Origin of the sequence: Gemmata algarum (assembly GCF_034097035.1) — a bacterium.
Classification (GTDB): Bacteria; Planctomycetota; Planctomycetia; order Gemmatales; family Gemmataceae; genus Gemmata; species Gemmata algarum.
This window is the reverse complement of record NZ_JAXBLV010000189.1, coordinates 173,014-230,684: the sequence shown is the minus strand read 5'-3', so window position 1 is coordinate 230,684 and position 57,671 is coordinate 173,014. Positions and strand designations below refer to the sequence as shown.

Below are 57,671 nucleotides of genomic sequence, written 5' to 3'. Positions count from 1 at the left end.
CAGGAAATGCGCGCGAACTTCCCCTCGCCCTTTTTCCCGACGCGCTTCATCGGGTGCAGGAGCCGGTCTGCGTGGTACACCCGTTCGAGGTAGTTCGACACCTTCTGACACAGCGCGCCGCGGGTGAACGGGTGCTCCTTGTCGCCGCGCAGCTCGACCGCGCGGCCGGTGGCGGTGTCCACGGTGACGACCATCCCGCAGGTGTCCGGGCAGTCGTGCGGGCAGACGGCCTTCACGGTGCGGACCTGCTCGAGGGGGCGCCGGGCGCTCATGAACCGGGTTCCTGTGTGGGCGCGCCAGCGACCGATGGGCTCGGCGGCCGGTACGGCGGATGAGGGTTTTACTCTAGCCGTCCCGCGAACCGGCGCCTACCCACACCGAGGTGCGCGTGAGGCCGAGCAACGGTCAGCGGGCGGAAACGGCTTGCGCCCGTGCGGCCACGGCCGCTCAAGCCGTACCAGCCGGTTGCACGGGGGCGCATAGCACAGCACCCTTCCAATGGTAACCGCGGGCACGCGTGGTATCGACGAAGAGCGGTGCGGTGCGGCACAGCGAATTACGTCCGCGACCGGCCGACCGGGTATGATAGCTGGAGCACCGCACGGGCACGTTCGCATCAATCGGCACGACCGCTGCGGTCGCGACGGCCGGAACTTTGGCCACGGCGGAATTCGTGTTAAAAACAGAACTGCTCCCTTGCTCAGCGCAACCGGGCCGAGCAGATTAGTTCGCATGACCCCATCGGGCGTGCTCGTGGCGCCCGCTCTCCGGGCCGAAGGACAGCACCAATGCCGGTTCCCGCTACCGTCCCCGACTTTCTGGAGTTGGTCCGCAAGGGCGGGCTGGTTCCGGACAAGAAGCTCGACGAGTTGCTCGGACGGTACCGCGCCACCGGCACCCCCCCGACCGTGGACCAGGCCGCAGGGGTGCTGGTCCACAACGGGCTGCTCACCTTCTTCCAGGCCAAGCAGCTCAAGCTCGGGCGGTACAAGCGGTTCACCATCGGCTCGAAGTACCGCCTCCTCGAACTGATCGGGGCCGGCGGCATGGGCGCCGTGTACCTGTGCGAGCACACCCTGATGCGGCGCCTGGTGGCGCTCAAGGTGCTGCCGGTCGAGAAGCTCGACGACCCCTCCAACCTGGACCGGTTCTACCGCGAGGCCCGGGCCGTCGCGGCGCTGGACCACCCGAACATCGTCCGCGCCTACGACATCGACCAGTACGAGAAGCTCCACTTCCTGGTCATGGAGTACGTGGACGGCGCCAGCCTCCAGGAGATCGTCGCCCGGTACGCGATGGACAAGCGGCCGTTCGACCCGCTGCGGGCCGCCCACTACGTCGCGCAGGCGGCGGTCGGGATGCAGCACGCGCACGAGCTCGGCATGGTCCACCGCGACATCAAGCCCGGGAACCTGCTCCTCGACCGCACCGGCGTCATCAAGGTGCTGGACATGGGGCTGGCGCGGTTCTTCAACAAGCAGCAGGACAGCGTCACCGAGAAGTACGACGAGAAGTGCGTGCTCGGCACCGCCGACTACCTGGCCCCGGAGCAGGCGGTGACCAACGTCGTGGACGTGCGGGCGGACATCTACTCCCTGGGCGGCACGCTGTACTTCCTGCTCACCGGCCAGACCCCGTTCCCGGACGGCACCATCGCCGCGAAGCTGGTGGCCCACCAGACGCGCGAGCCGAGGCCGGTCGAGGAGTTCCGCGGCGACGTGCCCGCCGGGGTGCTCGCGGTCCTGCGGAAGATGATGGCGAAGGACCCGGCGGAGCGGTACCAGGAGCCGATCGAGGTGGCCGAGGCGCTGGCCGAGTGGGCGGACGCGCCGATCGGCCCGCCGCCGGAGCGCGAGATGCCGGTCCTGTGCCCGCAGGTGCGCGCGCTGGCGGCCCCGCCGAGCACGTCCGGGGCCGGGGCGAACCTGCCGCTGGCCCGGGCGCTGTTCGGCCCCGGCCGCGGGGTGTTCGCCCGGGCCGGCGGCAGCTCCATCGACATCCCCCGGGTGCGGTCCGGCGACGGCACGAGCGCCGCGGCGCTCGCGACCGGGAGCGCGCCCGCCGCTCCGGCGCCCAAATACAAGTCGGGGGCCGACACGCCGGTCAACGGCCCGGTTTCGACCGGGCGGGCCGCCGCCTCCCCGACGGCGCCGATCCCGCCCCGGGCGAAAGCGGGGGCCGGCGCCGCGCGGAAGCGGCCCGCGCCCGGCGGACCCGTGGCGACCGGAAAGGCCCGGGCGTGGCTGGTCGTGGCCCTGGCCCTCCTGCTCGCCGGGGTGTTCGCCGGCGGTATGGTTGTGGCGTACCAGATCGGCAAGGGGTCGAAGGGCTCGAGCCGCCCGCCCGCCGCCGCGCGTCCCGTGTAACCCCACCTCCCCCCGTCGCGCCTCCGGGCGCCCCCCTCGAACTCGGGAATCCACAACCCCTGAGTTCTGCCGTACACTATACTTGCGGCTGTCTGCGCGCCGGTTCGCCCCGGGCGCCGGAACGCCATGCGACCCGCCCGTCGCGCAGCGGAGATCTCCATGCCCGCACCCACCACCGCGGACGAGATGCTGGAACTGGTCCGGAAGAGCAACCTCGTCGACGAGGCCAAGCTCCGGGGCCACGTCCAGAAGCTGCGCGACGCCGGAGGGCTCCCCGCCGACCCGACCAAGTTGGCCCAACTGTTCATCCGCGACGGCGTGCTCACGTACTTCCAGGCCGAGCAACTGCTCCAGGGGAAGTACAAGCGGTTCAACCTGGGCAAGTACAAGGTGCTGGAGAAGCTCGGCAGCGGCGGGATGGGGCAGGTGTTCCTGTGCGAGCACCGGCTCATGCGCCGCCGGGTCGCGGTGAAGGTGCTCCCGCTCCCGCGGGCCGAGGACCGCGCCAGCCTCGACCGGTTCTACCGGGAGGCGAAGGCCGCCGCGGCGGTCGATCACCCCAACGTCGTCCGCGCCTACGACATCGACCAGGACGACAACCTGCACTTCCTCGTCATGGAGTGGGTGGACGGGGTGAACCTCCAGGACCTCGTCAAGAAGTTCGGGCCGCTCGATATCACCCGCGCGTGCCACTACATTTACGGCGCCGCCGTGGGCCTCCAGCACGCCCACGAGATGGGCCTGATCCACCGCGACGTCAAACCCGGCAACATCCTCGTGGACCGGTCGGGCGTGGTGAAGCTGCTGGACCTGGGGCTGGCGCGTCTGACGCACGACACCGAAGACAACCTGACCCGTCAGAACGACGAGAACGTGCTGGGCACCGCGGACTACCTCGCCCCCGAGCAGGCGATGGACAGCCACACGGTGGACATCCGGGCCGACGTCTACTCGCTGGGGGCGACGTTCTACTACCTGCTCAGCGGCAACCCGCCGTTCCCGGAAGGGTCGGTCGCGCAAAAGCTCATCTGGCACCAAACGCGCGTCCCGCGGCCGATCAAATCGCTCCGGCCCGAGTTGCCCAACGAACTCGTCGCCGTGATCGAGAAGATGATGACCAAGGACCCGGCCCGGCGGTACCAAACGCCCGTCGAGGTGACGGCGGCTCTGGCGGAGTGGGTGACGGCGCCCATCCCGCCGCCGGCCGAGCGCGAGATGCCGGTCCTGTCCCCCGCGGTCGTCGGCAGCGGGCGCGGCGCGGGGCCGGCCTCGCTGGTGTCCGGGGCCACGACCGCCGTCGGACTGGCCCGCCCGCACACGCTCTCGACCGCCGCGACCGTCGTCACGCCGCCGCCCGTCGCCGCCGGCACGCCGGCCGTGTGGGCGAACCTCGACACGGGTGCCAAAGACAAAGGCGCGGCGCGCCCGGAGGCACTGCCCCTGCCGCCCGAGGACGAGGAGGAGCGCCCGTCGCGCGTCCGCAAGGGCACGCAAGCGGCCCCGCGTCAGGGCGGCATGGTCAAGGCGCTCGTGCTGCTGGTCGCCGCCGCCCTGCTGGTCGCCGCGGCCGGCGCCGGTGCCTACTTCGCTTTCTTCGCCGGTAAGACGGTCTCGACCGCCCTGTTGCCCCCCCCACCCGCGAGCCGCCGCATCATCGTGTCGAAGGCCGGAGGCGAGAACGCGGTCGGGTCGCTCCGCGAGGCGGTCGCCAAAGTCGGCCCGGGCGACACCATCGTCATCACCGAGCCCCGGCTCACCGAGCCGACCGTCCGCCTCGACAAGCACAAGCACAAGGACGTCACCATTGAGTCCGGTCTGCCGGACGGCCGGCTCGCGGTGATCGAGCCCCTCGCGAAAGGCGGTCTGATGTTCGACACGGGCGGGGCGGAAGGGCTCCGGCTGCACAACCTCGAGTTCGATGGAAAGGGGCAAGCCGAGATCGGGGTGCAGTTGAGCGGGAACGCGCCCGGCACCGTGATCGAGAACGTGACCGTGCGGAACGTGGTCAAGACCGGCGTCCACCTGTGGAACGTTGCGGGCGACCGCGACCGCCCGGTGGTACTGGACCGGGTGCGGGTGGCCCTCCCCGCGACGGGCGAGACCGGCCTGCTCTCCCTCGCCACAGGCGGTCTGGACAACAAGTTCGTCACCGTCCGGAACTGTCGGTTCGAGGGGCCGGGGCGGTCCGGGGTGCTGTTCGACGGCCCGGCGATCGACTTCGAGGTGTCGAACTGCCGGTTCTATCACCTGACGGCCGCCGGGGTGTCGCTCGCCCGTCCCGGCGGGCGCCCGATGCGCTGCACGTTCACCAACAACACGTTCTACCAGATGCCGATCGGGTTCCACTTCGACGGCTTGGCGAAAGAACTCGGCACCGGGCACTCGTACAAGATCGCGCTGAACTACTTCGCAAAGACCGACGAGCTGTTGAAGGCCCCGGCGGCGGTCCCCGGGTTGGCGGCGGAGAACAACCTTTGCGACCCGTCGTGCGGCCCGGGCGCCCCGCTCGCCGCGACGAAGACCGAGACCCCGCGGCTACCGGACCCCAACCCGAACGACGACGCGGCGTTCCTGCGGTTCCCGGTGAACCCGCCGACCGCCGGGGGAAGCCGCGTCGGCGCGAACTGAACGCCAGCTTGCGGAGGTTCGCGGACCAACGCTCACGGACACCAAGCCGAGAGTCGGTATCACTTCGCAACAGGCACGTCGCGGCCCATTGTGCGCAGCAACAACTTCATATCGTCCCAGGTCTCGCGTTTCAGCCGCCCGGTCCCGTCCGCATCGATGTCGTTCGGGTGGTGCGTACAGATCAGCGGAACCCCGCGGTACTCGTGAACCTGGCCGCGGAGCGCGCCCAGCGTGGTCACGCTGACCTTGCCGCTGAGCAGCCGCGAGGCCGTGAGCCCCAGTGCCACAAGGTATTTCGGCCTCACGAGTTCGAACTGCCGGCGGAAGATGTCGCGACAGTTGCCGCACTCGGCCATCGTGGGCGGGCGGTTCCGCGGCGGTCGGCACTTGATGATGTTGAGCAGGTACTCCTGCGCCGACGGCAACTGGCACGCGGCGATGATGCGCCGCAGCAGCTGCCCGCCCTTACCGACAAAGGGCTCTCCCTGCGCGTCTTCCTCGGAACCGGGGGCTTCGCCCACAAAAGCCACCTCCGGGTCGAGCGGCCCGGTGCCGAACACGGCCCGCAGCCGGGTGGAGAACAGCTCGCTGCACTTGCCACAGTTGCTCACCTCGCTCGCGAGCGTGGCGAGCCCCCGGCGGCGCGTTTCCAGCGGATCTTCGGCCGGCGTTACTTCTTCCGGTGGAACGACTTCCGCGCGTGGGGCCGGGCGGGCGATGACGAGCGGCTCGCCGCGGGGTGCGAACAGCACTCCGGCGGCCCCGAGTGAGTCGAGGTGCGCCCGCAGTTGCTGAACCAAATCGATCGGCCCGTCGGACATCGCCCCTCCTCGCGCGTGCTCCACCCCAACAGTATCGGAAGCGCCCTCCGGCCATCAATGTCAGGGACGCTGGGGCCGCGCCGGCGCCGAGAAGGCGTTGCGGCCGCGCCGCCGGCGCGGGTATGCTGGTCGGTACGCCGCTCTGGGGAAGAGCCAACCGAGGTCCCGTTATGTACCCCCTCCCACCGTCCCCTTCACGCCCCGCCCCAGGGGCCAGGGTCGTTTCGCGCGCCGCGCTGGCTCTGCTCGCGGCGCTCATGTTCGGCGCGCTCGCCGCCGCGCAACCGCCCAAAGAGCCGGACAAGAAGGAACCCGAGACAAAAGAGCCGGAGAAGAAGGAGCCGACCAAGGCGCCCGAACCGCGGTGGCCGACCGAGATCAACGGCAAAGACATCAAAGCCGTGATGAGGGACATGGAGGACCCGGACCCGACGGCCCGCGAGTTCGCGGCCAAGATGCTGCCCGGGTTCGGCCCGCCCGCCCAGAAGGGGGAGGTCAGCAAGCTGTTGCTCCGGCGCATGGTGGCCGAAAAGGACCCGGGGGTGCGGTTCGCGGTGTGGGGGGCGGTCGGCGAGATCGCGTTCGACTCGGAGGCCGACAACAAGGAAGCGATTCGCATCCTGGCCCAGATCATTGACACCGCGCAGAGCGGCGGCCCGTCCCGGTACCAGGCGGTGCAGACGATCACGCGGTTCGGGTACAAGGGCGAGCCCGCCGTCACGGCACTCACCGGCACCGCGATGACCGACGTGTCCTACGAGACCCGCCGGGTGATCGCGCACTCGTTGGGCCGGGTCGGGGGCAACGAATCGACCGGCCCGAACATGAAGGCGCTCACCGCCCTCGCCGACCGGCTCGCCCGGGACGAGAGCGCCGCGGTCCGCATGGAAGCCCTTCAGTCGCTCCTGTACCTCGGGCCGCCGTGGGCGGAGGTGAAGAAGCCGGGCGACAAAACGCCCCCCGCCATCAAGACAGAGTCTGCGGCGGTCATCATCAAGTACATGAAGGCCCGTGTCGGCGACCCGAAGCACAAGGTGGTCGGCCTGGAGAAGGACCGTCAGGTGGAGATCTGGGCACGGTTGGTGCTGATGCGGTTCGACCCGAAAGAGGTCAACGAGGACAACCTGGAGGCGTTCGCCAAGCACCTCACCAACCCGGACGTTGGGGTGCGGGTGCAGGCGCTCCAGGCGATCGCGATCATGGGCGAGGCCGGCGCGCGGAAACTGGAGGCGGTGGCCGGGCTCCTGCGGGAGAAGGACCAACCGCTGCAACTCACGATCGCGGCCGTGCAGGTGCTGGAGGCGATGGGCGGCGGGGCGAAAGGTGCCCTCCCGGAGCTGCGCAAATTCGTCACCGAAATCAGGAAAGAGGGCGAGAAGATCGGCGGGTCCAAGCCGGCCGAAAAGCTCACCGCCGGGGAGCTTCAGAACAAGAAGAACAACGAGGCGCTAATCACACTGGTCGAGAAGGCGATCAAGAGCATCGAGGACGCGAAAGGCACAACGACCTTTCCGCCGGACCAGCCGAAAAAGTAGGACGGAGGGGCCGGAAACCAGAACGAGCGCGGGGCCTTCGGTCGCGAGCGACAACAGCGGTGGTGCCCAACACGCTATCGTCAAGTTGTTGCCGCTCGCGCCTCGGTCGTTTCCGTCAAGGATCGCCCCGGTTCCCCGCGCCTCACTTCTTACTCTTCATTCCCCGCCCCCCGTTCTTCGCTCCTCACTTCTCATTCCTCCGCTCTTCACCCCTCCGGTTACGTTCGGGTGCTTGAATCGGGCGCGGTCGCGGGGATAATTGCGGGTGAGCCCGTTCCACGAGGTTCCCGACATGGCCGGTGGTTTTCGCTGCTCGTCCGGCCACGTGTGGGACCCGCCGGGCGGGACCGCGAGCGTGTGCCCGGTGTGCGGCGGCACCGCCGTTCTGCTCACGGCCGACGAGCCGTCCGTGCTCGTGCTCGCCGGCGAGGGTGGGGCGGCCCCGCGCCCCACCCAGGATCGCGACGCGCTGACGGTCACGTTCGTTCACCCGGGCGGCGCCGACACCCCGGACCCGTCGTTCCGCTCGCTCGTCGGGTTCGTGCCGCCCGAGGCCGGCCCGGACACGGGCACCGTCTCGGGCCCGCCGAGCAGCGTGGTCCCGTTCGGCCGCGCCGACACGGTCGATTTCACCCCGCCGCAGGTTCCCGGGTACGAGATCCTGCACGAGGTCGGGCGCGGCGGGATGGGCGTGGTGTACAAGGCCCGCCAGTTGAACCTGAACCGCGTGGTCGCGCTCAAAATGATCCTCTCCGGCGCGCACGCCGGGGCGACCGAGCGCGAGCGGTTCCGGCGCGAGGCGGAGTCGGTGGCGGCGCTCCAGCACTCGCACATCGTCCAGATCTTCGACATCGGGGAGGCGAACGGGCACCCGTACCTCGCGCTGGAGTTCGTCGACGGCGGGAGCCTCGCCCAGAGCCTCACCGGCGCGCCGTGGGAGGGCCGGCGGGCCGCCGAACTCGTCGAGCTGCTCGCGCGGGCGGTCCAGTTCGCCCACGCCGCCGGGATCGTCCACCGCGACCTGAAGCCGGGCAACATCTTGCTGACGCAAGACGCGGGGCCGGCGGACGACGAGAGCCGGGCCGAGACCCGCGCCGCGGCGGGCACGGCCGCGGCGCGCCCCTGCGACTGGCGGCCCAAGGTGACCGACTTCGGGCTGGCCAAGCGGCTCGACGAGACGCAGGCGGACGGCGGCGGCACCCGCACCGGGGCGGTGATGGGCACGCCGAGCTACATCGCCCCCGAGCAGGCCGGCGGTAAGAGCCGGGACGTGGGGCCGCCGGCCGACGTGTACGCGCTCGGCGCGATCCTGTACGAGCTGCTCACCGGGCGGCCCCCGTTCCGCGGCGAGACCCCGCTCGACACCGTCTTGCAGGTGCTCCACGACGACCCGGTGCAGCCCAAGCGGCTGCACGCCCCGGTCCCCCGCGACCTCGAAACCATCTGCCTCAAGTGCCTCTCGAAGCAGCCGGCGCGCCGGTACGCCAGCGCCGCCGACCTGGCCGCCGACCTGCGCCGCTTCCTGGACGGCGAGCCGATCCGGGCGCGCCCGCTGTCGGCGTGGGGGCGGGGGGTGAAGTGGGCGGGCCGGCACCCGTCGCTGGCGGTGCTGCTCGCGACCACCGCGGTCGCCGCGGTCGCGCTGGTGGCGGTGCTGTCGGTGGCGTACGTGCGGGTCCGGGACGCCAAGGACGCCAAGGAGCACGAGGCGCGGGCCGCGCAGGACGAGCGGCGCCGCGCGGAGGCCGAGCGGTGGCGGGCCGAGGAGCTGGCCGCGAAGAACGAGGAGCAGCGCAACCGGGCGGTCGCCCAGGCCGAGGAGCTGAAGCTGGAGACGCAGCGCACCCGCCGCGCCGCGTACGCGCTCCAGCTCGCGCAGGTGGCGATCCTGTGCGAGCGCGACCCGTTCCGCGCGGCCGCCCTGCTCGAGGACGAGTCCCGGTGCCCGCCGGACCTGCGCGACTTCGCGTGGGCGTACCTGCGCCGCCTGTGCCAGCGCGACGACCGGGCGTACCTGGACCACGGCCCCGACGACCCGCTGCGGGCCGTCGCGTACGCCCCGGACGGCGCGCTCGTCGCCACCGCCGGCGACGCCGGCTCCGTTCGCGTGTGGGACCCGCGCCACGGGCACACGTGGGTCACGTTTGCCGGGCACGCCGGCGCCGTCCACGGGCTCGCGTTCAGCCCGGACGGCACCACGTTGGCCTCCGCGGGCGCGGACGGCACCGTGCGGCTGTGGCTCTTGCCGCTGGACGTGATCGCGACCGCCAAGCGGGTCGCGGGGGTGTTCCCCAACTGGGTCCCCCCGCTGGCGGGCCGGTTCGTCGGGGTGCCGGAGCTGCAAGCCGCGGCGGTGCTCCGGGCGGGTCCGAAGGGCGTGAACTGCGTCGCGTTCGCTCCGGACGGGCGGACGCTGGTGAGCGGCGGCGACGACGGGCTCCTGCGGTGGTGGGACCTGTCCGGGTGGCGCCCCGCGGCGTCCGACCTCGCCGCCCTCGGCGGCCCCGGCGCGCGAGCCGTGGCGCTGGCCCGCGCCGCCGCCGCGCCCGACGCCCGCCCGGTGTGGGAGCAGAAGAAGCTGGGCGCGCACGCCGGGGGCGTGCTCTGCGTCGCGTTCGCGCGGAACGGCAGTTACCTCGTCTCCGGCGGCGCCGACCACCTCGCCCGGGTGCTCTCCGCCGACGGCACCAAATCGGTCCGCACGCTGCCCGCGCACGCCGACGCGGTCCGCGCGGTGGCCGTTTCGCCGGACGGGCGCACGGTCGCCACCGTGAACAACGGGCTGTCGCCGCACGTCCGGCTGTTCGACACGCAGGCGTGGCGCGACCGCCGGCTGTTCGGCCACACCGCGACCATCTACGCGCTGGCGTTCAGCGACGACGGGCGGCAGCTCGCGAGCTCCGGGTTCGACAAGACGGTGCGGCTGTGGGACGCGGAGGACGGGGGCGAGCGCGGCCAGCTCGTCGGGCACTCGCAGCAGATCAACGCGGTGGCGTTCAGCCCGGACCGGCGCGCGGTCGTGTCGGCCGGCATGGACGGGGCGGCGGTGGTGTGGCAGACCGGCACCCGCGCCCACGAACCGGACGACGTGCTGCGGCTGGCCCGCGACGCGGGCGGGAAACCGGCCCAGGCGCTGAGCGCGTTCGCGCTGAACCGCATGGGCTCGGCGCTGGTGGCGGTGGACGACCTCGGCCGGGTGCGCGTGGCCGCGGTCGACTACACCCCGCCCGGGCGCCCGCCCGCCCCCGCGGGGCCGATGTGGCTGACCCCGCTCCCGTACTGGTCGGGGGCCGCCCGCCCGACGGCCCGCGCCGCGACGGCCTCCGCCGACGGGCGCACCTTCGCGGTCGCCACAAAGGACGAACTGCTCATCTGGCAGCCCCCCCCGCCCGGGCCGCGCCCGGCGCGGGGCGGCGTCACCCCGGTGTCGGTGCGAACCGCGCACCCCGTTCACACCCTCGGCATCGACCCCGCCGGACGCTGGCTGGTCACGCTCGACCCCACCGGGGTGCGGAAGTACGACCTGCGCGCGATCCGCGCCGCGAGCACCCGCCCCGGTGTCCTTCCGGGCGGGGATCTGGTGATGCCCGCGGCGGACGCACGGGAACTCGCGTTCCACCCGTCGCGGGACTGGTTAGCGGTCGGTGTGGGGGGCGGGGTGCGGGTGGTTACGCTCGGCGGCGCGATACTCGCGGATCAGCCGTCGGCTCACGGCGCGGCCCGGGTCGAGGCGCTCGGGTTCGACTCCTCCGGCACCCGGCTCGCGACCGGCGATTCCGCCGGGCTCATCCGGCTGTGGGAAGTGGACGACGGCGGGCGGCTCGCGGCCGACCGGTACCTGACCGGGCACGGCGGGGCGGTTCACGCGCTGGCGTTCAACCCGAACGGCCGGACGCTGGCGTCCGGCAGCGACGACCGCACGGTGATCCTGTGGGACCCGGTCGCGGGCCGCGAGCGGCTGGCGCTCACCGGGCACGCGGACCGCGTGCTGCAGGTGGCGTTCACCGCGGACGGCGGCGCGCTCGTCAGCGTGAGCCGCGACGGGGCCGTGAAGCGGTGGCGCGCCGACGTGCGCTCCGCCGCACCGAACCTGGCCCTCCCACCCGCACTACCACGGATGTGACGTACACGCGCGCAGGACCCGCGCCGAGCGTCGCCTCATTCACCGTCCGTGCGCCTTTGTGGCGCAGGCATTGTGGTCTGCGCGGCGTCTGTGGGTTGTGTAGACCACAATGCCTGCGCCACAAGAAAAAGCACCTCATGAGCGGCCGATGACGCCCTCCGCCCTGAGGTGCGGTCCCTGGAGGCGTGGGTCTGGCCTCGTTTGAGGACGGGACCGACGATTGGAACGCACCCGTCCGCCACTCCGTCGCACCCGCTGTGACGCCCAAGACACGCTCACCCGGTACAATTCGCAGCGGTTCGACTACTGACCTCGAAATATTCTCATATCGGAATATATTGTCCCTATGTCCCGCTCACCTACAACCTTGGACGCCTTCAGCGCGGTCGGCGAACCGCGGCGGCGCGACATCCTCGATCTGCTCGCGCGGGGCGAGCGGTCGGTCACCGACGTGGTGCAGGCCCTCAAGCTCACCCAGCCGCAGGCGTCGAAACACCTCGGCGTGTTGCGGAAGGTGGGGCTGGTGCGGGTGCGCGGGGCCGGGCAGCAGCGGCTCTACTCCCTCAACGCCGACGGGCTCCGACCGATCCACGACTGGGTCAAGACGTTCGAGCGGCTGTGGGGCGAGCGGTTGGACCGGCTCGACCAGTACCTCCAGCAACTGCAAACGCAGGAGAAACCGAATGGCGGCAGCGAATGACACGGCGGACCGCGAGATCGTAACTGTTCGCGACATCGCCGCGCCCCGCGAACTGGTGTTTCGCGCGTGGACCGATCCGGCGCACGTGTCGAACTGGTGGGGGCCGAACGGCTTCACCACGACCACGGAAGTGATGGACGTGCGCCCCGGCGGGACGTGGCGGTTCGTGATGCATGGGCCGGACGGCACCGACTACCCGAACGTGATCACGTACCTCGCCGTCGAGCGGCCCGCGAAGCTCGTGTACCAACATGAGGGCGAGGCCGCCGAACACGTCGAGTTCCGCACCACCGTGACCTTCGACGACGCGGGCGGGAAGACCCGGGTGACGTTACGGGCGGTGTTCCCGACGGCCGCGGCGCGCGACCGCGCGGCCCGTGAGTACGGGGCCGTCGAGGGCGGGCGGCAGACACTGGACCGGTTCGCGGCGCGCGTCGCGGAACTCGCCGGGGCGGGCGGCGAAATCGTCAACGCGCGCGTGTTCGACGCGCCGCGCGAGCGCCTGTTCCGGGCGTTCACCGACCCGGAACAACTGAAGCACTGGTGGGGACCGGACGGGTTCACGAACACGATCCAGGCGTTCGACCCGCGCCCCGGCGGCGTCTGGAAGCTCGTGATGCACGGCCCCGACGGCGCCGACTACCACAACGAAAGCGTGTTCGCCGAGGTTGCAGAGCCCTCCCGGGTGGTGTTCGACCACATCGAGCCGGTCCACCGGTTCCGGATGTCCATGACGTTCGACGACGAGAGCGGGCGGACGCGGCTGACGTGGCGCATGCGGTTCGAGGACGCGGCAGAAGCCCAGCGGGTCCGCGGGTTCGTGGCTGCCGCGAACGAGCAGAACTTCGACCGGCTCGCGCGGCACCTCGCGACCGCGTAACCGCGCCCGCGAAGTACATTTTTGGGAAACGAGGTTCTGGTCTTAAGTGTGGCCCGCTCGTTCCGCGAGCGGTTGCGAAGCGGTCGGGGCTGCGATTCGTAACTGTGGTCCGGTGCTCGAAGCAACCGCTCGCGGAGCGAGCGGGCCACACTCAAGACCAGAGACGGGCGTTGAGTGTGGCCCGCCGCGCTCCATCCGTCGGATTGACGGCGGGGATTGCACACTTTAGCATCCAGGCAATCACGAGATTTGCCGACCGGGTAAGCAATTGAACCCGGTCGGCGATTCCAATTCGTGCGACGTCCGATGTCTGAACTCGCCGGTTTCATTGACGCGATCTTGAACGACCTCGACGACGACACGCCGCGCTTGGTGTTCGCCGCAACGTTAGCTGCCGCCAACAGCAGGAACGCGATCGGGTACGGTAGTAGCCCCAGCGGGGCGAGCGCGAGGATGTACGGCGGCGGCGGGTCGCTCGTAACCGTGCCAGTCTCCCCCGGATGCGCCCACGCCGCCGGGAGCGGGTCGTAAACCGGTGCTCCGTCCCGGAGCGCCGGGCCGTGAGATAGTCCTGGGTAAGGTCCGACGGGACGTGCCGGTACGTGGCCGCCGACGCCAGCGCCCCTACACATGCTGCGACCGCTCCCGTTACACACCGCGCCAGCCCGCGGCGCGCCGCCACCCGTTTTATCCGGCCTCACAAAATGCGGTCGCGTCGGTGCCCCGGATGGCCGAACGAATCCGCCCCCGGTATCGTTGCAGGAGCATACCACCTCAACCACACCGCCACCAACCGTGGAGACCTCTCCGATGGCCAAGAAACCGCTTCGCGTCGGCATGATCGGGTACGGGTTCATGGGCCGCGCCCACTCGAACGCGTACAAGCAGGTGGGCCAGTTCTTCCCGTCGAACCACGAGGTCGTGCTCCAGGCGGCCTGCGCCCGGAACGCCGACGAGGTCAAAAAGTTCGCCGACCAGTGGGGCTACGCGTCCACCGAAACCGACTGGCGCAAGCTGATCGAGCGCAAAGACATCGATGTCATCGACATCTGCACGCCCAACAACATGCACAAGGAGATCGCCATCGCCGCCGCCGCCGCGGGCAAGGCGATCCTGTGCGAGAAGCCGCTGGCGATGAACGTGCCCGAGGGGCGCGAAATGGTCGCGGCGGTCGAGAAGGCCGGCGTGCCGAACATGGTGTGGTACAACTACCGCCGCATCCCGGCGGTCACCCTCGCCAAGAAGCTGATCGACGAGGGCCGGCTCGGCAAGATCTTCCACTACCGCGCCAAGTTCCTCCAGGACTGGACGATCAAATCGGACCTGCCGCAAGGCGGGCAGGGGCTGTGGCGCCTCGACGCCGCCGCCGCCGGCAGCGGGGTGAGCGGGGACCTGCTCGCCCACTGCATCGACACGAGCATCTGGCTGAACGGCCGGCTCGACAGCGTGTGCGCGATGACCGAGACGTTCGTGAAGGAGCGGATGCACACCCTGACCGGCAAGGTCGAGAAGGTGAGCATCGACGACGCCTGCACGTTCATGGGTCGGTACGAGAACGGGTCGCTGGCGAACTTCGAGAGCACCCGGTACGCCCGCGGGCACAAGGCGCTGTACACGTTCGAGATCAACGGCGAGGACATGTCGCTGTTCTGGGACCTGCACGACCTGCACCGGTTGCAGATCTTCGACTACAAGGTGGAGGGCAAGCTCCGCGGCTGGTCGAGCATCCACGTCACCGACAACGGCGGCGACCACCCGTACATGAAAAACTGGTGGGTGCCGGGGCTGGCGATCGGCTACGATTCGAGCTTCACGCACCAGGTGGCCGATTTCATTCAGGGGCTGGAGAGCGGCACGCCGCAAGGCCCGACGTTCAAGGACGCGCTCGAAACGCAGTGCGTGCTCGACGCCATACTCGATTCCGCGAAGGGCCAAAAGTGGGTCGACGTGGCGAAGGCGTAGCCCTCAGCGGTTTAACGGCGGTCCCGCCGGGACCGCCGGTTCGCTCGATCGAGGCTATTGGGGTAGCCAAGGTGGACGATCCATTCCCTGATCCGCCGGTCCCCACATTCGACGCGGACGGGATGATGATGCCGCCGTGGATCAAATACCCGTCGGTCCCGCGAGCTTCTATCGGCTGGCGGATGGGCGAGGGCGAGGAGTATTGGGACAACTTTCGGGCGTGGTGGGCAACTCAGCAAGTTGCGGTTCGGACGGCGGTGCAAGCGACGTATCCCGAGCCGACGGGCTGGGCTGGCTTCTATGAACGGGTGTAGCGCCGAAGGTGATCGTTCGCACGAGCCGAGGTTGTGTGCGACCGACGGCGGGCGGTATGCTCGCCGCGCAGGAGGAAGGAGCGATGTCCGCGCCCGCGCAAGCTCTCGTAACGCTCGAAGAGTACGCCCGGTTGCCCGATCCGGACAACGGGATTGATGATCTCATCGCCGGACGCGTGGTTAACCGACCTTTTCACTCCGCACAACACGGGCTGGTGTGCGGGAACATTTGTGGCTTGTTGGGCGAGTACCAGCAGCGCCGCGGGACCGGCTCCGCCTCCCTGCGCTGTGGGTTGGTGATCGCCCGCGACCCCGCGACGGTGACCGGCCCGGATGCGGCGTTCTGGAGCGACCGAACCGACCTCCCGCTCGAACACGGTTGGCCGACTCGCCCACCGGACGCGGCGTTCGAAGTCGTTGATGCCGGTGAACCGTACTCCGATGTTATGCGCCGTGTGCGGCTCTTGGTTGAGTTCGGTGTCGGTGTGCTGTGGCTGGTTGATCCGTCCCTCCGGTTCGTTGCCGAGTTCCGCGGGCCGGCCGTTCGGACATTTGAAGTCTCGGACACCCTCGACGGCGGGGACGTGCTGCCCGGGTTCGCGTGCAAGGTGTCCGACCTGTTCGCCTGACGTACCGCGCCTTTTCGGCGCCGCGCTGAAATGACCTTCGCGGTCCGTCGTCGTTCGGCTGACTCCACCTCTCGTGCGTCACCTTCGGGACCGACCCATGCGCAACCTGTCGCTGGCCGCACAACGCAAGCTCATCTACCTCACGACCCTCGGCACCGCCGCGGTGCTCGGGTACTGGTTCCTCTTCTCGGACGGGCTGCCGATCCTCTGGGGGCCGACCGCGAGGGCGTCCGAAATCGCCGAAGGGCGCGAGCTGTTCGAGCGCGAGTGGGCGCCCAACGACCCGCTCGCCCACGGCGACGGTCTCGGGCCGGTGTTCAACGCGAAGTCGTGCGCGACCTGCCATTTCCAGGGCGGGCTCGGTGGCGGCGGGAACGTCGAACACAACGCGATGAGCTTTGAGATCCACTCGCGCCCCAGCGACCCGACCTTCCGCACCGGCACGGTTCACAACTTCAGCACCAACCCGTCGCTTCGGGAAACGGAGCGGACCCTCCGCACCCTGTTCCCTGTGATTAAGGGGCGCACGATCACGAACGCGGGGCACTGCGCCACCAACGTCACGATCCCCGATTTCGATCCGGTCCGCACGCAGCCCGTACAGACCACCGCGCTGTTCGGGGCGGGGTGGGTCGATCTGATCTCCGACCGCGCGATCTTGCGGAACGAGCGCAACCGCGGGCTCCGCGCCGCCGGCCGTGAAATGTGTCTCGAGTTCGACAACATTCCCATTGGTCGGGCACGCCGGGTGGCGGGCGGGATCGGGAAATTCGGCTGGAAAGCGCAGTTCGCCACCCTGGAAGAGTTTGTGGCCGCCGCATGTGCCAACGAACTCGGCCTGGGCACGCCGCTGACCGAACAAGCGAAGCCGCTTTCCGGACCGAGCCCGTCCGTTGAGCCCGATCTCGACAAGAAGCAGTTCCGGGCGCTGGTCGCGTTCGTGAAAACACTGCCCAAACCCGTCGAAACCGCCGACGGGCCGAACACCGAACGAGGCAAGCACGTGTTCCACACGATCGGGTGCGCCGTTTGCCACGTTCCGGACATGGGCGGGGTGAAAGGCGTGTACAGTGACTTCCTGTTGTACACACTCGAAGACCCGCCGCCCCCGGGTGGTCGGGACGAGTACAACACCGCCCCGCCGCCCGAACTGCAACTGGCGGAACGTGCCGACGGTGAGCCGAGGTTGAACGAGTGGAAGACCGCGCCGCTGTGGGGCGTCGCGGATTCAGCGCCGTACTTCCACGACGGCGCGTCGCCGACCCTCAAGGACGCGATCCTGCGTCACCGCGGAGACGCGAAGAGCGTGAGCGAGAGGTTTAAATCTCTCGGCGCCGACGAGCAGGCCGCCCTGCTCGCCTTCCTTGGCTCGCTGAAGGCACCGCCGGACGCGCCGCGGCTCCGCGACCCGTCGATCACGAAGTTGAGTCGCAAGTGAGTGCGAAGAGCAAACCGCCGACCCCGGCCGAACTCCGGGCGGCCCAGAACAAAACCGTTCCCGATGTGATCGGCCCCGGTTTGAAAGTGCTGTTCTGCGGCATCAATCCCGGGCTGTACACGGCCGCGATCGGGCATCACTTCGGACGGCCGGGCAACCGCTTCTGGCCGACCCTTCACCGCGCGGGGTTCACGCCCCGCCTGCTCGACCCGAGCGAGGAGCTGGAACTGCTCCCACTCGGATACGGGATCACCAACGTGGTCGCGCGGGCCACGGTCGGTGCGGACGAACTGACCAACGACGAGTACGTGACGGGCGGTGCGGCGCTGCGCGAGAAGGTCCTCGCCTTCGCCCCCAAGTACCTCGCGGTTCTCGGCATCGGTGCGTACCGGGTCGGGTTCGCGCGGCCCAAGGCGGTCATCGGGCTTCAACCCGAACCGATCGGCGAAACGCGGGTGTGGGTGCTGCCCAACCCGAGCGGCCTCAACGCTCATTACCAGGGCGACGATCTGGTGAAGGTGTTCCGCCAACTTCGCGAGGCGGCGGGCTGATCTCTTGCTACCGACGCGCACGTCCGGTTAACATCTCGTCCCGGTAGCGCCCGGTACCGCCGTCGCTCCCACGTCTTCCGCTCCGGGAGTTCTTCGCCATGCGGTTCGCCTTGGCCGGGTTGCTCTGCTCTCTGACCATCGGGGCCGCGCTCTCGACCGCCCCTGTGCCGAAAGCGGGACCGACGCGGGGGCTGCTGGCCGTTACGAGTAACACGAACGGGAACTGGGAAATCTACCTCGTGCAGGCGAGCACCGGCGCGGCCAGACGGCTCACCGACAACACGGCAAGCGACACCGAACCGGTCTGGTCGCCCGACGGGAAGCGGCTCGCGTTCACCTCGGACCGTGCCGGCGAACCGGACGTGTGGCTGATGAACGCCGACGGCACCGAGCCCGAGCAACTCACCAGGAAGTGCGGCGGCTGCACGAGCCTGCGATGGTCGCCCGACGGCAAGCGGATCGCGTTCACCGGTCGGCAGAACGGAATCGAGCAGGTCATGGCCGTCGAGGTCGCGACCGGCAAGGTGAGCCGGCTCACCGACGGGACCGTCTTGTGCCGCCACGCCTCATGGTCGCCCGACGGGAAGAAGCTCTCGTTCGGCTATTTTCCGGGCCGCTACGCGATCTACACGGCGACCGCGGAGGGTAAAGAACTGGCCGAACTCACCGATAAGAAGGGTGGCTTAGACGCGGCGTGGGCTCCGAACGGTCAGCAGCTCGCGTTCATGACGCTGGGCGCGGACGGCGGGTGGCAGGTCTTCGTGATCGGCGCCGACGGCAAGAACAAGAAGCAACTCACGAAGAGCGCGAACAACTACGGGGCTAGGTACCCGCTGTGGTCCCCGGACGGGAATTTCATTTCGTTCGCGGAAATCGTTGACGGTAAGCTTCAGGTCGCGGTGATGCGGGCCGACGGGAGCGACCCGAAGGTCATCACGTCGAAGCACGAGCACACGCTGGCGCGGTGGTCGCCGGACGGTAAGTCGCTCAGCTACGTGCGGTCCGAGAAGGGCCAGCTACCCGCGCTGTGGGTCAGCGACATCGACGGCGGTAACGCGAAGGAACTGCTCGGCGGCGTGGGGACGTGGGCCGCCGAGTGGAAACCGAAGTAACTTACGCGGGGCGGCTGACGAGGTTGCGGTAATAAGCCTCGAACCGCTTGGTCATGGCCTCGCGGCTGTACTCCGCGGCCACCCGTCGCCGCGCCGCGGCGCCGTACCCCGCCGCTTGCAGCGGGTTCGCGAGCAGCGCGCCGATCGCGCTGACGATTGCGGCCTCGTCCCCGGGTGGGACGACCACGCCGCACCGGCCGTCGTCGAGCAGTTGGGCGTTCGCGCCCACGTCCGTGGCGATCACCGCGCGGCCGGCGGCCATGTACTCGAGCAGCGCGTTCGACATCCCCTCGGAGTGCGACGGCAGCACCGCGATATCGACGCCGCGCAGGAAGCCGGGCACGTCGGACACGGAGCCCCGAAGGACGAACCGGTTGCCCAGGCCCAGGTCCGCGTGCAGCCGTTCGAGTTGCGCGCGCTGCTCGCCCTCCCCGGCCACCTCGAACACGAGCTGCGGGTGCTTCGCCAGCGCCGCTTTGGCCGTGCGCATCAGCCCGTCAATGTTCTTGACGGTGCGCAGGTTGGCCACGCACCCGACCTTCACGAGCTTCTTCGAGGTGTCGGGGAGCATGAACCGCTTGAAGCGCGACGTGTCCACGCCGTTCTCCAGAACGGCGACATCGTCCGGGGCGGCCCCGTCGTGCGCGACGAGCGCTTGCTTTCCGGCGTCGGTGTTGGTGAGTGTGAGGTCCACGAACGGACGCACCAGTTTTCCGAGCAGGCGGTGGCGGCGAGTCAGCCAGTAGCCCAGATTGTTCCTGACGCGCAAAACTTTACGAATCCCACACATCTTGGCCAGCGGTGCGCCAAAGTAAGCCGAATCTGTGAAGTACACCTGAAGGATTTCCGGACGGCACTGCTGCCAGAACGTGCGGAGCCGACGTGCGGCCGCGAGCGCGTTCGCGCTGGCGAGCTTCCGCACGCCCAGCCGCACGACGGGGCAGTCGGCCGGCTCCAAGCCGCGCGAGAGATCGTCCTCGCCGTCGAGCAGGACGAGCGTCGGCTGCACCCGCGAGCGGTCCAGCGACCGGATCAGCGCGAGCAGTTGCGTTTCGGTCCCGGCCCGACTCAGCCGGTCGATCATGAAGCACACGCGGACCGGTTCGGTCGCGGGTGCGGGTGCGGTGACGGGGAACATAAGGCGCGGTGCGAGCAGAGCGGACATCCTTGTCCTCCTCGAATCGAATCAGGCTGCAACTTCAACAGGTGTCGGGCGAAGAGTGAGGGCGCGGAGCAGGCGCAGGTAGGCGTCGGCCTGGGCCTGGAAGGTGAACAGGTCGCGCATCCGGGCGCGGCCGGCGTCACCGAACCGGGACCGCAGCGACCGGTCGCGGAGCAACTCACCGACTTTCGCGGCGATCGCGCCGGGATCGCCGGGCGGAACCAAAAAACCGTTCACGGTGTCGGCGATCGCTTCGGGCGTTCCGCCGACGGCGGTCGCGACCACCGGGACGCCGGCGGCACTGGCTTCGAGCGCGACGTTCGGCAAACCCTCGGTGAACGACGGCAGAACGACCACGTCCGCGCCGCCGATGAGGGCGTCGAGGTCGGTCCGGAACCCCGGGAGCGCCACGCGGCCCGTGAGGCCGAGTTCCGCGATGCGACGTTCGAGTTCGCCCCGGAGCGGCCCTTCGCCGAATAAGACCACGCCGGCGTTCGGGTGCTCGCGGCAGATCGCGTGCGCCGCTTCAACGAGCACGCCGAACCCCTTCTCCGGGCTGAACCGACCGGCGCCGAGCACCACTTGCGAAACCGGGCCGCCGGCCGGGAAGAAGCCGAGCAACCGCTCGCGGGCTTGTGGGTCCGCGTTCTCGAACGCGCCGAGCCGGGCGCTGTTGCGAATGACGCTCAGGCGATCGGCCGGCACGCGGCACCAGCGGCGAACCTTCCCCGCCTGCCCTTCGGACACGCAGATGACGTGGTCCATCAGCGGCATGTGCCGGCGGTCGATCCACTCGTAGGCTTTGACCTTTCGCGTCTCGGCGGTCCACCCGCGCGACACCGCAACGGCCGGGATCCCGACCCGCCGCGCCGCGAGCCGGCCCAGCACGTGCGCCTTATAGCCGTGGCAGATGAGCACGTCGCAGGCGGTCGCGCGGAGCAGTTCGGTCACCTCACGGACGGCCGAGAACACGCGCGGGAAGTCGGCCTTGAGTGGTGCGACGGGGAACCCGTGCTTGCGGACCTCGTCAAGGAACGCGGTGCCGCGGCCACCTTCAGGAAAGGTGGCAAACGTGGTGCGCACGGTATCGGGTAGGGCCAGCGCGAGCCCGAGCATCTGACGCTCGGGGCCGCCGAAAAAGGTACTGGCGGTGAGGTGAACGAGATTCATCCCTGTGCGCATCCATGCGGCGAAGGGCAGCGGGCGTAAGACTGAAAGTGTAGGGGTTGTGCGGGCTGCCTGTCTACCCGAACTTTCTGGTTCTGTGTTTCTACGCAAGTGCCTTGCTTGTTCGTTGGCGGCGCGTGCCGAGGTCTTCGGTGACGAGTTCTGCGCGGCGCAATTCGTGGCACCACCGCGATTTCCAGAGTGTGACTGTTCCCGCCAATGAGGCGGCTCACGGCCTGCGTCGTTAACGAAATGTGACATCGGGTGAAACGCGACTTGGCAGTCGCGCGTCACCCGACGCGGTACCTACGCCGTGCCGGCGATGATAATGAGCGGGCGCTTGCTCTCGTCGGGCTGTGCCCGGCGGATCAGGTCGCGCACCATCCACGGCACGTTGCCCTCACCGAACAGCAGGAAGCCGAGCGTTCCGGACACCGGGCTGTCGTCCGTCCACCCGAAGTGGACCTCGGGCGGGCGCCCGATCTTGGCCATTTCCAGCGCGAGGGCCGCCAGGGTGTGCGCGATCGAGGCGGCGCCGGAGATCTTCACCACGTACCGGCCTTCTTCTTGCATGACCTGAAGGACCGGCTCGTTTACGAAATCGCTGGTGTCGGCCAGTTCCACCTCCACGAACACGATGATGAGGTCGCGCGGGATGCGGTGCTCGCGCCGGATCTGCGCCTCCTTGTTTGCCAGGCTGCGGCGCCCGGGGCGGTGCGGCACTAGGACCGACAACTCCAGGTCGCGGATCGTGTCCCACATGAGCCGGCTCTCGGCGTCCGCGATCTTGAACCCGGCGAACCGCAACTCCCGGCTCCGCGCGTACCGCGACCAGAACGAGGTCACCAGGATCGCCAGGATGAAGAAGGCCGCGATCTTGATGCCGTCTGGCTTCTCATAGACGTTCGCGATCGTTGTGTAGATGAACACGATGGTGATAAGCACGAACGGCCAGCACAGGCGCCGGTACCACCGGCCCTCGCGCCGGTCCCAGATATCAATGACGCTCGCGGTGCAGGCGCTGGTGATGAGTACAAGCACCCCGGTAGCGTAGGCGGCGCTCTGTGCGTCCACGCTGGCCCGGAAGATGAGCGTGACCACCAGGTTGACGACCGTGAACAGCAGCACCAGCGGGCGCGTGGCCCGCGCCCACTCCGGCGCCATCCCGTATTTCGGCAGGTACTGCGGGACGAGGTTCAGCAGGCCGGCCATCGCGCTGGCCCCGGCGAACCACAGGATCACGACCGTCGAGAGGTCGTAGGCGGTGCCGAACCACTCGCCGAAGAACGGGAGCAGCTTGCCGTCCGGGTTCTCGCCGTGCGCCAGGTACGCCAACGCCCGGTCCTTCGCCTTCAGCTCCTTATCGGCGACCCCGTGCCGCTCGGCGCCGTGCGCGTCCGCCTTCGTGAGGTGCTCCGGGGGGATCAGGCAGGCGACCACCACCGACGAGCAGATCAGGTACACGGACATGATGAGGGCGGCCGTCACCAGCAGCTTGCGCGTGTTCGCGATGCGCGCCTTCGGCTCGTGCGGGTCGTCGGAGTCGGACCCTTTGACCAGTGGCATCACCGCGACGCCGGTTTCAAATCCGGAAAGGCCGAGTGCGAGTTTCGGGAAGATGAGCAGACTGATGGCCACGACGGTGAACAGCCCGGTCCCCGCGAGCGGGCGCTCGGACTCCTTGAGGAACCACTCGCCCGCCCGAATGCGGTGGGCCAGTTGTTCGAGCCGCTCCGGGTGCTCGATCAGGTGCTCCACGCCGGCACCGACCACGGCCGCGCTGAGCACCAGGTACACGCCGACGATGACCACCGCCAGGCCGATCACCTCGCGGAACCCGCGGAGGAAGAACGCGCCCAACAGGACGAGCATGAACGACGTGACGTAGATCGTCTGGCGCGTCTTCTCGGCGTCGTCGTCGACGGACAGCGGCCAGTGCGGGTTGGTGATCAGGTGGACCGCGGCGTCCGCGGCGGACAGCGTTTTGGTGATGACGAAGTCGGTGGCGGCGAAGCCGAGGAGCGTGAGGACGAGGATCTTGCCGCCCCACCCGGAAACGAGCTTCGCCAGCATCCCGATGGAGCCCTGCCCGGTGTGCGACCGCCCGCACACGTACCAGTACACCGGCAGCGCGCCGAACAGAGTGACGAGCACGAGCACGATCGTCGCCAGCGGGGCGAGCAACCCGGCGTTCTCGTAGGCGATTGAGGGCTGGTAGCCGAGGGTGGAGAAGTAATCGACGCCGGTCAGGCACATCACCCACAGCCAGAACGACTGATGGTGGCCCTTGCCCGGCTCCGCGTGGGCGCCCGGTTGGTCGCTCATTTTACGAGGGAGTGGGCCGCGCGCGGGGCCGCGCGACAGGCGCGGCGGGCGGGCGGCGAGAGGCGGTTACAGGTGACGAGCACCGCCCCAAAACCGCTCGATATTATAGGGAAAATTTGAGTCGCGGCGCCCAGGGAGGCGGAGAACGCGCCGCCCGCGGGTGCGCGGGTGAGGCCTACAGCGCGTTCCAGAGGGCTTTTAGCGCGAACACCGTGCCCACGATCCCGCCCCCAACGATCAGGACGAAAACCGTGAACGCCCCGATCAGCTTGAGCCAGCTGCCGCGTGTGGCGGCGCCGCGGTTCTCGACCGCCTCCACCACCAACCGGGCGTTCTTGGCGTTCGCTTTGTACAGCACGTCGAGGAAATCCCCGATGAACGGCACGATGCCGAGCGCCGCATCGATCAGCAAATTCATCAGCATCCGGGCAATAATGACAGTCGGCACGTTGAGCCGGGCCGCGGCGCGGAGGATGTACGCCCCCACCGCGGCGCTGCCGATGTCACCCACGCCGGGGATCAGCCCGAGTAGCGCATCGAGCCCGACCTTCACGTTCGTGTTCGGAACGGTGACGGCCTCGTCCATCACCTTTGCGAGCCCGCGGAGGATCACCAACTCGGCCTCCACCTCCCGGGACGGAAGGATGCGGACGGTGGTCAGCTCCGGAGCTTCTTCGGATCGACGCTCTGGTGCTTGATGTGTGTTCGTTTCCACGTGTATGTGATCTCCAGCGTACCCGCCGATGATTCGATGATGGCCGGGTACGAGAACTCTCCGGGTTCGGTTTCGAGGTCCGCGACCTTCTTCCAGGTCTTACCGTCGTCGGTCGAGCGGGCGAGGCTGATGGGTGTACGAAGCACCGAGGTCGGGTTGTAGATCAGGAACACGTCGCCCTCTTGTGTCCGCACACAGTCGATACCGGAACTCGGGTTGGCGAGAGAGGTCTCTTCGGCCGGAGAGAAGGTCTCGCCGCCGTCCTTCGACTCCGACCGGCAGACGGTGAGCGGGTTCCGCGACCGCATCAACACTACGATCTTCCCGTCCTTCGCTTCAAAGAGTGCGGGCTGGATCTGGTTGAACTTCTCCGGCACCGGGAACGGGTTCGAGCGCTTCCAGGTTTTGCCCTCATCGGTGGAACGGTCCACGAACGGAACCCAGTTCCGGTAGCTCTCCCAGGAGGTCCCAGCGAGAATCGTGCCGTTCGCGAGTTGAATCGGCTTCGCCCGCACCGGCCCCATGAACGTACTCGGCATCATTTCCGGCTTCGTCCACGTCTTGCCGTTGTCGGCGGATGTGCGGACGTATCCGGTCCAGTTGTCGGGCTTCGGTCCGGCCTTGTACCAGAGGAACAGCGTTCCCTTTGCAGACTTGAACAGCACCGGATTCCAGCACGGTTGGCCGGGCTCGGTGCCGAACACCTTCGGCTCGGACCATTTCTTGCCGTCGAAAGTGCTGGCCCAGATCTCAACGTCCTTGGCGCCTTCGGCCTTGCCGCCGAACCAAGTGGCCATGAGTTTACCCGGCTCGTGCTCCACAAGGCTGGAGGCGTGGCAGGAGGGGAAGGGAGCTTTCTCGAAGATGAACATGGGAGATTGTGGGAGTTAGGTGTTTGTGCCGGTTCGCCCGGTAGTGTAGCAGTCGGCCTCGAAACCGCTGGCTGGGAGGAAAGTTGTGTAGCGTGACACGAGTCGCTGAGCTTCGTAAAGTGGAACTCCGTCAGCAAGTATGAAACAAGTCGCGTAGCAGTTATCTTCGGGTATGTGAGCCATTGCTGCGACTCTCTCGCGAGCGTCGTCTTGGTGGATTTCGAGGGCCGCAGCAACAAAGCGAGTGAGAGACGCACGAACTCTCTTGTCGTACTGTGGGTCTCGTTCTTGAGGGTTAGGAGGGTAGTTCCACTCGCGGGGTTTGAATTCGGCGACCACTTGAAATAACGTGGCCGGAGGATCGCCGGGGTGCTCACACCCGCAGACTGCTAAAGTCATCCCGCTGTTGTCCGCAAGCTGATCAAGAAGAGCCACAACAGAATCGAAGGGAGTAAAAACGGCAAGGCGATTCGGTGCAGACTCGATGACCCCCTTGGCACAAGAAAGTCCAAGGTTAAAGACTCGGCGAATACGCTTGATGCCTTGCACTTTGTCGTTGAAGCTAAATAGCACCAAATCAAATCGACCTGCTGCCGCTTCTTTCCACTCGATGGGTAGCGTTTTTCCGAGTTCACACACGCTCGTTGCTTGGGGAGAAGTTCGTTCAATATCGCTTTGGCCCTGAGCGAGGGCGGCGACCAACCGCAGGTACTCGGCCTTTTGCGGCTCGTTGTGTTCATCGAGCCAGTCGGCGTACACGAGCCGCACGGTGTCGTCCGCTGGGTTCGCTTTGAGCGCTTCGAGGAACGCCGCCTCTTCGGGTACGGTGGTCACGAACACGCCTCCGGTGCTGGAACCCGCGGCACAACGCGAATGGCGTCTGTGGGCAGCGCGCGGCGGAAGTTGCAGGCGGCCCTCATCCGGCGGACGAAATCGGCCACCGCCGCCGGGTGAATTCCGCATCCTACTACCAGTGGCAAGGTACGAAGGCGGGCGGCCGCTTCATCGTAACCAAGATTAAGTGCACGAGCGGTGAACTGGACCACATGATGATTTTCACCGTCGGCTTCCGGACACAACGCGCAGATCAGCACATCAAACACTGCGCCCGGGGCACCCTCCGGCCACGCGGTCGGTCGCACGCTGACCGCGATGGGCAACCCGCGCTTGTAACGGCCCATGTCAAATGCGAGCACGTGCGGGAGTGCTGTTTCAAACGGGAGCCACGAAAACAGTGGTGTGGGCACCGACTCGGCCAGCGCCTTCGCCTCACTCAGGCTGAGGCCTGTGCGCTCACGAATGATTTTAATGGCCTGTATCTTGTGCGATGGGCTGTATCGGTCGAGCCGCACATCAAACCGCGCCCCGGCCGCCCTGCGCCAGCTTTCATCCGTGCGAACGCTGGCGGTATACAGTTGCGTTGCCGCGTCGGTGAATGCAGGCGTACCGCCGGGCAGGCGCGCGAGGTCCGTGACCGCCCGCAGGTACTGCGCCTTGTCGGGCTGGTCGCGCTCGTCGAGCCAGTCGGCGTACACCAGCCGCACGGTGTCGTCGGCGGGGTTCGTCTTTAGCGCTTCGAGGAACGCCGCTTCGTCGGACATCAGGGCACGCAGAGGTTGTAGGGTCGCCCTCTCCACATGGAGAAGGCGAGGAGCAGACGCCGCACCTGCGCTGATGGTTCACCCGCTCACGATCTGCTCCTTCTTCGCGTCCCACACCACCTTCTTCCCGGTGCGGTACGAGATGTTCGCGAGGTGCGCCGCGGTGATGACCTTGTGCCCCAGCTCGATCGGCGAACTCGGGTCCTTGTTGTCCTTCACCGCGTTCAGCCAGTTGCGGACGTGCAGCGGCGTTTCGTTCTCCACCTTCCACTCGGCCTTAGGCTTCATCGTGGGCACGAACTTGTCGATGGTGTCGAACAACTTGATAGCGCCGCCCGCGTCCGCATCGCAGTGGAGCGTTTGCTTGGTGCCGTAGAACGTCGCGCCCACGCCGTCGTAACCGTTCACGAACTCCACCGCGAACGTCGCCACGAACTTGCCGTAGTCCCATACGCCGTGAACCACGTCCGGCGTTTCCCAGTGTTTGAAGTGGTACGTGCCTCCGTTCGCGGTCACGCTCACGGGCGCGTCCACGCCGCCGAGCCACTGGACGATGTCGAGCTGGTGCGCGCCGATGTCGGTGAGCAACCCGCCCGCGTAGTCCCAGTACCACCGCCACGCCCAGTAGCGGACCGGGTCGAACGCGACCTTCTTGGCGGTGCCCAGGAACGCCGCCCAGTTCACGCCTCGAATCTGCTCGGCGTCGAAGGTCTTCGGCGGGGCGAACGGGTCGCGCTTGAGCCAGTTGCGGCAGTCCCAGACCTTCACCCACACGAGGTCGCCGAAGTCCTTCGAGTTGATGGCCTCCTTGCACCGCACCCAGTGCTCACCGCTGTGGCGCTGGTTACCGACCTGCACCACCTTCTTCGCCTTGCGCACCGCTGCCACCATCTCCTTGCCCTGCTCGATGGTGTGGCTGAGCGGCTTCTCGCAGTAGGCGTGCTTGTCCGCGGCCATTGCGGCGACGAGTTGCTCCTTGTGGTGGTGGTCCGGCGTCGCGATGATGACTGCGTCCAGCCCCTTGTGCTCGAGCAGTTTGCGGTAGTCGTCGTACACTTCGGGCTTCGCGCCCCTCACTTTTGCCAACTCGCCGATGATAAACTCGTGCCGGAACTTCGCCACGTCCGCGACCGCGACGACGTGGTGGCCCGCCTTGACGCACTCGGTCGCGATGGTACGGCCGCGGTTACCGCTGCCGATGAGGCCGATGTTGATCTTCTCATTCGCGCCGCGAGCTTGAACGGCCGGGGCACCGAATGCGAGCGCGGATGCCGCAGAGCCGGCAATGAACGCGCGACGGTCGGGAGAGGACATTGGCAGCAGCTCCACAGTGAGGTGAGGGCGCAAAAGAACAATACCCGACCGCGATGGCCGGGTGAAGGGTGTCAGTCAGGTCGCCTCGGTTGTGATAGTTGATATCACACGTTTTAAATTGATATTGGTGATATATTAGAATCTTGTATCTGTGATGCGTTGCGTCAGTCGGAGATGTTGGCGAGGTAGTCCTCGTACTTCTTGCGGGCGGCGAACTCGGCGGCGGTGTGCTGCTTCTCCTTGGCGGTCAGCGCGTCGATCTCCTTCTCCTGGTCGGACAGCTTCTTCAGGTACGTGGCGTACACCTCGGCCTCCTTCGGGGTCTCGCGCAGGTTCTTGCGGATCCGGTCCTGGTCCGCGGTGAGCCGCCGCAGCTCCTCCTGCACCTGCCGCAGGTCCCGCGCCGCCCCGTCCCACCCGTCCTTGATCTGGAGCGCCTCGGCCAACTTCTTCTTGAGCGCTGGCGTGGCCTCGTTGAGGCTCAGGAAGTACCGGATCTGGTCCTCGGCCCCGTTGCTCAGGGCGACGGTGGTGGCAACGTCGCGCTGCTCCTTGACGGTGAACGTGGCCGTCCGCCCGGCGGCCACGGCGGCCTGGAACCGGAGCACCTCGGGGGTGTCGTCGACCGGCTTGGGGGTGTCCACCAGTTTCACCTGCTGGGCGGTGCGGTTCGGGTGCTCGATCAGCACGGTGCGGTCGGTGGTGCCCCGGTTGGCGATCCGGTACGTCTTCTCCTCGGTCACCTGGGTGACCGTGTGGACGATCCCCTTGACCGCCGTGACGCGGGTGATCTGCTGCTTGCCGGCCCCGGCCGTGGGGTCCACCTCGGTGCCCAGGTCGATGGCGTAGCTCACCAGCCGCTCCTCGTTCGGCTGCACGTCCAGCACCCGGGTGTCGCCGGCGTACACGCTCCCCTCGAACACCGTCACCGGCCCCTGGTTCAGGTGCGCCCCCGACGTGTTCTTGAACCGCAGCCCCAGGAGCGGGTGCTTGGCCTGCACCGCCGGGTTGTAGATGCTCACCCGCGCGCCCTCCACCTCCTTGCCCACGATCGGCAACAGCGCGCTCTTCTGCCGCGGCAGCGTCACCGGGTGGTCGATCGTGTACTGGAAGAAGTCCCCCAGCGCGCCCGACGTGGCCGCGTTGCCCACTACGCCCTGGTTCATCTTGCTCGCGAGTTCGCGGCCGAAGTCGTTGGCGTATCGCTTGCGGTCGGCGGCATCTCGTTTTTCGTCGGTGTCGGCCAGTCGCATTCGGCTTTCAGGCCCGCCGCCGGGACCACCGAACCCGCCGCCACCGAACCCGCCGGAACCGGGCGGGGCCGCTGGAGCGGCTGCGATCATCGGCTTGGCAGCCTTGGCATCCGCGGGGCCGTTGTGCGCGAGGCCGTTGCTATCCTTGAACCCGCCGGAGTACGTGACGGGTCGGAGGGAGGCGAAGAGTTCAGGCTCGACGGTGGGGCGGTTGACGTACAGCGGGTTGTACAGGTCCATCTTGAAGCTGATGGGGCGGCCCGACACCAGCGCCATCTTGACCCCGGCCCAGTCCTCGTCGGTCGGGTTCTCCACCATCGCCCAGCCCTGCAGGTACGGCTTCTCCTTGTGGCCCGCGTCCAGCAGCAGCCGGTAGCTGGTCTTCCAGATCGGGGCCTCGGTCACGTACCCCACCTGCACCCGCCGCCGCCCGTCCCCCGCGAAGTGCAGGCTCACCGCCTTCTTCTGGCTGTCGTGCGACAGCGCCAATACGTCCAGCGCGCGGCGGAACTCGGACTCGAGCACCGGGTTGCTGAACCGCAGCGTCTGCACGTCCCCCAGCTTCACCGCCCGCATGCCCTCCGCGCACCACAGGTTCAGCACCTCGGCGTCGAGCACCTGGGTGCCCGCCGGCACCCGCTGCTTCTCGATCCCCACGATGGTGCCGGACAGCTTGCCCGGCTGGTTCGCCGCGGTGGCGCTCACCGCCACCTCCACCCGCTCCCCGCGCAACTGCCCCAGGATGCCCGCCAGCGTCGGGCTCCCGGTCAGGTTAATGGCGAACGAGCTGAGGGTGCGGGCGATCGGCTCCCGGCTGTCGTAGCTCACCGCGCTCACCCGCCCGGTGCCGCTGAAGTCCTCCAGCACCATGCTCTTGAGCAGGTCGTTCACGTCCCCCTCCGGGAACGTCAGGTCTACCCGCGCGTCACCCTCTACCTCGCCGGACCGGGAGAAGTACCCGACCCCGCTGTTGAACAGCACCACCCGGCTGATCGGCAGCGTCACCGCCGGCTTCAGGTCCTGCTTCGCCTCCCCGGCGGCGCTGAGCCACTGGTCCACGCACACGCCCAGACCCACCGCGCCCGCCACCGGCGCCGCCCACACCAGCCACTTCGCCTTCGACATGGGAGCTTCCTTCGAGAACGGAGATTAACGCGACGCGCCCCGAAGTTCGGGGCGGGTTGATGTCACCATTCAGACGAGTGAGACTGTCGGGCCGTTGTGCGGAATCGAAATGTTACAATCGCGGGCGTTCGGGTCGGCAGGTCGATTCTTGTGAAATCGCGGCTCAGGACCCAACATAGGCGGGCTGGCGGACGGCTGAAGTCCAGACGTCGTCGAGCCGCTCGGCGAGCAACTCCCACGAGTAACGCGCCAGCACCCGCTGCCGACCGCTCTCGGCGGTGTCCTGGAGTTGGTCGCCGGCGCGGATCGCGGCGAGCGTCGCGTTCACCATTCCTTCCGGCGTTTCCGCGACGAGCAGGTCGCGATTCGGTTCGAGTTCCAGCCCCTCCGCCCCGACGCGGGTGCTGACGACGGGCGTGCCCGTGGCCAACGCTTCGAGGATTTTGAGCCGCGAGCCACCGCCGATCCGCAGCGGGACGGTGAGGAACTCGCACCGGGCGAGGAAGGGTCGCACGTCGGGAACGTCCGCGTGCAGTTCCGCCCCGGGCGTGTCGGCCGCCAGCGCCCGGAGCCATTCGGGCGGGCGGCGGCCCACGAGAACGGCCGTCGCGTGCGGCACCTCTGCCCGGACCGCCGGCAGGATGTGTGTGAGCAACTGGGCCGCGGCGTCCTGGTTGGGGCGCCAGTCGAGGCTGCCCATGAAGAGCATCTGTGCCGGGGTGCGCTCGACGTCGCGCTGCGGCCGGAAGTACGCGACATCGACGCCGTTCTCCACCACCCGCACCCGCCTACCGCCGAACTCCGCGCGCATGAGCGCGGCGTCCTCGCGGCTGACCGCGACGGCGGTCGTGGCGGCGGCGTAGGCCCAGCGCTCGAACCGCTCGAACTTCCGCAACTGCCGGCGGATGTACCACCGCTTCATCGGGTTCTCGGCAGTTTCGGCGTACCGCCGCCAGATGAGCGATTCGACGTTGTGGGCCATCACGGTCCACCGGGCCGCTCCCAGCTTCGGGCCGAGGGCGGCGCGCAGCACCTGGGCGTACGGGGTCCACTCGCAGTGCCACACGTCAACGTCTCGCTCCGCGTCGAACGCGCGGGCCGCTTCCGCGAGCGCGGGCGAGGTGTGCGTGCTGACGGAGTAGGGCAGGGGGGAGAGCAAGTTGCCCGCGAGCCGCGCGTAGAACCCCGGGCCGGACTTCGACGGGACCGCTCGGTCCACGACGACCGTTTCGATGCCCGCGTCGCGGAACGCTTCTTCCGCGGCCAGCGCCTCGTCGCGGTCGGGGTTGCGGTGGCACAGCACCGTCACGTTGTGGCGCGGGGCGAGCCGCGCGAGCAGGTTGAAGGTTCGGATCCGTTTCCCGGACGTGAGTGGGAACGGTAGTTCTTCGTCGAGAACGGCGATGTTCAGGCGGCGCATCCGGAAATCCCTTCCCAGCTTGTGGGGAGGAATTGTCTCCGAACCGCCGGCCCCTCGCAACCGCAGTTTTTCGGCGTGCAATGCGCGCCGCAGTGTGGTTCGATAGCGGCGCCCGGTTCTCTGACACGGAGGATTTTTACCCATGCTGCGCGCCTTGATGTTTGCGGCCCCCCTTACGCTTCTTCTCACTGCCGGCACCCGCACGAACGCGGCCGACGAAGAGCTTCCCATCGTGAAGATGCTCAAGTCGAAGCTGAAAGACGAGAAGAAGACGTTTGCGATCCTGGTGACCTTCAAGGTCAAGGCCGGGAACGAGAAGAAGTTCGAAGAGGCGTTCGTTCCGTGCCTGGCCGCCACGCGCAAAGAGGCGGGGTGCGTGGCTTACGTTCTGAACCGCGATACGGAAGACCCGACCACGTACATCATGTACGAGAGCTTCAAGGGCATTCCCGGGATCGAAGCGCACATGAAGGAGAAGCACACGCAAACGCTTCTCGCGACGGTGGTGCCGATGTGCGACGGCGAACCGAAGATCAAAGTGCTGACCGTGCCGGAGTAAGGCCGAGTTTGGCCGCAAAGAAGCAGAAGAGTATTGGCCGCAAAGACAGAAGAGGGTTGGCCACAAAAAAGCACAAAGGGCACAAAAGGAAAGCAAAGACCAAAACTAGAGCAGTGTTTTAAACACACTCTGTTGTTTTCTTCTTCGGTTTTCTTTTGTGCCCTTTGTGCTTTTTTGTGGCCAAGCTGCCTTTCTTCTTCGGTTTTCTTTTGTGCCCTTTGTGCTTTTTTGCGGCCAATACTCTTCTGCTTCCTGTCTCCTTTGCGGCTAACCTCTTCCCTGTCTCTATCCAGCCCGCAAGAGCTTGGCCGCGTTGAGCATTTCCGCCGCCTCCTTGCGGGTCGTTTCGCTGCGCGACTCGCCCCGCAGCATGATCGCCAGCTCTTCCACCCGGGATTCGTCGGTCAGCAGGGGGGTGATCGTGGTGGCGGTGCGCTTCGTGGTGGACTCCTTCCGGATGGTCCACTGGTACCCGGCGTAGCTCGCCACTTGCGGCAAGTGTGTGACGCACAGCACCTGGTGCGACTGGCCCAGCGTCGAGAGCTTCTGGCCGAGCATGTCCCCGAGCCGGCCGCCGACGTTCGAGTCGATCTCGTCGAACACCACCAGCGTGCGCACCGGGTCGTGCGCCGCCAGCACCGTTTTGAGCGCCAGCATGGTGCGGGACAGCTCACCGCCGCTCGCCACCTTCCGGAGCGGCCGGGCCGGCTCCCCCGGGTTGGCCATCAGGATCAGTTCCAGCTGATCGATGCCGAACGCCGGGATGTCGCCCGCCATCGGGTCGTCCGGCAGGCTGATGAGTTCAATGACGGCGTCGAGCTTGGCCTTGGGCATGCCGAGGTCGGCGAGGTGCTTTTGTGCGTCCCCCGCGAGCTTCTTCGCCACCTTGGCCCGGCCCTTACTCAGGACGTTGGCGGCGTCGCGCATTTCGGCGTAGGCGGCGCGGAGGTGGCCGTCGATTCCGCTCAGGTTGTCTTCCTGCTCCTGAAGTTCCGCTTCCTTTTCGTCGAGGGTGTCGCGGTACGCGAGGAGCTCGTCGGGCGTCTTGCCGTAGCGGGTTTGGAGCTTCTTCAGCAGCCCGATGCGTTTTTCGACCTCGCCCAGCCGCTCGGGGTCGGCCTCGAAGCGCTCGGCGAGGTCGCGGCACGTGTCGGCGAGGTCGTCGATCTCCGGGCGCAGCGCGTTCAGCCGCTCGCTCACCTCCGCGAGCTTCGGGTCGAACGACGCCCACTTGTGCGCCTCTTTAATCAGGCGGCTCACCACTTCCGAAACGGCCCCGTCGTTGTCCACGAGGCGCGCCGCGACCCCGCTCGTGAACTGGGCGAGGCTCTGGGCGTGAACGAGCCGCTCGCGCTCTTTCACGAGGGCCGGCAGCTCGCCCGGCGTGAGCTTCGCGGCGTTGAGGTCTTCGCGCTCGAACCGGACCAGCGCCAGCTCGCGCTGGCGCGCCGCCCGCGCGTCGGCCAGGTTCTTGAACTGCGACCGCAGCTCGCGCACCTTCTCCGCTTTTTCGAGGTACTTCTTGCGCAGGTCGGTGAGGCGGCCGAACGCGTCGAGCAGTTCGAGCTGGTACGCGGGCTGGAGGAGCGAGTAGCTCTCGCGCTGGCCGTGAACGTCCACCAGCATTTCGCCGATCCGCCGGAGGGTCGAAACGGCGACGGGCACGTCGTTCACGAGGGCCGAGCTGCGGCCCGACCGGGAGAGCCGGCGGGTGAGGATGAGGTCGTCCTCTTCGACGGCCGTTTGGAGGGCCTGGGACGCGGCCTCGCGCTGCTCCGGTCGGGTCAACTCGAACCGCCCGGTGACGCGCAGCTCGTCCGCCCCGGTGCGGATCAGGTCGGCGCTGCCGCGCTCGCCGAGCAGCAGCCCGAGGGCGCCGAGGAGCAGCGACTTGCCGGCCCCGGTCTCGCCGGTCCACGCGCAGAACCCCGCGTGCAGTTCGACCCGCACGTCTTCAATCAGCGCCAGATTTTGGACGGATACTTCGCGGAGCATACCGGCATGGTACCCGACCGGCCAAATTTGCCTACCAAAGCCGGGTTTCCCCGGTCTTTTTGGCAGTATACGCCGGTACACAAATCCTTGCAAGCGGTATTAATCGACCAGGAAAATGGCGGGGTGACGCGCCGGCCCGTGTTCGCCCGCTCCCGGAGGTTGCGTCCGGTTTTGCTAGGATGGCGGCGTGCGGAACCCGAGACACCCAAGGGAACGTTCATGAGCGATCCGATCGACCAACCTCCCGAACCGGTCGATGGTACCGTGTTCGAGACGTCCACCGGGCTCGTTCTTGTTTGCCTGTTGTTCGGGCTGTTCCTCACGATCGCCGGGGCCGTGCTCCTTGTGTGGCTTCTCCGCGCGGCCGCGCGGAATGATCCGCCGTCGTTCACACTGATTTTCGGGACGGCGATCGGCCCGTTGGGCGCGTTTTTCCTCTTCCTCGGCATCCGGTTGCTTGTGCGCCGGAAGCGGTTCGTGGTCGGCGAAGACCGGTTCCAGTTCGTCGAGCGGGTCGGCGGCGAGGATGTGGTGATCGCGCAGGTGATGTACGCCAACGTGACCGGACTGGCGCTGAACCGGGTCGGGGATGTGAAGGTGCTGAGCGTGCGGCTGGCCCGCTCGAACGCTGCGGGCACCCACGACACGGGCCGCTACTTCCGCGTGGTACGCCCGCTCGCCGACGGGCGCGGGTACGAGGCGCGTATCCCGGACGACTTCCGCGGCGGGCTGAGTGCGATCCACGAAGCGCTCGACGACGCGGTGGTGGCTTGGCGCGCGGAGCAGTCCGACGATTGATGCCGGCCGGCGCGGCTACGCGGCGGGGCGCTTGAACACGAGCAGAACCACGTCCTGTTGCGCCTCGAGGTTGTGGTACAGGGTGGTCGAGACCAGTTCCCACCCGTCGGCGCCGAGCTGGTTGAGGGCGGTTTCGAGGTCGCCCGCGCCGGACTCGTCGCCCAACCCGCTGGTGATGAACTGAGCGGTCGTGTACTGCCACTTCATAAAGCTGACGTTCGGTGTGCGGTACTGGACGTTTGAAGCCGCCCGCGCCCCGGGCGAGCGAAACACGACGCAAGCGGCACCAAACGCCGACTACGGTTACTCCACCGGGTACAGCATCTTACCGCAGCTCCCGCAGGTGCGAAACGTGCCCTGGGTGAGTTCCAGGAACTGCCCCTCGGTGATGCTGAGCCGGCACCCCTGGCACACGCGGGCCTTGGCCGCGGCGAAGGCGTCCGCCCCCTTCACCTTGACGATCGAGTCGTAGGTCTTTTTGACGTTCGGTGGCAGGGTCGCTTCGATCTTTGCCAGTTCCGCGGTACACGCCACCTGGTCCGCCTTCATCCCCGCGACCCGCTCCGCGGCCTCGATCTGGAGCTGCTTGAAGTCGGCCTGCGCCTGTGCCCAGGCTTGCTCGACGGCGGGGACCGCGGCGGTCTTCTCTTCGAGTTCGGTGATGGTCGCAAGGATCGCGTCTTCGAGTTCGCCCTTCTTGGTGCGGGCCATCTCGATCTCGTGCTGCTTCGCGGTGTACTCCTTCTGGACCGTCAGCCCGGGCAGTTGCTCCTCGATTTTGGCGAGGCGAGCCTCGGTCTGCTTGAGCGCCCCCTCGTCCTCGCGCTGTTTCAGCTTCAGCTTGGTGATGCCGTCGTGGTGCTCCTTGTGGGCCTGGCGCGCGGCGTCGAGGTCGTCCTGGTAGCCCTTGAGGACGCGCGGCCCGCGGTCGATCTCGGCCTGGAGGTTGCGGAGGTGGACGCGGAGCCGGTGACACTCGCGGAGCGCGGAAGTAACGGACGACATGCGAATCCCCTTTAGGGGCATTGTAGAGCGGCAGAGGCCGAAGAGTATTCACCGCAGAGGGCGCGAGAGGGCGCAGAGAAAGATCAAAAGAGCAGAGACGCCCTCACGCTCTTTGGTCATTCTCTGCGCCCTCTCGCGCCCTCTGCGGTGAATACTCCTAATTTCCTCACGTCTTGACGTTCTTCAGCCCGTCGAGGAAGCCTTCGAGCTGGCGGCTCCGCACCGGGTGCTGGAGCTTGCGGACGGCCTTCGCCTCGATCTGCCGCACCCGCTCGCGGGTCACCTTGAAGATGCGGCCCACCTCTTCGAGCGTGTAGGTGTAGCCGTCGCCGAGCCCGTAGCGCAGCTTGATGATCTCGCGCTCGCGGTACGTGAGCGTCTTCAGCACGCCCTCGATCTTGTCCTTGAGCATCTCGTTGGTCGCGGCGTTCACCGGGCTCTCGACCGAGTTGTCCTCGATGAAGTCGCCGAAGTACGAGTCCTCGCTCTCGCCCACCGGCCGGTCCAGGGAGATCGGCTGGCGGCTGATCTTCAGGACCCGCTTGCACTCCTCGTAGGAGATCTTGGCGGCGTCCGCCGTCTCCTGCACCGTCGGCTCGCGCCCCAGCTCTTGAAGCAACTGCTTCGAGACGTTGCGGAGCTTCGACATCGTCTCGATCATGTGGACGGGGATGCGGATCGTCCGCGCCTGGTCCGCGATGGCCCGGGTGATGGCCTGCCGGATCCACCACGTCGCGTAGGTGCTGAACTTGAACCCGCGGCGGTGCTCGTACTTGTCCACCGCCCGCATCAGGCCGGTGTTCCCCTCCTGGATCAGGTCGAGGAAGGAGAGCCCGCGGTTGCGGTACTTCTTGGCGATCGACACCACCAGCCGCAGGTTGCCGCCGGAGAGGTCGCGCTTGGCCTGCTCGTACTCGGCGAACCGCTGCTTCATGATGCCGACCCGGCGGCGCAGGCTGGCGGGCTCTTCGAGCGTGATGAGCATCAGGTCCTGGAGCTCTTTCTCCAGGTTGGCCCGCTCCTCCTTCGCGGTGCGGTTGCCGCTCAGGGTTTCGATCTCGGCCTCCAGCTCGTCCATGCGCTGGGAGATCTGCTCCAGCTTCTTCATGAGCGGCTGGACCTTCTGGGTCCGGATCGACAGCTCTTCGACCAGCGTGACGGTCTTGCGGCGGCGCAGGCGCAGGCGCTCGCGGATCGTCTCCCGCTCGTCGCCCGGGGTGCGCTCGTCGCTGAGCCGCTGGAAGTCCTCGACGTTGCCCTCCATCAGCGGCTCGAGGGTCCGCAGGTTGTGCGGCATCCGCTGGAGGATCTTGTCCTTTTCGAGGTTCTCGGTCTGGGACACCTTGATGGTGCGGTCGAACGGGAGGTCGCCGGAGTGGACCCGCTTGAGGGTCTCGACCACCTGCCGCATGGCGTAGTCGCACTCCAGCACCTTGCGGCGGAACCGGCGGCGGGTCAGCTCGATCTTCATCGCGAGCGACACCTCCTGCTTCCGGTTCAGGAGCTCGATCTGCCCCATCTGCGTGAGGTACATGCGGACCGGGTCGTCGATGTGCCGGCCGTCGCCGTCGGAGTCCTCGTAGCTCGGGGCCTCGGGGTCCGCGATGGCGGCGTCGGCCGCCACCGGCGCGTCGGCCACGGCCTCGCCGTCGTCCTCGTCGATGACGCTGATGCCGTTGGCGTCGAGGATCTCGAGCACGTGCTCGAGCCGGTCGGACTCGGGGACGCCGTCGCGGCCCTCGGGCAGGGCGGTGTTCACCTCGTCGTAGGTGAGCGACCCGACCTGCTTGCCACGCTCGACCAGCGCCTTGAGAACCTCGTCGTTCTTCCAGTCCATCCGAACCCCTCCCACTGGTCGTCCGCGCGGGGCCGTCTTGGCCGTTGCGGCGGGTGGTTCTCAACTCGTGTGCGAAACCCGGTGTCTCGTGCCGCCGGGCGGTCAGGCCGCCGGCGCGTCCGGCTGCGGGCCACCCGCCGCGTCGCCCCGCTTGGGGGGCCGCTGCTGCGTCTGCTGGATGCGCCGCAGCAGTTCGATCGCCTCGTCGTCGCTCGCGCCCGCGAGCTGCTCCTTGGCCCGGCGGGCCTCGGCCTCGGCCTTCATCTCCGCGAACCGCTTGAGCAGCCGGGCCAGCCACTGCTCGCGGTCCTGCATCTGCTGGCCGACGAACTGGAGCTTCTGGGACACCTCGAACAGGTCCTCGCGGTCGGCGAGCCGCTCGCGGAGGCTCTCGAGGTCGGGCACGCCGCCCGCCGCCTGCACCCCGTACAGCTCGGCGAGGATGCGCCGCAGGCCCGTGTGCGTGATCTCGTCGGGGGCCAGCCGCGCCGCCGCGACCGACACCAGCAGCGGGTCGCTGAGCAGCAGCTCGACCAGCTGGCGCTCGGCCGCGACCGCCGGGCCGGCCTTCGACGCGCCGCGGGGCCGCTCGGTCGTCGGCAGGACGGCGTCGGGCCGAACCGTGACGGTCGGCCGGCCGCCGTCGCGGTGCCCGTCCTGTTCCTTCTGCTGCGCCTCGCGCTGCTTCTGCTCGTGGTCCTTGCGGAGCTCGCCGAACCGCACCCACATCGTTTCCTGCTTGAAGCCGAGCCGGTGGGCGATCCGGGTGACGATCAGCTCCCGCTTCATCTGGGCCGCGGCCCCGGGCATCGGGGGCGCGGACGCCATGACGCCTAGAATGTCGTCGGCGATCCGCCGCTTGGTTTCGACCGACGGGTTCGGGTCCCGCTCGAGCAGCTTGTTCAATTTAAAATCTAACGCGTCCGCGGCGGATGTCAGTACCTCTTTAAATGTTTCGGTCCCGCCGGGCTTCACCAGCAGGTCGCAGGGGTCCAGCCCGTCGGGCAGGGTGGCGACCGCGAGTTCGACGTCCTGCGAGACGAACATCTCGAGCGCGCGGTCCACGCCCGCGAACCCGCCGGCGTCGGCGTCGTACAGCAGCACCACCTTCGGCGCGTAGCGGCTGAGCTGTGCGACGTGCTGGGGGTTGAGCGCTGTGCCCATCGTGGCGACCACCTGCGGCACCCCGCACTGGTGCGCCATCATCACGTCGGTGTAGCCCTCCACGACCGCGAGGTAGCCCGCGTTGGCGTGGCGGGCGAGGTCCAGCCCGTAGAGCAGATCCTTCTTGTGGAACAGCGGCGTTTCCGCCGAGTTGTAGTACTTCGGTCCGCGGGCGGCCAACGGGTTGTTCGGCATGATCCGGCCGCCGAACCCCACCACCTGCCCGCGCACGTCCTTGATCGGGAACATGACCCGGTCGCGGAACCGGTCGTAGTAGCCGCGCTGGCCGTCGCGGGCCGCGAGCAGCCCGACCTCGACGAGCGTGTCGGTCGGGACCCCTTCGGCGAGGGCCAGCTTCACGAGCCAGTCGCCGTTGATGGGCGCGAAGCCGATGCCGAAGTCGCGGGTGGTCTTGCCCGAGAGCTTCCGCGCCCCCATGTACTTGCGGGCCTCTTCGCCCAGGTCGCCTTCGAGGTACTGGTAGGCGTACTTGGCTTGCGCCCAGCGCATCACCTCCAGCAGCCGGGTGCGGTGGTGGTCCTGCGGGGACTGTTGCTCGTCGAGCTTGATTCCGGCTTTCGCCGCGAGTATGGCCCGGGCCTCGCGGAACCCGACCTTCTCGTGGTTCTGGACGAACGCGAACACGTCGCCTTGGGCGCCGCACGACCAGCACTTGTACCGCTGGCGGTGCGGGTCCACGTCGAGGGACGGGCGGGTGTCGTTGTGGAACGGGCAGACGGCTTTGAAGATCTTGCCGGCCGGAACGATGTTGATGTACGAGCCGACGACAGCGACAATGTCGCTGGCGGCCTTGATCTGTTTGGTTAGCTCCACCGGGTCGGACGGCACGTTACACCTGCGGATAACCGGCCTGTCGTTCGCTCGGTCCCGACACCGCTGTGCTGCCCAGGGCGGCCGCAGCGACGCGCATGAACCCCGGCGGAAGGTCGCCGGGGAGCCGCGATATCGGGGGAGAAACGGGATTCCGGAGTCGTTACTGGGTCCGCGGTCGGTCGGCCTTGGCGATCGTCGAGTCTACCCTTCGACCCCTCTGGTGGAGCGTGGCGAACCGGCGTCAGGGGGCTAACTCGCGTAGGGAGTTAAACGCTTGCCGGATGAATCGCCGTGGGTGGGGTGGGGACGCTCGATTGGTGCCGTGGCTCTTTACTCCTCTGAGCCTTAAAGGTCGGTGCATCAATCCGTTGATGCTTTGCGAATTATACCCGCTTGGGGGGGGGCGTCAAGGCGACCTCCGCTCCGACCGCCGCACACCGCAAACTTACCCCATAACCCGGCCGCCGGCCGCCCCGCGAACACGGAATCTCGTCCCAAGTTGCCTGCACCGCCGGCGCCCGATGCGCCCGCGCCGCCGCCCGCACGACCGGCCCCACGGGAGCGCCGCCGCGGCTCAGGCCACTAAGCAGGCGGCCCGTCGGAACCCTCCTTCTCATGTCCGGCACCTGCCGCCCGGCACGCCGCCCGCTCAGGACTTCTGACCGGAAGTCTTTAACAGCCTGGGTGGGCGGTTCCGTCGGGCAGTAAACAGGTGCACCAAGTGGCCGTCAGTCCACTCGGACGACGTGCGGCGTTTTTTCGACGTTCCCGGCGCGATCGACGGCCCCGGCCGTTACGACCAGCCGGCCCGGCGGCGCGTCCAGTTCGACCTCCCACTCGGCGAAGTTGTCCCGTGTCGCGCGGGCGTCCCGGCCGTTCACGGTCACCTTTTTGACCGCCGTGCTGTCCGCCGTCGTGCCGCGGACGAGCGCCCGCCCGCCCGTGCGAGCGACGGACGTGATCACCGTGCTCGGCGGGCTGTCGTCCACGAACCCCGGGATGCCCCGGAAGTACTCCTTGCCCGTCTCGTCGTCCTCGGCCGGCGGGCCGATGCTGAACGGCATGTGCAGGTCCTTGTTCCGGATCTCCTTGAACGAGAGGTTCTTGTACGTGTGGCGGTCCATGACCGAGCGCCACAGGCCGTACTCGGCCCGGTACACGTCCAACCCGTCCAGAAACACCCCGCTCGTGCCCGCGTGGAACGACCAGTTGCTCTCCCAGACGCGGAAGTTCCGGACCCAGAACGGCCGCCGCGGGTCCGGGTGGGCGCCGGCGGCCTCGGCCCGGAGCGCGTCGTTCAGGGCGTAGAACGTTTTCTGCGTGCCGAACCCGTCCGGGCGGGTGATGCCGCGGAGGTTCAGCCCGAAGAACCGCATGGCGTGGGCCTCGTTGTTCTCGAACCGCACGAAGGGGAGGGTGCGGACATCCTGCGGTTTGCGCGTGCCGTCGGGCTGCCGGACCGGCAGGACCGGGTCGAAGTCGGGGCCCTTGCGGCACTCGAACTTGTACCCGTACTCGGCGCAGTCGGCGGCGACGTTGCCGGTGAACGTGTTGAGGCAGTTCGCCCACCAGAACCCGGCCCCCTTGTTGGCGTCGAACGGGAGCAGTTGCTTCGGCAGCGGCCGGCCCGGCAGCACGAGGGCCGCGAGGTTCCGGTCGAACACGTTGTTCACCTCGGTGCCGTCTTCGAGGAAGAAGCCGTGGCCCACGCTCTTGTAGCCCACCACGTCCCGGACCACGAGGTACTCGGTGCCGTGGACGGTGAGCCAGCGGTTGTGGCTGTCCCAGACCGACGCCCCGACCACGGCGCTGCCCCGCATGGTGTCGCCGCACAGGTGGAAGTGCAGCGCGTAGCGGCCGAGCACGCCCCGCTTCCCGAGGTGCCGGAACTCCGCGTACGAGATGCCGCCGGCGCTGTGCCGGTGGTACATCGTGTGCCCGCGCACCCCGGCCGGGTCCGCCGACTCGACCACCACGTTCCGCGACAGGTTGGCCACCTCGCCGCAGTAGTTCCCGTCCGCGTGGTGCTCGAACGTCACGGGCGCGTCCAGGCGCACCTCGCCCCCGGCGCCCACGCCGGTCAGCGTGCGCACCTCCGTCTGGGACGCCTCCTCGAACGACCCTCGCGCGGCCCCCTCGGCCGGCCGGCGGGTGCTCGTGAGGACCACGCGGTCGCCGGCCGCCCACCCGGTCGGCCGCTCGGCGAGGGCGGCCGCGGACGCGCCGGCCGGGACCGCCCGCGCCAGCTTGACCCACGTGCGGGACAGCGGCGCGCCGTGGAACTCCATGCGGCCCCCGCAGCAGACGACGGCCGGGCACGAGTCCTTGTCCATGCCCGCGAGGTGGTGCAGCCGGATGAGCGCGGACGCCCCGGCCGGGACCGGCCGCTCGGGCGTGCCGACCAGCAGGGCAGGGCGCGGGCGGTCCGGCGCCGGGGCCGCCGGCGCGGCGTGGCAATCGAACCCTTCCTCCGACGGCTCCTCGCGGGCGCTGACGGTGATCAGGCCCACCTCCAGCCGGGTGCGGCGGTCGCGGGCGAACTCCAGCGTCCCGGCGACCTGCACCAGCCGGATCACGTCCTTGGAGTCGGCGTCGTACACGACGTGGTGCCCGGACCGGACGACCACCCGGTCGCCCGCGGCCGGCACGCGGCCGGCGTCCCAGGTCTCTTTCGCGGACCAGGCGCCGGACTGCTTCGACCGGACCGGGGCCGGGTCGCCGGCGGCGACGGGCGACAGCATCGCGGCCAGTGCGACCAGCGCGGTCGCGGCGCGGGACCAGGGCGTGCGGGCGGTCCGCATGGGACGTTCCTCGGCGCGGTGGAATGGGGACGAGTCGGGATCAGGGCAGCCGCAGGTCGAGCGGCGGCAGTTCGCGGGTCGCTTCGGTCACCGCGACCGTGGCCGCCGGGCTCCGGACGCTGTTGTAGCGCCCCTTCAGCCGGTCCGGCCCCTCGACTTCCTCGCTCCCGCTCATGGCGTAGGTCGGCCAGAGGACCGTGACCGCGTACTCGCCGGGCGGCGCGCCGTCGTCGGGGAGGAACGTGGACACCCGGAACGTCCCGTCCGCCCCGGTCTCGGCCGAGGGCAGCACCGGACGCCCGTCGGAGGGCGCGAGGGGCGTGAGAAACACCTTGGCCCGCGCCGCCGGCTTCCCGTTCACGCGGACCACGCCGGAGAGCGGCACGGTCTTGGGCGCGGCCGGGGCGCAGCCCCCGGCGAGGGCGAGGGCACACGCCCAGAGGGTGAGGGCGGCCGGGCCGCTTCGGTTACGACGAGTCATCGCGTTTCGTCCCCGGGCGGCTCAGTACGTGTCCGCGACGACCTCGCCGCCATCGCGGCTGAACAGTTGCGCCAGGGTGAGCACGGGGACGCCGGTGCTGATGAACCGGACGCTCCCGTCGCACAGGGCGAACATCGCCCCGTTCGTGTGGAAGCTGTACACGCCCTGGGAGTTGTTGCAGTTGATCGCGCAGGCCGTGCCCGACCCGGACCCGGCCGCGTTGTACCCCTGGTACTTGAACGCGTTGTACGAGGCCCACGGCCCCCACCAGATCGGCGTCTGCATGCCGGTGGTCGCCGCCTGCTTGGCACCCAAAATGTAGTAGTCCGGCCGCCCCGCCTGCTCGGTGAACATGATCGTGTTGGACAGGCCGTCCGTGATCCGGCCCAGGTCGGAGGGGAGCCCGAACGGGTCGAGGGCGGCGTTCGTGCTGCCCAGGCCCGTGACGCTGGCCACCTGCCACGCCGTGAAGTAGTCGCCGAACGCCGCCGTCCCGGGCGCGTCGGCCGAGGTCGCGCTGAACCCGGCGGTGGCCGCCGTGAACGACGCCGTCCGGTTGGGCGGCGCGGACGGGCACTGGTACACGGCCAGGGGCGTGTTGGCGACCCCCTGGTTCGCCGCCAGCGACCAGCTCCCGTACAGCGCGTCCGGGTCGAACTTGTACTGGTTGTACAGCGCGCTCTGCTCGAGGTACGGGAGCAGGTTGACGCCCCACCCGTGCCCGTTGGTCGCTGCGGTCACGCCGACGCCGAGCTGGTGGGTGGTGGGGTTGTAGATGCTCCGGGCCGGCGGGAACGCCCCGCGGGCGTTGCTGTAGGAGTGGCTGGCCAGGCCGATCTGCTTGAGGTTGTTGGCGCACTTCATGCGCGCGGCCGCCGCCCGGACCTTCTGGACGGCCGGGAGCAGCAGCCCGATTAGAATCGCAATAATCGCGATCACCACCAGCAGCTCGATCAGCGTGAACCCGCGGCGGGCGCGCCCGTTCGGCGTCATGGTCATCCTCCGGTTCCGACCGCGGCCCCACGCGGCCCGGCCCCGTCCGGAAGGGCGCCCGCGGGCCGGAACGGGGCGGGATCGGACGGCTCGCTGTGCGTGAATTAATTAGAGTAATACCGGCTGGTGACGCGGTGTCTGAACTGCTCAAAAAATGTTCACCGGCGGCTGCCGGGTGGCCACCATAACGGCGCGTGGTCGTGCCCTGGCGGCGCGGCGGGGGGACGAGAGCGGGGGCGGACCGTCGTTGCCTTTCTCGTTGCCTCCGCGCCGCGCGCGGCTTACACTCAGCCTCACTACACCCCCGCGCACGGGGCACCGCCCCGATTCCCCCGCCTCTCCGGAGAACTCTGAGCTATGGCCCGCAACATGAACCGTCGTCAGGTGCTCGGCGCCGGCGCCGCCGCTCTCGGCTACCTGTACCTCGCGCCGGCCGTTTCGGCCGCCCGCGTCTACCGCGCCAACGAGAAGCTCCGCGTCGCGGGCATCGGCGTCGGCGGGAAGGGCTCCAGCGACATCGATCAGGCCGGCAACCTGATGGACGTCATCGCGCTCTGCGACATCAACGACGGCAACCTGGCCGCGAAGGCCAAGAAGTGGCCGGAGGCCAAGACGTTCGCCGACTACCGCAAGCTGTACGACGACGCGGCGCTGCTGAAGAGCATCGACGCGGTCGTGGTCAGCACCGCGGACCACTCCCACGCCCAGGCCAGCATCCTGGCCATGCGGGCCGGCAAGCACGTCTACTGTCAGAAGCCGCTGACGCACGACGTGTACGAGGCGCACCTGATGCGGACCGAGGCCGCCAAGGCCAAGGTCTGCACCCAGATGGGGAACCAGGGCACCGCGGCCAACGGGCTCCGCCGCGCCGCCGAACTGCTCCGCGCCGGCGAACTCGGCGACGTGACCGCGGTCCACGTGTGGACCAACCGCCCGGCGGGCTACTGGAAGCAGGCGCCGGACGTGAGCGACGCCAAGCCGCCCGCCAAGGGGAGCGTGCCCAAGGGGATCCACTGGGACGAGTTCCTCGGCGTGGCCCCGGACCGCGAGTTCGCCAACGGCATCCACGGGTTCGCGTGGCGCGGGTTCTGGGACTACGGCACCGGGGCCATCGGCGACATGGCCTGCCACACCGCCAACATGGCGTTCATGGGGCTGCGGCTCGCGCACCCGACGAAGGTGTCGGCCGTGGCCGGCGACGTGAACCCGCTCACCTGCCCGAGTTGGGCCAACGTGGTCATCGAGTTCCCGAAGCGCGGGGACCTGGCGCCGGTCACGCTGAACTGGTACGAGGGCAAGAAGGACGGGAAGAAGGTCCTGCCGCCCGACGAACTGGTCGCGAAGGCGCTGGAGATCTCGGGCGCCAAGAAGCTCGTGGACAGCGGCTCCATCATCGTCGGCACGAAGGGCTTCGCGTACTCGCCCGACGACTACGGCGCGAACGTGTTCTTCAGCACCGGTAAGAAGACCGGCAACGACACCAAGCCGGAAACGCTGCCGGTGAACAACAAGGGCGACCAGGGGCAGAAGGACGAGTGGGTCGCGGCGATTAAGGCCGGTAAGCCGGAGCTGGCGCTGGCCAACTTCGACTACGGCGGGCTGCTGACCGCCGCGTTCCTGCTCGGGAACGTCGCCATCCGCACCGGCAAGTCGTTCAACTTCGACGGCGAGAAGTGCGCGGCCGACATCAAGGAAGCCGCCCCGCTGATCCGCCGCACCTACCGCAAGGGCTGGGACCTCATCGGCTACAACGCGTAAGCTGAGAAAGAGCGTTCACCGCAGAAACTGAGAAAAGAGTGTTCACCGCAGAGGGCACGAGAGGGCGCAGAGAGAAGACACCAGAGAGTCAGAGTCAATCCGCTCTCTGGTTTTCTCTCTGCGCCCTCTCGTGCCCTCTGCGGTGAACACTCTTTTCTCTGCTGCGTGTCGAGTGGGTATTACGGCTTCTCGGGCTTGGCCGGGGCGGTGGCTGCTTCTGGTGGCTTAACCACCTCGACCGCCGGTACGGGGCCGCCGATGGCCTGTCCCGCGGGGCCGATCACACCGGGCAGCGGGACCGCGCGGTCGGGGCCGCCGTTGGGGAACGGGAACACCGGGTTGCCCGGGGCCGGCTGGGTCGGGCCGTCCGCGTTCGGGCGGAGCTTTTCGGCCCGGTCCGCGGTCGTCACGAACAGCACGTTGCTCATGCGCACCGTGCCCAGGTCCGCGACCTCGGCCAGCAGCCGCACGGCGGTTTCCAGCGGCACGTCGTCGAGTTTCAGCGTGACCGATGCGGTCGCCTTCTCCTTGAGCCGCGGGTCGATCACCACGTTGGCCCCGCAGTCGGCGGCGAGCTGCTTCACCGCGGTCGCGAACGGGGTGCCGTCGCAGTCCACGCTCACCCGCTGGCGGAGCTGCTTGGTGATCAGCCCCTCCTCGGTCGAGATGAACAGCCCGTCGCGGGTCAGGCCGCACTTCAGGTTGAACGGCGCCAGCGCCTGTTGCAGCCCGTCTTTCAGCTTCACGTTCTTGGCGGTGACGCTCACGGTCGGCTGGCTCGGGTCCAACCCGAACTGGTACACCAGCGGGTCGATGGTGACCGGCACCCGCGTCTTCTCCTTGAGATCACCGACCAACTCGCTGAGCGACTTGTTCTGGTAGTGCATGTCGCCGACCTCGTCGAGCGCTTTGCGGGCGGCGTCCAGCGGGCTGGCGCTCTTGTTCGCGGCGGCCGGGGTCGGCGCCGCCGCGAACGAGACCACGGGGGCCGCGGCGAACACGGCGGCGGCGAACAGGCGACGGAGGGTCGAGCGCATAGGCGCGGCTCCAGAGGGTGCGTGCCGGACGGCAGAGAGCATCCTACCAGACGGCACCGCGCGTCAGAAAGATTGTTCGCGCTCCGGGGCGGGCTCAGGCCCCAGAAGGGGCCGATCACATCTTGGGGGCGGGTGGCTGCGGGGCCGCGGGCGCCTCGCGGAGCCTTTCCAGTTCGATCTTCTGGCGCTCGCGCTCCAGCTTCTCGTTGAACAACTCGCTGGCCTGCTCCTTGCTCGTGATCAGATACACGCCACCTTTGCGCACGACGCGCAGGTCGCACTGCACCGCGAGCAACTCGATGGCCCGGTCCGCGGGCGTGTTCAGCATGCGTGCGGAGACGAGGCCGAGTTTCGCGTCGCCCGCCTGGGGCGACACGATCACGGTCAGGTCGTACGTTTCGGCGAGCCGCGCGACCGTGTCGTTCAGCGTTTTCTCTTTGACGACCATCGACACCAGTGGCTCTTTGAGCCGCGGGCGCCCGCCGGTGTCGGAAATCGCTGACGTATCGAGGGGCGCTTTCGCCACGACCGCCGCGTGCCGCACGGGCACGATCTCGATGACGCCGTTCTTCACGAGGTACGTCGCCCCGAAGCTCTCGAGGACCATGCTCAGGTGCTGGTGGAGGGACTGCCCCCGTAGCGCGGTGGTTGTGACCGTCGGCCTTTCCTCTCGGACGTTCGGGAAACCCTCGGCCTTAAACGCGCTCTCGTTAACGGCGAACACCAACGAATACTTCTTTGACAGGAACCCGAGTAGCTCGAACAACGGGGTCTCGTTCAGGTTCTTGTTTTCGAGGTCAACCTCCGTGTTCGCGAGCGTTGCCAGCAGTTGCTCGACCGGATCACCTTTCTTTGCGGGGGCTACGTCCGCTCGGGCCGTGCGGAGTGGGATCACCTCGACGTAATCGGGCCGCAGTTGGTACGTCGCGCCCAGACCCGGCAGCCAGGCGCCGAGGAACTCCGCGACGGTGAGCCCGTCCGTGTCCAACTGCTTGACCGCCGACACCTTGTCTTTGATGTTGACCACCTGCTGCGATTTGAACTCGTTTTCCAGGAGTACGAAGCTGATGTCGTGGCTCTTGCCGATCTCGCCGAGCACCTCGGTGAGCGTTTTGGCGCCGATCTTGGAGCCGTCGATCTTGACCTTCTGCTTGAGGCGCGCGGCGAGCAAGTCGGCCGCCCGGTTCTGTTTGGGTAGGGTCTTGGTGTCGTTGGCGAATCCGGGCGCGAGCACGAGCCCGCACGCGATCACGAGCCACACGAGCCGGGACATGAAGACCCCCAGGTTTTAGTTCGGGACGTGGCGCGCCGGCGCTCGGTTGTGCCGACCGAGGCGTAACGAGGTGGGGCGCTCGGCGTTGGCGGTCGGGGTGTGGAATTCGCGGGCGGGAGGGCAGGGGGGGGATCCTCGTACCGAATTCGGTTGAAGAGTGGAGGCTTTTTGTAGCCGGCCTCTGTCAACGAATTTCAATCCTGGGAAGCCGAATCCGGGCAACCACTTAGGAACTGAGGGCCGGCGGGCTATTTGGGCGCTCGATGGCCGGCTTGATCTCGCCCGCGTTAGAGTGCCCCAATCCCCACAGATTTCATGACCATTCGCAACTTCGGCGTCCCAGGATTGAAATTCGCTGTGTGAGGCCGGTGCGACACCACTCGTGTACCACCGGCCTCACAGAGGCCGGCTACAGAATACCGCGGAAATACGGATCCATCGGATTCAGTATCACTCATGGCCTGGCTGTTGATGCTTATTTTGGTCTGTGTCTTGTGACACAGGCACGACCAGCTGCATCGTGTATCACGCCCGCGGGGCGCGTTACGGCCGCGGCTGCGCCTTCTCAAGGAACATGGTTCCCCCGGCCGCTTTGTAGGCCTCTTCCAGCGGCGGGGTGGCTTTGATCAGCTCGTGGTAACGGTTCCGCACCTCCGGCTGCCACTCCGCGACGGCGATCCGCTTCTCGATGTCGGCGCACTTCCGCGCCACGTCGGCGTAGGTCTTCTGCAAGTTCGCGGCCTGGGCGGGGCCGCTCCGGAGCTGCTGGTTCGCCACCACGACGCACCGCTGGAGGTCGAAGAACGCATCCGCGAACGCGTTCCGCGCGTCGACGAGCGCCTGCGGGTCGGACCCCTTTTGTTGCTGCAAGCTGCCGAGCCGGGCGTTCTGGATCTGGAACAGCGTGGTCCACTGTTTCACCGCCAGCCCCCACTCCGCGCTCGCCTTTTTCAGGTCCGGTTCGGCCGCCCCCTTGGCCTCGTACAGCTCGGCCAGGGCCTTGCGGAAGTACAGCCGGCCGGCGCCCCACCCCGGCTTCTCGTTGGTGCCGAGGATCTCGTTGAGCGCCTTCTCGGCGTCGGCGAACTGCTTCAGATCGATGCGGGCCTGGATGACGGTGTGCTGGGCGATCGCGTAGTCGCGGATCTGGTTCGTCACCTTGCCGCGCTCCTCCTGCGGGATCTCGTCGGCTTTTTTCTTGTCCCAGTCCTTGTAGGTCGGGGCCGGGACCGCCTTGAGCGTTTCGATGGCGTCCGCCGACTTGCCGATCGACTGGAGTGTCTGGCCGATGAACAGGGTCATCGGGACCGTCAGCGTCTTCACGCTGCGGATCTTGTCCAGCAGCACGCCGAGCCCGGCGCCGAGGGCCTTGGCCTCGTCGGCCTTGCCCTCTTTCTGGCGGGCGACCATGAGCGCGGCCAGCTCGCGGGCGACCGGCTCGAGCAGGGGCAGGCTCTCCTCGATCGAGCCGCCGGCCCGGGCCAGCAGGTCCAACATCTTGGCGGCCTCCGGCGCCTTGCCCTGGCGCACCTGGGTGCGGAACCCGGCCAGGATCACGTCCACGCGGCCCTTGTCGATCGCGGCGGCGAGCTGCGCCACCCGGGCCTTCTGCCGCTCCTCGGGGCTCGCGCCGCCCCCCAGCCCGGCCCACCCGCGCACCTCCGCGGTCATCAGCGGCCCCTTGGTCGCCACCTGATCGAGGGTCGGTTTGATGAGCGCCATCGAGCCGTCGAACTGCCCGTTGTTGGTCATCGCCCGGGCGCGGAGGTAGAGCGCCCGGGTGTACGTGTCGAGGGCCAGGTAGTTCAGCTCCAGCCCGTCGAGGTTGAGCTTCTTGTCCGGGTCCGCGAGGCTCTCGAACGTGGGCACCTCGGCCAGGATCTCTTCGCACAGGAAGAGCGCCCGGTTGAACCCGGCGTCGCGGGCCTCGGTCTCCGGGTCGGCGCGGTTCTGGGCGAGCATCATGGACGCGAGCCGGCACCGGGCCGACAGGTACCCGCGGACCTCGTCCTCGGCCGCGATGAGCGCCGGCTTCGGCACCTTCGCCAGCTCGCCGGTGGCCCGGCGGAACAGGTTGGCCTTCTCGTCCTTGGACAGCTTCGAGTCCAGCGGCGCCACCAGCTGCGAGACGACGTACCCCTGGAGCAGGCGCACGCCGGTGAGCTGGGCGTACCCGGGCCGCACCTTCGCCAGCACCTCGTAGGCCTCCATGAGCTTGTTCTCGTCGGCGAGCAGCCCCGCGAGCCGGTGCCGGGCGGCGTCGGTGGCGGCGTCGTTGGGGTACCGCTCGTCGAGGAACCGGGCCAGCGCGACGGCCCGGTCGCGGTCGGTCCGGCGGGCGGCGCCGATGGCCTCCGGGCTGTCCCCGCGGGCCGCGCGGCTGGCGCTAACGTACCCGCCGATCGCGAGCAGCCCGGCGATGGCCGGCTTGCCCCCGGTGCTCTTGACCGTGTGGGCCACGTGGTCGCCCAGCACCGCGGCCTGGTAGAACTGGTCGTTTTGCAGGTAGTAGTAGATCAGCCGCAGCTGCACGTCGGTCACGTCGGCCGGGGCGTCCTGGGGGGCCGCCAGCTCGCGGGCGCGCTCGAGCAGGGCGATCACCCGGTCCCGCACCCGTTTCACCTCGGCCCGGGCCGCGTCGCGGGCCGCCGGGGCCGCCTTCGGGTCGGCGAGCGCCTGCTGCTCCTTGTCCTCGGCGGCGGTCAGCTTGCCGAGCTGGATGAGGGACGCCATCTGGGCCTTCTCGAAGGTCGCGTAGGCGAGCGGGTTCTGGTCCGCCTCGCCGAGCAGCCGCCGCACCGCGCTCACGCGGTACCGGGACGCCCGGGCGGTGTACTCGTGGTCGCTCTGGGCCAGCTTGCGGTAGATCCGCTCGGCCTCCTCGTACAGCCGGCGGGCGGTCTCGCTCGGGACGACGGCGGTGGCCGGGGGCTTGGGCGGCGGGGTGATCGCGTCCGCCTGGAAGTGGAGCGTGCGGGCCAGGAAGTAGTTGACCGCGAACACCTCGGGCGTCGGCCGGCGGCCGGCCCCGTACTGCCGCAGCCACTCCCGCATCTCGCCGACGCTGCTGTTGATCTTGGCCGCCGCGCGCTCGGCCAGCGCGGCCCGCGCGTTGCGCCGCAGCTGGAAGAACCGGGCCAGCCGCTTGCCGTCCTCGGCCTCGGCCAGGTTCGAGCGGAGCACGGCGTTCACCTCGGCGGCGGCCGCGCCGGCGTCGCTCTGCTCGTACATCACTTCGGCGTGCCACGCCCGCGCCACCCACACCGTGCGGCTGGTCTGCGCGCCCTTACTGAGTCGGTTGAACGTCTCCTTGGCGACGCCCAGGAACTTGGCCCGTTCCGTCTTCTGCGGCCCGGTGAGGGCCTCGTCGGGCATGTACGTTTCGGCGATGTTGAACTGGTTGATGCCGCTCGCCAGCTCGGCCTCGAACGCCTCGCGCTCCAGCACCCGGCGGGGGCCGGCGTCGAGCGCCTTGTCCTCGATCTGGGCCTTGAGCCGCGCGGACGCCTCGGCGAACCGCTTGGACGCGAGCTGGAACAGCGGCCGGGCCCGGGCGGCCTCGGCGGCCTGCTTCTGGAGAGCCTGCTCGCGGTTCCGGCCCTCGGCCGCGTCGTCGCCCGCCGGGGGCACCTCCATTTTCCGGGCGCGGCTCAAAACCTCCTTGGCGTCGAGCGACGTGAGCCGCGCCACCGACAGCAGCCCTTCGACCGCCCGCGGGTGCTTCGGGTGGTTCTGGACGAACGCGTTCAGCCCCTCCTTCGCCTGCGCGATCATGCCCTGCCGGGTCCCCTCGTCGGGCTCTTCCTCGGACGCTTCGAGCAGGCACTTGGACCGCTCCAGCAGCAGCGCGGCCTTGTCGTCCCCGGACAGCGGCTTGCCCTCGACCTCCTTGAGGTACTCGACGGCCAGCTCGAGCTGGCCGTTCTCGCGCAGCCCGCGGGCCAGTTCGAGCGGCCCCGGCGGCTGTGCGGCGGCCGGGCCGGCGAGCGCCGCCGCGAGCGCGACGGCCCCGAGCCACGGTCGGGGGGAGAGGGTGCGGAACGACATAGCTGCTCCCGGTTCGTCGGGTGTGCGAGCGAGACGTGGGCCTACCGGTGTTGGACGGACCCGGGACCGGTGGAGTTCCCAGACCTGAATTGTGGCCGCTCGGCGCGCCGCGGGCAAGTGGCGGGTGCCGGCGGCGGGTTTTCGCGTTTTTGAGATGGTGGGCCGGGCGAACGGAACCGGTGCGGTCGTCGGGGGGCGCGGGCGGCGCGGCTCCGGGCCGGGGCCGCGCCGCCGGGACTATTTCCCGCCCAGCCTTTCCATCGTGAGCTCGGGCTGCCACACGCTCAGGAAGGTCGGCAGCTTCGCGCGGTCGATCCCGGGCACCGACGGGAACAGCCCGGCCCCCTGGAGGGGGATGTTGGCCGTGATCGCGTACACCGAGCGAGCGGGGTCGTTGGTGCGCCGGTACATCACCACGCCGGGCCGCGCGGGGCCGCCGGGGCACCCCATCTGGGCCGCGACGCTTATGGCGTCGTCGAGGCTGCCGACCGCGTCCACCAGGTTCCGCGCCTTGGCCTGCGCCGCGGTGAGGATGCGCCCGTCGAAGGTGCGCCCGCGGTCGAGGTTCCAGCCGAACATCGACCCCTCGAACGGCGTCTCCAGCCGCTCCACCACCCCGGGTCGGCTCCGGCGGATGTCCGCGGTCAACTGGTCGCGGAACTCGTCCGCCATCGCCTGAAGCAGCTCGCGCTCGCCCTCGGTGAGCCGCCGGGCGGAGGTGCCGATGTCGGTCCGCTCGCCGGATTTAATGAGCTGCGGGCGGACGTTCACCATGCCCATCAAGTCCTGAAGGTTGAACAGGTTCAGGACGACGCCGAGGCCGCCGGTGACCGTCGCCGGCCCCGCGACGATGTGGTCCGCGGCGGAGGCGAGGTAATACGCCCCGCCGGTCGCGGTATCCATCAGGCACGCGACCACCGGGAGCCGGGTGCGGGCCTTGAACTGTTCGAGGTCGTGGCGCATCGCGATGCACGCCGCGACCCCGCCCCCGGGGCTGTTGATCCGTAGAACAACCGCTTTCGCGCACGAGTCGCACGCGACCGCCTCGAGCTTCTCGCGGAACAGGGCCACCGGGTTCTCGCCCACCGAGAGCGGCCCCACGAACGGCGTGTTGAGGATCAGGCCGTCCACGTCGATCAGGGCGATGCGGGGCGCCCCGCCCTGGACGACGACCGGCTTAACGTGCCCGGCGCTCGGGCTCACGGGCGGGGTGTCGAGACGGGTCTCGACGTTCCCGGCGACCCGCGTTTTGAGCTGGAACCGCTCGTTGTTGCACCCGATCGCGAGTGGGACTGTGAGGAGCGTGAGGAGAATGACGCGCATGTGCCGTCCCTTGCTCGGAGCCCGTGGACCGTCGAATTACTCGGTGTTATCGGCACCGCCGCACTTACCGAATCAGCCCAATTCCGGCATAACACATGCACTCCCTACAACCCGCCGTTTCGGACAGACCGTGCTGTTCCCGAAAGCAGATTACAGTTTGCTTCTAAGTCTCAATATGCCATAGCTCTCCACGTTGCCCAATTTGCCAAACCGACTCTGACTTCCGATACTGACGGTTGAGACGCGAGCGGCGGCCCGACGCTCGCGCGGATTGATGTCGGGAACGTGACCCGACTTCGAGACATTCCGGACAGGGAGGTCGAAGCCCTCGAGGCGAGTAATGGAATCGCGCGACATCATCGTTCTTTCTCCTTCGGGTGCCGCCGATCCGTCGCTCGCTATCGCCGCCTGCCGGGCGGGCGCGTGCGGGGTGCTGGATCTCGAGTTCGCCACCCGCGCCGCGGCCGAGCCGGCACTTGCCAAACTGGCCAAGTTCGCAACCGGGTTCGGCGTCCAGCTCCGTGCCGACGCCGCAGACCTGTTCGACCTCGTGGCCGGGTTCAATCCCGCGGTGGTGATCCTGGCCGGCGCGGATTCGTCCACGCTCACTTCCCGCATCAACGACCTGAAGCGCCAAAATGTGGTGGTCCTGCGCGAGGCGGTCAGCGTCGCGGAAGCCGCGCGCGCGGTCGAACTCGGCGCGGCGGGTGTCGTGCTGAAGGGCCACGAGGCCGGCGGGCGGGTCGGCGCGGACACGTCGTTCGTGCTGATCCAGAAGTGGCGGCACCGGGCCGAGAAGAGCGGCCCCGATGTTCCGTTCTGGGTGCGCGGCGGGGCCGGCACGCACACGGCGGCGGCGTGCCTCGCCGGCGGCGCGCGGGGGCTGGTTCTCGACTCGCAAATCCTGCTCACGCGCGAGTCGCCCGTTTCCGATGCCCTCCGCAAGCGCATCGGCGGGCTGGACGGGGGGGAGGCCCTCGTGCTCGGGTCGCGGCTCGGCGAGGCGTACCGGATTTACGCCCGCCCGGACTGCGCCGGCGCACAGGAGTTGGCGAAGGACGACGAGCGGCTCCAGAACGCCGCGCTTTCGGCCGAAGAGAAGCTGACCGCGTGGCGCGACGCGGTTCGCGCGCGGGTCGCGGCCGATCCGGCAGACGGCGTGTGGCTGGTCGGGCAGGACGTCGTGACCGCGGCGCCGCTGGCGGCGAAGGGCGTGACCGTCGCCGGTGTGGTGCAGCTCCTCTGCGAGCGCGCCGGTAAGGCGCTGGAATCGGCCAAGCGGCTGGGGCACCTCCGGCCCGACGCCCCGCTCGCGAAGGCGCACGGGACGAAGTACCCGATCCTGCAAGGCCCGATGACCCGCGTCAGCGACACCGCCGCGTTCGCCGCGAGCGTTGCGGGCGGCGGGGCGCTGCCGTTCCTCGCCCTGGCCCTTCTCCGCAAGGCCGAAACCGAAAAGCTCCTCGCGGAAACGAAAGCGAAGCTCGGCAGCCGGCCGTGGGGCGTCGGCATCCTCGGGTTCGCCCCGAACGAGATCCGGGCCGAGCAGCTCGAAGCGATCCGCGCGTACAAGCCGCCGTTCGCGATCATCGCGGGCGGGCGCCCGGACCAGGCGCGTCAGCTCGAGGCGATGGGCACGCCGACGTACCTGCACGTCCCGGCGCCCGGCCTGCTGAAGATGTTCCTCAAGGACGGCGCGAAGCGGTTCATCTTCGAGGGGCAGGAGTGCGGCGGGCACATCGGCCCGCGGACCAGCTTCGCGCTCTGGGAGGCGATGGTGGAGGTGCTGCTCGAGCACATCGGGATGCGCCCGGCCGACGACCTGCACGTCGTGTTCGCCGGCGGCATCCACGACGCGCGCTCGGCGAGCATGGTGGCCGCGCTGAGCGCACCGCTGGCCGAGAAGGGCGTGAAGGTCGGGGTGCTGCTCGGCACCGCGTACCTGTTCACCGAGGAGGCGGTAAAGGGCGGGGCGATCACCGCGCGGTTCCAGAAGGAAGCGCTGGCGTGCGGCGACACGGTGCTGCTGGAGACCGGCCCGGGGCACGCGATCCGCTGCATCCCGACGCCCTACGCCGACACATTCGAGGTCGAAAAGCGCAAGCTCCGCGCCGAGGGCAAATCGCCGCTGGAGGTGGGTATCGCGCTGGAGCGGATGAACCTCGGGCGGCTACGGGTGGCGAGCAAGGGCGTGGACCGCGCCGCGTCGGTTAACGGCAACGGCAGCGGGCTCGCGGACGTGAGCGGGGACGAGCAGTTCCAGCGCGGCATGTACATGATCGGCCAGGTGGCCGCGCTGTGGGACCGCGTCACCACCATCCCCGAGCTGCACGCGAACGTCTGCGACAGCGTCGTCCTCCCGGAGTCGGCGCTGAGTTCCCTCCACATCGAGCCCGAAGCGCCCCCGCCGTGCGATGTCGCGATCGTCGGGCTGTCGTGCTTCTACCCCGGCTCCACGTCGCTGTGGGGGTACTGGGAGAACATCCTCGCGAAGACCAACGCGGTCATCGAGATCCCGCCCACGCACTGGGATTGGCGCCCGTACTACGACCCGGACCCCCGCGCCCGCGACAAGATGGTGTCGAAGTGGGGCGGGTTCATGTCGGACGTCACGTTCGACCCGCTCAAGTACGGCATCACGCCGAAGAGCATCCCGAACATCGAGCCGCTCCAGCTCCTGCTGCTCGAAGCGGTCAACCAGGCGCTGGGCGACGCCGGCTACCTGGAGCGGCCGTTCAGCCGCGAGCGGACGTGCGCGATCCTGGGCGTGGGCGGCGGCGGGATGCCGCTGTCGGTGGCCTACGGGTTCCGCGCCTGTATGCCGCTGCTCGACTCGATCCCCGGCGTGCCGGTGAAGTCGCAGCAGATCGTGGACCTGGGCGAGGGGATGCTCCCCGAGTGGACCGAGGACTCGTTCCCGGGCATCCTGCTGAACGTCGCCGCGGGCCGGGTCGCGAACCGGTTCAACCTGGGCGGCCCGAACATGGCGATCGACGCCGCGTGCGGCTCGTCGCTGGCCGCGCTCTACGCCGGGGTGCGTGAGCTCCAGGACAACACCAGCGACGTCGCCATCGTGATGGGCGGCGACGCGGTCCAGACGCCCTACGCCTACGTCGCGTTCTCGAAGACGCACGCGCTCAGCCCGAAGGGCCGGTGCCGGCCCTTCGACGCCGACGCCGACGGCATCGCGCTGGCCGAAGGGGTCGGCGTCGCGGTGCTGAAGCGGCTCGCGGACGCGGAGCGCGACGGCGACCGGATTTACGCGGTCATCAAGGGCGTGGGCGCGTCCAGCGACGGCCGCGACAAGGGGCTGACCGCGCCGCGGGCCGAGGGGCAACTGCGGGCGCTGCACCGGGCGTACGCGCAGGCCCGGGTGAACCCCTCCAAGGTCGCGCTCGTCGAGGCGCACGGCACCGGGACCGTGGTGGGCGACCAGACCGAAGCCCGCGCGATCGGCCAACTGATGCGCGACGCCGGCGGGGCCGCGCAGACGTGCGCGATCGGCTCCGTGAAGTCGATGATCGGGCACAGCAAGTGCGCCGCCGGGCTCGCGGGGCTCATCAAGACCGCGTTCGCCCTGCACCACAAGGTGCTGCCGCCGACGCAGGTGGAGAAGCCGAACCCGAAGGCGAACCTGGACGGCGGGCCGCTGTACCTGAACACCGAGGCGAAGCCCTGGGTCCACGGCGCCGGGCACCCGCGCACCGCCGGGGTCAGCGCGTTCGGGTTCGGCGGCACCAACTTCCACACGGT

41 protein-coding genes and 1 pseudogene (2 of these 42 only partly in view) are annotated in these 57,671 nt (G+C 68.6%); 18 read left to right on the top strand and 24 right to left on the bottom strand.

Annotated features, from left to right (window positions below; translation table 11 throughout):
* A protein-coding gene (locus R5W23_RS19165; RefSeq protein ID WP_320687670.1) for a molybdopterin-containing oxidoreductase family protein crosses the window boundary here: on the bottom strand, nt 1–272 show its 5' end (the start). Its footprint begins 1,879 nt before the window's first position; only the first 272 of its 2,151 coding nucleotides appear in the window; it begins with the start codon at nt 270–272; the stop codon falls past the left edge of the window.
* Nucleotides 273–788: 516 nt separating this feature from the next.
* Between R5W23_RS19165 and R5W23_RS19160 the strand changes: the two genes are divergently transcribed.
* Nucleotides 789–2,366 (top strand): serine/threonine-protein kinase, encoded by a 1,578-nt coding sequence (locus tag R5W23_RS19160; protein WP_261185845.1) that lies wholly within the window; start codon nt 789–791, stop codon nt 2,364–2,366.
* Nucleotides 2,367–2,525: 159 nt separating this feature from the next.
* Nucleotides 2,526–4,994 carry a serine/threonine protein kinase gene (locus R5W23_RS19155; RefSeq protein ID WP_320687669.1) on the top strand — a complete coding sequence of 823 codons (2,469 nt, stop codon included), beginning with the start codon at nt 2,526–2,528 and terminating at the stop codon, nt 4,992–4,994.
* Between the two features lie 59 nt (nt 4,995–5,053).
* On the opposite strand, the gene R5W23_RS19150 is transcribed toward R5W23_RS19155, so the two are convergent.
* Nucleotides 5,054–5,815, bottom strand: a complete 762-nt coding sequence (locus tag R5W23_RS19150; protein ID WP_320687668.1) for a uracil-DNA glycosylase — start codon at nt 5,813–5,815, stop codon at nt 5,054–5,056.
* Between the two features lie 170 nt (nt 5,816–5,985).
* Between R5W23_RS19150 and R5W23_RS19145 the strand changes: the two genes are divergently transcribed.
* From R5W23_RS19145 to R5W23_RS19095, 12 genes and pseudogenes are all read left to right on the top strand, one after another.
* Complete coding sequence (locus R5W23_RS19145; RefSeq protein WP_320687667.1) at nt 5,986–7,350, top strand: HEAT repeat domain-containing protein; 1,365 nt, start codon at nt 5,986–5,988, stop codon at nt 7,348–7,350.
* Nucleotides 7,351–7,642: 292 nt separating this feature from the next.
* Nucleotides 7,643–11,473 (top strand): serine/threonine-protein kinase, encoded by a 3,831-nt coding sequence (locus R5W23_RS19140; RefSeq protein WP_320687666.1) that lies wholly within the window; start codon nt 7,643–7,645, stop codon nt 11,471–11,473.
* 346 nt (nt 11,474–11,819) lie between these two features.
* On the top strand, nt 11,820–12,173 hold the full coding sequence (locus tag R5W23_RS19135; RefSeq protein ID WP_320687665.1) for an ArsR/SmtB family transcription factor: 354 nt from the start codon (nt 11,820–11,822) through the stop codon (nt 12,171–12,173).
* Nucleotides 12,157–12,624: pseudogene (locus R5W23_RS32745) on the top strand (SRPBCC family protein); the annotation flags it as partial. The gene R5W23_RS19135 and the pseudogene R5W23_RS32745, both read left to right, overlap by 17 nt.
* Before the next feature lie 12 nt (nt 12,625–12,636).
* Nucleotides 12,637–13,053, top strand: coding sequence for an SRPBCC family protein (locus R5W23_RS32740; RefSeq protein ID WP_407936149.1), 417 nt, complete (start codon nt 12,637–12,639; stop codon nt 13,051–13,053).
* A 306-nt stretch (nt 13,054–13,359) separates the two neighbouring features.
* Entirely contained in the window at nt 13,360–13,584 is a 225-nt protein-coding gene (locus tag R5W23_RS19125; RefSeq protein WP_261185838.1) for a hypothetical protein, read from the top strand.
* Between the two features lie 279 nt (nt 13,585–13,863).
* On the top strand, nt 13,864–15,015 hold the full coding sequence (locus R5W23_RS19120; RefSeq protein WP_261185837.1) for a Gfo/Idh/MocA family protein: 1,152 nt from the start codon (nt 13,864–13,866) through the stop codon (nt 15,013–15,015).
* A 71-nt stretch (nt 15,016–15,086) separates the two neighbouring features.
* Nucleotides 15,087–15,329, top strand: a complete 243-nt coding sequence (locus R5W23_RS19115; RefSeq protein WP_320687663.1) for a hypothetical protein — start codon at nt 15,087–15,089, stop codon at nt 15,327–15,329.
* An 83-nt stretch (nt 15,330–15,412) separates the two neighbouring features.
* Complete coding sequence (locus tag R5W23_RS19110; protein ID WP_320687662.1) at nt 15,413–15,958, top strand: Uma2 family endonuclease; 546 nt, start codon at nt 15,413–15,415, stop codon at nt 15,956–15,958.
* A 97-nt stretch (nt 15,959–16,055) separates the two neighbouring features.
* Nucleotides 16,056–17,396, top strand: a complete 1,341-nt coding sequence (locus tag R5W23_RS19105; RefSeq protein ID WP_320687661.1) for a di-heme oxidoredictase family protein — start codon at nt 16,056–16,058, stop codon at nt 17,394–17,396.
* Nucleotides 17,393–17,947 carry a G/U mismatch-specific DNA glycosylase gene (mug, locus tag R5W23_RS19100; protein ID WP_320687660.1) on the top strand — a complete coding sequence of 185 codons (555 nt, stop codon included), beginning with the start codon at nt 17,393–17,395 and terminating at the stop codon, nt 17,945–17,947. The genes R5W23_RS19105 and mug overlap by 4 nt, the downstream gene beginning before the upstream one ends.
* Nucleotides 17,948–18,045: 98 nt before the next feature.
* Nucleotides 18,046–19,059 (top strand): hypothetical protein, encoded by a 1,014-nt coding sequence (locus tag R5W23_RS19095; RefSeq protein WP_320687659.1) that lies wholly within the window; start codon nt 18,046–18,048, stop codon nt 19,057–19,059.
* A 1-nt stretch (nt 19,060) separates the two neighbouring features.
* Here R5W23_RS19095 and R5W23_RS19090 read toward each other — a convergent pair whose 3' ends face one another.
* The 10 genes from R5W23_RS19090 to R5W23_RS19045 all read right to left on the bottom strand — a co-directional run bounded on the left by R5W23_RS19090 (nt 19,061) and on the right by R5W23_RS19045 (nt 32,013).
* Entirely contained in the window at nt 19,061–20,224 is a 1,164-nt protein-coding gene (locus R5W23_RS19090) for a glycosyltransferase (protein WP_261185832.1), read from the bottom strand.
* Between the two features lie 21 nt (nt 20,225–20,245).
* A complete protein-coding gene (locus R5W23_RS19085; protein ID WP_320687658.1) occupies nt 20,246–21,391 on the bottom strand; it encodes a glycosyltransferase in 1,146 nt (381 codons plus the stop codon).
* A gap of 303 nt (nt 21,392–21,694) precedes the next feature.
* On the bottom strand, nt 21,695–23,713 hold the full coding sequence (locus tag R5W23_RS19080) for an APC family permease (RefSeq protein ID WP_320687657.1): 2,019 nt from the start codon (nt 23,711–23,713) through the stop codon (nt 21,695–21,697).
* 175 nt (nt 23,714–23,888) lie between these two features.
* Complete coding sequence (locus R5W23_RS19075) at nt 23,889–24,326, bottom strand: DUF4112 domain-containing protein (RefSeq protein ID WP_320687677.1); 438 nt, start codon at nt 24,324–24,326, stop codon at nt 23,889–23,891.
* Between the two features lie 44 nt (nt 24,327–24,370).
* Nucleotides 24,371–25,225 carry a sialidase family protein gene (locus R5W23_RS19070; protein ID WP_261185829.1) on the bottom strand — a complete coding sequence of 285 codons (855 nt, stop codon included), beginning with the start codon at nt 25,223–25,225 and terminating at the stop codon, nt 24,371–24,373.
* Nucleotides 25,226–25,315: 90 nt separating this feature from the next.
* A complete protein-coding gene (locus R5W23_RS19065; RefSeq protein WP_320687656.1) occupies nt 25,316–26,134 on the bottom strand; it encodes a TIGR02996 domain-containing protein in 819 nt (272 codons plus the stop codon).
* The gene (locus tag R5W23_RS19060) at nt 26,131–26,901 is read right to left on the bottom strand and encodes a ribosomal protein L7/L12 (RefSeq protein ID WP_320687655.1); all 771 of its coding nucleotides are present in this window, start codon (nt 26,899–26,901) and stop codon (nt 26,131–26,133) included. Before R5W23_RS19060 ends, R5W23_RS19065 begins: the two co-directional genes overlap by 4 nt.
* Before the next feature lie 78 nt (nt 26,902–26,979).
* Complete coding sequence (locus R5W23_RS19055) at nt 26,980–28,215, bottom strand: Gfo/Idh/MocA family protein (RefSeq protein ID WP_320687654.1); 1,236 nt, start codon at nt 28,213–28,215, stop codon at nt 26,980–26,982.
* Nucleotides 28,216–28,379: 164 nt separating this feature from the next.
* Nucleotides 28,380–30,593, bottom strand: a complete 2,214-nt coding sequence (locus R5W23_RS19050) for a DUF4139 domain-containing protein (protein WP_320687653.1) — start codon at nt 30,591–30,593, stop codon at nt 28,380–28,382.
* 163 nt (nt 30,594–30,756) lie between these two features.
* The gene (locus tag R5W23_RS19045; RefSeq protein WP_320687652.1) at nt 30,757–32,013 is read right to left on the bottom strand and encodes a glycosyltransferase family 4 protein; all 1,257 of its coding nucleotides are present in this window, start codon (nt 32,011–32,013) and stop codon (nt 30,757–30,759) included.
* Nucleotides 32,014–32,155: 142 nt separating this feature from the next.
* Here R5W23_RS19045 and R5W23_RS19040 point away from each other — a divergent pair, with 142 nt between their 5' ends.
* Nucleotides 32,156–32,572: a putative quinol monooxygenase gene (locus R5W23_RS19040; RefSeq protein WP_320687651.1), complete on the top strand. Its 417-nt coding sequence runs from the start codon at nt 32,156–32,158 to the stop codon at nt 32,570–32,572.
* 285 nt (nt 32,573–32,857) lie between these two features.
* Here the strand turns inward: R5W23_RS19040 and recN are convergent, their stop codons facing one another.
* Nucleotides 32,858–34,567: a DNA repair protein RecN gene (gene recN, locus R5W23_RS19035; RefSeq protein ID WP_320687650.1), complete on the bottom strand. Its 1,710-nt coding sequence runs from the start codon at nt 34,565–34,567 to the stop codon at nt 32,858–32,860.
* 219 nt (nt 34,568–34,786) lie between these two features.
* On the opposite strand from recN, the gene R5W23_RS19030 reads away from it, so the two are divergent.
* On the top strand, nt 34,787–35,365 hold the full coding sequence (locus R5W23_RS19030) for a hypothetical protein (RefSeq protein ID WP_320687649.1): 579 nt from the start codon (nt 34,787–34,789) through the stop codon (nt 35,363–35,365).
* A gap of 15 nt (nt 35,366–35,380) precedes the next feature.
* On the opposite strand, the gene R5W23_RS19025 is transcribed toward R5W23_RS19030, so the two are convergent.
* The 7 genes from R5W23_RS19025 to R5W23_RS18995 form a co-directional block, all read right to left on the bottom strand.
* Nucleotides 35,381–35,638, bottom strand: a complete 258-nt coding sequence (locus R5W23_RS19025; protein ID WP_261185818.1) for a DUF4177 domain-containing protein — start codon at nt 35,636–35,638, stop codon at nt 35,381–35,383.
* Nucleotides 35,639–35,668: 30 nt separating this feature from the next.
* Nucleotides 35,669–36,370, bottom strand: coding sequence for a zinc ribbon domain-containing protein (locus R5W23_RS19020; protein ID WP_320687648.1), 702 nt, complete (start codon nt 36,368–36,370; stop codon nt 35,669–35,671).
* A gap of 166 nt (nt 36,371–36,536) precedes the next feature.
* On the bottom strand, nt 36,537–38,207 hold the full coding sequence (rpoD, locus tag R5W23_RS19015) for an RNA polymerase sigma factor RpoD (RefSeq protein WP_261185816.1): 1,671 nt from the start codon (nt 38,205–38,207) through the stop codon (nt 36,537–36,539).
* A 102-nt stretch (nt 38,208–38,309) separates the two neighbouring features.
* The gene (gene dnaG, locus R5W23_RS19010; protein WP_320687647.1) at nt 38,310–40,220 is read right to left on the bottom strand and encodes a DNA primase; all 1,911 of its coding nucleotides are present in this window, start codon (nt 40,218–40,220) and stop codon (nt 38,310–38,312) included.
* Between the two features lie 713 nt (nt 40,221–40,933).
* Entirely contained in the window at nt 40,934–43,006 is a 2,073-nt protein-coding gene (locus R5W23_RS19005) for a G8 domain-containing protein (protein ID WP_320687646.1), read from the bottom strand.
* A 40-nt stretch (nt 43,007–43,046) separates the two neighbouring features.
* Nucleotides 43,047–43,487: a peptidase associated/transthyretin-like domain-containing protein gene (locus R5W23_RS19000; RefSeq protein ID WP_320687645.1), complete on the bottom strand. Its 441-nt coding sequence runs from the start codon at nt 43,485–43,487 to the stop codon at nt 43,047–43,049.
* Nucleotides 43,488–43,508: 21 nt separating this feature from the next.
* Nucleotides 43,509–44,480, bottom strand: coding sequence for a DUF1559 domain-containing protein (locus R5W23_RS18995; RefSeq protein ID WP_320687644.1), 972 nt, complete (start codon nt 44,478–44,480; stop codon nt 43,509–43,511).
* A gap of 357 nt (nt 44,481–44,837) precedes the next feature.
* Between R5W23_RS18995 and R5W23_RS18990 the strand changes: the two genes are divergently transcribed.
* Nucleotides 44,838–46,238 carry a Gfo/Idh/MocA family protein gene (locus R5W23_RS18990; protein WP_320687643.1) on the top strand — a complete coding sequence of 467 codons (1,401 nt, stop codon included), beginning with the start codon at nt 44,838–44,840 and terminating at the stop codon, nt 46,236–46,238.
* Nucleotides 46,239–46,417: 179 nt separating this feature from the next.
* On the opposite strand, the gene R5W23_RS18985 is transcribed toward R5W23_RS18990, so the two are convergent.
* The 4 genes from R5W23_RS18985 to R5W23_RS18970 form a co-directional block, all read right to left on the bottom strand.
* Nucleotides 46,418–47,275 (bottom strand): hypothetical protein, encoded by an 858-nt coding sequence (locus R5W23_RS18985; protein WP_320687642.1) that lies wholly within the window; start codon nt 47,273–47,275, stop codon nt 46,418–46,420.
* Nucleotides 47,276–47,390: 115 nt separating this feature from the next.
* Entirely contained in the window at nt 47,391–48,548 is a 1,158-nt protein-coding gene (locus R5W23_RS18980) for a hypothetical protein (RefSeq protein ID WP_320687641.1), read from the bottom strand.
* Nucleotides 48,549–49,091: 543 nt separating this feature from the next.
* Nucleotides 49,092–52,595, bottom strand: a complete 3,504-nt coding sequence (locus tag R5W23_RS18975) for a hypothetical protein (protein ID WP_320687640.1) — start codon at nt 52,593–52,595, stop codon at nt 49,092–49,094.
* A gap of 237 nt (nt 52,596–52,832) precedes the next feature.
* Complete coding sequence (locus R5W23_RS18970) at nt 52,833–53,918, bottom strand: S49 family peptidase (protein ID WP_320687639.1); 1,086 nt, start codon at nt 53,916–53,918, stop codon at nt 52,833–52,835.
* A 340-nt stretch (nt 53,919–54,258) separates the two neighbouring features.
* Between R5W23_RS18970 and R5W23_RS18965 the strand changes: the two genes are divergently transcribed.
* Nucleotides 54,259–57,671, top strand: the 5' end (the start) of a protein-coding gene (locus R5W23_RS18965) for a polyketide synthase (protein ID WP_320687638.1). It continues 4,432 nt past the right edge of the window; only the first 3,413 of its 7,845 coding nucleotides appear in the window; the start codon lies at nt 54,259–54,261; its stop codon lies beyond the right edge, outside the window.

What these genes read in the sequence shown, in the direction of transcription:
- R5W23_RS19160 (WP_261185845.1), top strand. Translation starts at nt 789, where the DNA reads ATGCCGGTTCCCGCTACCGTCCCCGACTTTCTGGAGTTGGTCCGCAAG.
- R5W23_RS19155 (WP_320687669.1), top strand. Translation starts at nt 2,526, where the DNA reads ATGCCCGCACCCACCACCGCGGACGAGATGCTGGAACTGGTCCGGAAG.
- R5W23_RS19150 (WP_320687668.1), bottom strand. Translation starts at nt 5,815, where the DNA reads ATGTCCGACGGGCCGATCGATTTGGTTCAGCAACTGCGGGCGCACCTC.
- R5W23_RS19145 (WP_320687667.1), top strand. Translation starts at nt 5,986, where the DNA reads ATGTACCCCCTCCCACCGTCCCCTTCACGCCCCGCCCCAGGGGCCAGG.
- R5W23_RS19140 (WP_320687666.1), top strand. Translation starts at nt 7,643, where the DNA reads ATGGCCGGTGGTTTTCGCTGCTCGTCCGGCCACGTGTGGGACCCGCCG.
- R5W23_RS19135 (WP_320687665.1), top strand. Translation starts at nt 11,820, where the DNA reads ATGTCCCGCTCACCTACAACCTTGGACGCCTTCAGCGCGGTCGGCGAA.
- R5W23_RS19125 (WP_261185838.1), top strand. Translation starts at nt 13,360, where the DNA reads ATGTCTGAACTCGCCGGTTTCATTGACGCGATCTTGAACGACCTCGAC.
- R5W23_RS19120 (WP_261185837.1), top strand. Translation starts at nt 13,864, where the DNA reads ATGGCCAAGAAACCGCTTCGCGTCGGCATGATCGGGTACGGGTTCATG.
- R5W23_RS19110 (WP_320687662.1), top strand. Translation starts at nt 15,413, where the DNA reads ATGTCCGCGCCCGCGCAAGCTCTCGTAACGCTCGAAGAGTACGCCCGG.
- R5W23_RS19105 (WP_320687661.1), top strand. Translation starts at nt 16,056, where the DNA reads ATGCGCAACCTGTCGCTGGCCGCACAACGCAAGCTCATCTACCTCACG.
- R5W23_RS19095 (WP_320687659.1), top strand. Translation starts at nt 18,046, where the DNA reads ATGCGGTTCGCCTTGGCCGGGTTGCTCTGCTCTCTGACCATCGGGGCC.
- R5W23_RS19090 (WP_261185832.1), bottom strand. Translation starts at nt 20,224, where the DNA reads ATGTCCGCTCTGCTCGCACCGCGCCTTATGTTCCCCGTCACCGCACCC.
- R5W23_RS19085 (WP_320687658.1), bottom strand. Translation starts at nt 21,391, where the DNA reads ATGAATCTCGTTCACCTCACCGCCAGTACCTTTTTCGGCGGCCCCGAG.
- R5W23_RS19080 (WP_320687657.1), bottom strand. Translation starts at nt 23,713, where the DNA reads ATGAGCGACCAACCGGGCGCCCACGCGGAGCCGGGCAAGGGCCACCAT.
- R5W23_RS19070 (WP_261185829.1), bottom strand. Translation starts at nt 25,225, where the DNA reads ATGGCCACTTGGTTCGGCGGCAAGGCCGAAGGCGCCAAGGACGTTGAG.
- R5W23_RS19060 (WP_320687655.1), bottom strand. Translation starts at nt 26,901, where the DNA reads ATGTCCGACGAAGCGGCGTTCCTCGAAGCGCTAAAGACGAACCCCGCC.
- R5W23_RS19055 (WP_320687654.1), bottom strand. Translation starts at nt 28,215, where the DNA reads ATGTCCTCTCCCGACCGTCGCGCGTTCATTGCCGGCTCTGCGGCATCC.
- R5W23_RS19050 (WP_320687653.1), bottom strand. Translation starts at nt 30,593, where the DNA reads ATGTCGAAGGCGAAGTGGCTGGTGTGGGCGGCGCCGGTGGCGGGCGCG.
- R5W23_RS19045 (WP_320687652.1), bottom strand. Translation starts at nt 32,013, where the DNA reads ATGCGCCGCCTGAACATCGCCGTTCTCGACGAAGAACTACCGTTCCCA.
- R5W23_RS19040 (WP_320687651.1), top strand. Translation starts at nt 32,156, where the DNA reads ATGCTGCGCGCCTTGATGTTTGCGGCCCCCCTTACGCTTCTTCTCACT.
- recN (WP_320687650.1), bottom strand. Translation starts at nt 34,567, where the DNA reads ATGCTCCGCGAAGTATCCGTCCAAAATCTGGCGCTGATTGAAGACGTG.
- R5W23_RS19030 (WP_320687649.1), top strand. Translation starts at nt 34,787, where the DNA reads ATGAGCGATCCGATCGACCAACCTCCCGAACCGGTCGATGGTACCGTG.
- R5W23_RS19020 (WP_320687648.1), bottom strand. Translation starts at nt 36,370, where the DNA reads ATGTCGTCCGTTACTTCCGCGCTCCGCGAGTGTCACCGGCTCCGCGTC.
- rpoD (WP_261185816.1), bottom strand. Translation starts at nt 38,207, where the DNA reads ATGGACTGGAAGAACGACGAGGTTCTCAAGGCGCTGGTCGAGCGTGGC.
- R5W23_RS19005 (WP_320687646.1), bottom strand. Translation starts at nt 43,006, where the DNA reads ATGCGGACCGCCCGCACGCCCTGGTCCCGCGCCGCGACCGCGCTGGTC.
- R5W23_RS19000 (WP_320687645.1), bottom strand. Translation starts at nt 43,487, where the DNA reads ATGACTCGTCGTAACCGAAGCGGCCCGGCCGCCCTCACCCTCTGGGCG.
- R5W23_RS18995 (WP_320687644.1), bottom strand. Translation starts at nt 44,480, where the DNA reads ATGACGCCGAACGGGCGCGCCCGCCGCGGGTTCACGCTGATCGAGCTG.
- R5W23_RS18990 (WP_320687643.1), top strand. Translation starts at nt 44,838, where the DNA reads ATGGCCCGCAACATGAACCGTCGTCAGGTGCTCGGCGCCGGCGCCGCC.
- R5W23_RS18985 (WP_320687642.1), bottom strand. Translation starts at nt 47,275, where the DNA reads ATGCGCTCGACCCTCCGTCGCCTGTTCGCCGCCGCCGTGTTCGCCGCG.
- R5W23_RS18980 (WP_320687641.1), bottom strand. Translation starts at nt 48,548, where the DNA reads ATGTCCCGGCTCGTGTGGCTCGTGATCGCGTGCGGGCTCGTGCTCGCG.
- R5W23_RS18975 (WP_320687640.1), bottom strand. Translation starts at nt 52,595, where the DNA reads ATGTCGTTCCGCACCCTCTCCCCCCGACCGTGGCTCGGGGCCGTCGCG.
- R5W23_RS18970 (WP_320687639.1), bottom strand. Translation starts at nt 53,918, where the DNA reads ATGCGCGTCATTCTCCTCACGCTCCTCACAGTCCCACTCGCGATCGGG.